Source organism: Actinosynnema sp. NPDC091369, from assembly GCF_044757065.1.
In the GTDB taxonomy this organism is placed as follows: domain Bacteria; phylum Actinomycetota; class Actinomycetes; order Mycobacteriales; family Pseudonocardiaceae; genus Actinosynnema.
On record NZ_JBIVUG010000012.1, the window covers coordinates 170,543 to 216,189 of the forward strand.

The window sequence follows — 45,647 nt, forward strand, 5'->3', positions numbered from 1 at the left end:
GAAGCCGCCCGCTACACCCGAACGACCACCCGGCCGTGGTTCCTCAGCGGCGTCGACAAGGCCACCGACGACCCGTACATCCTGGGCGCCTACGGCGAGCTGGTCGCCGACGCGCAGGCCGCGGGCCTCCTCGCCGACCACGCCTCGGACCGGCTGGACCAAGCCTCCCGCCGCGGCGCGGACCTGACCGGCGACGAGCGCGCCGAGACCGCCGCCGCCATCTCGTCGGCCAAGGTCGTCGCCACCAGGGTCGCCAACCAGACCACCAGCCGGGTGTTCGAGCTGTGCGGCGCGCGGGCCACCGCCGCCGGCTACGCGTTCGACCGGTTCTGGCGCAACGCCCGCACGCTCACCCTGCACGACCCCGTGTCGTACAAGGCGCGCGAGGTCGGCGCGTACTACCTGACCGGCGAGCACGCCCCGTTCACCGGGTACAGCTGATGGAGCCGCTGCTCGCGCGCAGCGTGCGCCTGGAAGACGACGGCGTGCACATCCTGGACCGGCGCGACTTCCCGTTCGAGAAGACGTGGGTGCGCTGCGGCACGGTCGCCGAGGTCGCCAAGGCCATCGAGGACATGGTCACGCAGTCCTCCGGCCCGTACTTCGCCGCGCTGTGGGGCATGGTGCTGGCCGCCCGCGAGGCCCGCGGACTGCCGCGCGACGAGGCCCGCGCCGCCCTCGACCGGGCCGGGCGGCTGCTCGTCGCGACCCGCCCGACCAACAACCACCTGCGCAAAGCCGTAGCCGCGGTGCTGGCCGGCGTCGACGCCTCGGACGACCTCGAAGCGGGCGCGCTCGCCGGCGCGCGGGCGGGGGACGAGCGCTACCGCGGTCGCAGCCGCAGCCTCGGCGCGCACACCGCCGAGCTGCTGCCGGACGAGGGCGCGGTGCTCACGCACTGCTGGGCCGACCTCTACCTGACCGAGACCGTCGCCGCTGCTCAAGCCATGGGCAAGCGTTTGCGGTTCGTGTGTACGGAGACCCGCCCGTACCTCCAGGGCGCCCGCCTGACCGCGGAGACGCTGGGGGAGATGGGCGTGGACACGACCCTGATCACCGACGGCATGGGCGCGGCCGTGATGTCGACCGGCGACGTGGACGTGCTGCTCACCGCCGCCGACCGCGTCACGATGGACGGGCACGTGGTCAACAAGGTCGGCACGCTCGGCCTCGCGGTCGCCGCGCACGCGTTCGACGTGCCGTTCCTGGCCATGGTGCAGGCGCCGGACCGCCTCGCCCCGACCGCCGCCGACGTGCCGATCGAGCACCGGCCCGGCGACGAGGTGCTGCACACGCTGGGCCGTCGCACGGCCACCGACCGGGCGCGGGGCCTGTACCCGGCGTTCGACGTGACCCCGCCGCGGTTCGTGACGTCGGTGGTGACCGACCGCGGTGCGTACGCTCCGGACGGGTTGGCCGATTACTACGTTGGGGACGTTCATGACTGAATGGGTCGTGCTGGACATCGAAGGCACGCTCAGCGCCACCGACCAGGTCCTGGTCACGCTGTACGACTACGCCCGGCCGCGGCTGGGGCCGTGGATCGACGAGCACGCCGACGACCCGGCCGTGGCCGAGGCCGTGGCGCAGATCCGCGAGCTGTCCGGTGTGGACGGTGGCACGGACGAGCTGGTGCGCGTGCTGCACGGGTGGATGGACGCCGACCGGAAGGTCACGCCGCTCAAGACGTTGCAGGGCTTGATCTGGCAGCGCGGCTACGCGCAGGGCGACCTGGTGGCCGAGTTCTTCCCGGACGTCGTGCCGGCGTTGCGCGAGTGGCACGCCGGGGGCACCAGGCTGGCCGTGTTCTCCTCCGGTTCGGTCGCCGGTCAGGTGGCGTTCTTCAAGCACACCACCGACGGCGACCTCACGTCGTTGTTCGAGCACCACTTCGACACCGTGAACGCGGGCCCGAAGCGCGAGGCCGCGTCCTACCTGAAGATCGCCTCCGTGCTGGGCTCCGACGACATCACGTTCTACTCCGACGTCCCCGCCGAGCTGCACGCCGCCGCCGAGGCCGGCTGGCAGACCGTCGGCGTGGCGCGTCCGGGCGAGCCGTACGGCGACGCGGACTTCAGCCCGCACAAGACGGTGCAGGCCCTGTGAGCAGCGGCACCGTGACACCGGGGGAGGCGCTGGCCGCCGAGTGCGCCCGGTACACCGCGATGGGCTGGATGCGCGGCACGTCCGGCAACCTGTCCGTGGTCGTGGACCGCGACCCGCTGCGGCTCGCGGTCACCGTCAGCGGCAAGGACAAGGGCGAGCTCACGCCCGACGACGTGGTGGTGGTCGACGCCGAGGGCCGCACGGACGACCCGGTGCGCGTGCCGTCGGCCGAAGCGGGCCTGCACGGGCGGATCGCGGCGGTGTCCGGCGCGGGCGCGGTGGTCCACGTGCACGCCCTCGCGCCCGTGGTCGCGGCCGAGCACTGGCCCGACGGCGTCGAGCTGAGCGACCTGGAGATGCTCAAGGGCTTCGGCCGGCAGGCGCACGAGACCGTCGTCATCCCGGTCGTGCCGAACAGCCAGGACATGCGGGTGCTCGGCGACGCGTTCGAGGCCGGCTTCCGCGAGGACGTGCCGGCCTTGATTGTCGCCCGGCACGGGGTGTACGTGTGGGGTGACGACCTCTACCAGGCGCGGCACCGGCTGGAGTGCTTGGAGTGGCTGTTGCGCTTCAAGACCGAGATCAGCCGGCACAGGGACGCGGCACGAACATGAGGGAGCAGGCGCGATGACGTTGCTGACCGTGTGGTCGGACACCGACCCGGAGAACGCCCTGGTGCGCACCGCCGACCCCGCCGAGATCGCGGTGGAGCTCAAGCAGCTCGGCGTCCGCTACGAGCAGTGGCCGGTCGTGCCGGGCGTGACCAGCGAGAACGCCTTGGAGGTCTACGCCGAGCAGGTCGCCCGCGTGACCGAGACCGAGGGCTACACCCTGGTCGACGCGATGGAGATGACGCCGTCGGACGACCCGGAGTGGCTGGCGTCTGCGGGGCAGGCGCGGCTGAAGTTCCTGGCCGAGCACACCCACGACGACGACGAGGACCGCTTCTTCGCCCGCGGTTCCGGCGTGTTCTACCTGCACGTGAACGAGCGCGTGTACGGGGTGCTGTGCGAAGCGGGCGACCTGCTGAGCGTGCCCGCGAACACCACGCACTGGTTCGACATGGGCACCCGGCCCGACTACGTGTCGATCCGGTTCTTCCACGACGACGACGGCTGGGTGGGCAACTTCACCGGCAGCGAGATCGCCAAGGCGTTCCCGACGTTCGACGCGATCACGGCGGGTCGCCGAGCGAGCTGAGCTCGGCGGCGAGGTTCGCCCGGGCGCGTTCCTCCCACCGCTCGCGCGCGTGCGGGGTGACGTAGAGCGGGTCCTTGCGGGCCAGCGAGCGCAGCACGCCGGCCCGCCCGACCCGCCACGCGTCGTCCGGCACGTGCGCGTACTCGGCGCGCACGGCCGCGCGGTAGCGCTCGTAGGCGGCCGGGTCGGAGCCGAGGACGGCCAGGTCGGCGTCCAGGAGCAGGCACGTGAGCGGGTCGTCCGAGGTGTGGTCGGCGGTGGCCAGCACGAGCCCGGCCACCGCGTCCGCCTCGGGCAGGCCGGCGAGCCGCGCCCGGGCCCACTCGGCGCTGCGGCGCTCGTCCTCACCGGGCTTGCCGTCGTAGATCACATCGTGCGTCAGGGCGGCGAGGGTCAGCACAGCGCGCTCGCGTGCCGTGCGACCGTCCGCCTCGGCGAGCACGTCGGCGTCACGGGCGACGGCGAGCACGTGGTCCGCGTTGTGGTAGCCGCGGTGCGGTTCGGCATACCGCTCCACGAGGTCACCGGGCTCGTTCGCGCCGCCCAGCACGCGGACCGCCTCGTGCCACCGGACCTCCAGCTCACGCATCGGGCAACCTCACCGTGAACGCCGCGCCGCCCTCCGGTGCGGGACCGGCTTCGATCGTGCCACCCAACCGGGTCACCAGGCCGTGCACCAGGGCGAGCCCGACGCCGGTTCCCACCGGTCGGGAGCGCTCGTACTTGGCGTGCAGCGCGCCCTTCCGGAACGCCACCCGGTAATCCTCCTCGGACAGGCCCGGACCGCCGTCACGCACCTGCACCACGTCGTGCAGCGCGAGCACCACCGGCCTGCCGGCGGGCGTCAGTCGCAGCGCGTTCTCCAGCAGCCCGTCCAACACCTGCCGCAGCCGCCGCGCGTCGGTGATCCGCACGACCGGCGCGGTCGGCGCCTCCAGCCGGAACTCCACGCCCTTGGCCGCGCACCGCGCCCGCCACACCTCGGCGGCGGCCGACACCACCTCCGCCAGGTCGACCGGGGCGAGGTCCACCCGGAAGTCGTCCGCGCCGAGCCGGGCCAGGTCCAGCAGGTCGGTCACCAGCCGGTCGAGCCGGTGCGCCTCCTCCGAGATCGTGCGCCCCACCGCGGGCACCTCGTCCCCGGACACCACCCCGTCGGCCAACGACTCGGCGAACCCGGTCACCGCGGTCAACGGCGTGCGCAGCTCGTGCGAGACCGACAGCAGGAACTCCCGCTGCCGGGCCTCGCTGCGCGCCAGCGCGTCGGCCAGCGCGTTCACCGCCCCGCCGACCTCGGCCACCTCCGCCGGCCCCCGCTCCGGGGCGCGCAGGTCGCGCCGACCGCCGCTCATGGTCCGCGCGACCGCCGCCGTCCGCCGCAACGGCCGCGCGACCAGCTTGCCGAGCAGCAACCCGGCCACCGCGGCCACCGCCAACCCGACCGCCAGCGCGAACGCGATGTTGCGCAGCAGCGCGCGCCCCGGCCCCTGCCCGATGCCGGTCTCCTGCACCAGCGCCACCCCGGGCCGCACCTCGACCAGCCGCGTCCCCGCGGTGCCCGACCTGACCCCCGCCTCGCGCACCGCCCGCACGGCCCGCGGCTCACCGGCCAACCCGCCGTCCGGCCCGATCAGCACCACGGCGATGCCCTGCCCGCGCAGCACCTCGACCACCCGCAGCCGCCCGGCCCGACCCACGTCGAGCTGCTCGGCCACCACGTCCGCCTGGTCGGCCAACGCCTCCCGGCTCACGTCCCGCGACGCGGTGAGCACCAGCCGCGCCGACACCAACCCGGCCACCACGACCGCCACCCCGGCCACCGCCAGGCACAGCGCCGTGATCCGGAACGCCAAGCTCGTCCGCCGCGTCACGACGCCTCGACCGAGTAGCCGACCCCGCGCACGGTCCTGATCGGACTGCGCTCACCGAGCTTCGCCCGCAACTGCGCCACGTGCACGTCCACCGTCCGCGTGCCCGCCGCCGCCGCGTAACCCCACACCGCGCTCAACAGCTGCTCCCGCGCGAACACCCGCCCGGGGTGTCGCATCAGGTGCGCCAGCAGGTCGAACTCGGTCGACGTCAACGCCACCTCGTCCGCTCCGGCCCACACCCGCCGCCGGTCGCCGTCCAGCTTCACGTCCCCGACCACGTGCACCGCGCTGACCTGCGGCGTCCCCCGGCGCAGCACCGTGCGCACCCGGGCCACCAGTTCCCGCGGGCTGAACGGCTTGGTCACGTAGTCGTCCGCGCCCAGCTCCAGCCCGAGCACCCGGTCCACCTCGTCGTCCCGCGCCGTCACGAACAGCACGGGCGTCCAGTCGCCCGCCGCCCGCAGCGCCCGGCACACCTCGACCCCGTCCATCCCGGGCAGGCCGACGTCCAGCAGCACGGCCACCGGCCGCAACCGCCGCACTGCGGCCAACGCCGCCCGCCCGTCCGCCTCCACGTGCACCCCGAACCCGTCCCGCCGCAGGTAGAGGCAGATCAGGTCGGCGATGGCCCGTTCGTCCTCCACGACCAGCACGAGTCCCGGCACGCCGCGCATCGTGGCACGCCCCCGGCCGCGATCAGGGGCAGGCCGTGTTCGGGTTCGGTAAACGTCCCCCCGCACAGGCCCCCGCCTCCCCGCCACGGGTGACTTCCGCCGATTCCGCACGACCTCGCATAACGCTTTGGTCTCGACCTGCATCATACGAACGGGTTAACGCGATAGAGCGACCACGGAGCAGCCCGTCCCGCCGAACGCCACATCGAGCCATGCGGAGACCCCCATGCGCACGACAAGCCGCACCCTGTTCGGAGCAGTGCCATTGCTGGCCGTGATCGCCGCCGGCGTCCTGACCACCGCCGCGTCCGCCCAGCCCGCCCAAGACCCGCCCCAGCCCGGCGACCCCCGCGCCACCGCCGTCAGCGGCAACCTCGACATCGGCCAACCCGGCGACGCCTGCGCCGAGGCGGGCCTGCCCGGCACCGAGGCCACCCTGGCGGACGGCTTCACCTCCGACGGCACCTATATCGACATCACCGCGCACCCGTCCGGCTCCTCGATCACCGGCGTCGTCGTCAAGGGCGGCAACTCCTACAACGTCTACCCGGCTCTCGGCGACCTGCCCTGGCTCGACCTGCACGCACCCCTGAACAACAGCGGCACCCCCGCCGCCATCAGCCACTGGTTCGTCTGCCTGACCCCCGTCACCACCACCACCACAACGTCCACCACCACCGACGCCACCACGACGACCACCACTGCCGACGCCACCACGACGACCACCACTGCCGCCACGACGACCACCACCACGCCGGACGTGACGACCACAACCACCGTCGTGCCCCCACCGCCGATCACCACCACAACGACCACGGCCCCCGCCCTGATCGTGGTCCAACCGACCACCACCACGACGAAACCCGCGGCCGTGGCGATCGTCCCCAGGGCGAAAGGCGACGACCTGGCGCACACGGGCTTCGACGGCTGGTGGCTGATCGTGGCCGGCCTGTCCCTGCTGGCCGCCGGCCTGGCGTTCCTCGCCTCCCCGAAGCTGCGCGGCCTCCTCCGCCGCTGATCGCCGGCCGGGGTTACCGATCGGCAACATCACCACCGCATAACGAATCGACGCCAACCCGCGTCATCCCAACGGGCTACCTCGATAGAGGGACGTCCGGTGTAGTTCGATCCCCCGGTCAGCCCTCGAACCCCGCGGAGCAGCACCATGCGCAACACCACCCGCCGCCTACTCGGAGCAGCCGCCCTGCTCGCCCTGAGCACCTCCGGCCTGCTGGGCGGCACCGCCTCGGCCTCGCCCGGCACGACCCCCGACGCGGGTGACGACCGCGCCACCGTGGCGGAGGGCAACATCGACATCGGCCAGCAGGGCAACGCCTGCGAGGTCGTCGGTCTGCCCGGCGAGGAGATGACCCTGCCGGCGAGCGCGTTCACCGTCAGCGGCGTCAACATCACCATCACCGCGAACCCGGAGGGCTACCTCCTCACCGGTGCCGTGGTGAAGGGCGGCAACGCCTACAACATCTACGACGCCGACAACTTCGAAGCCCTGCCCTGGACGAACCTGCACCCGCCGCTGAACAACAGCGGCAACCCGGCCGGCATCAGCCACTGGTTCGTCTGCGCCGAGAAGGACGCCTCGGTCACCACGACCCCGTCCACCCCGGCCTCCACCACCCCCTCCACCACGGTGACCACGACCGAGGCCACCACCCCGACGACGACGACCACCACCACGTCGGTCGCCGTCACCCCCACCAGCACCTCGGCCCCGGCCGCGGTGGTGGGTGCCGACGACAGTGATTTGGCCAACACCGGCTTCAGCGGTGGCTGGATGCTCCTCGTGGGCCTCGCCCTGGTCGCCGCCGGCGCCGCGTTCGTCGCCTCGCCCAAGCTGCGCACCCTCCTGCGTCGCTGACCCCGCGCGCCCGCTCCACCCCGTTCGACCCGCTCCACGCGATCTACCTCGAACAACGCCGACGCGACCTCGCCGGGCCGACCGCCCCGCGAGGTCGCGTCGGCCGTTCACGTCCTCATCACCGGCGATCACGCTCCTCGATCGCGGGGCACCGGGACCTGAACGACCGACTTCCCGGCGGCCGAGCCCACGACGCCGGAAGCGGCGTGATCCGGCACAGCCCAGCCGCACCTCCCGGAACAGCGCCGTCTACGATCCGATGAGCCGGCGGCGCCACCCACCGGCAATGCCAGAACCAGACAGTGCAGGAGGCACCGTGACGGCCGTAGCCCCGCAGCCGATCGCAACGCGGCCCTTCGGGACTCGCGAGGCGGTCAAGGGTTCGTTCCTGCTGCGGATGTTCCGCACCACGGACCACAAGCAGATCGGGATCATGTACCTGGTCACCTCGTTCGCCTTCTTCATGGTGGGCGGCGCGATGGCCATGTTGATGCGGACCGAGCTGGCCCGACCGGGTATGCAGTTCCTGTCGCAGGAGCAGTTCAACCAGCTGTTCACCATGCACGGCACGGTGATGCTGCTGCTCTACGCGACGCCCATCGTGTTCGGCTTCGCCAACTTCATCCTTCCGCTGCAGATCGGTTCGCCGGACGTGGCGTTCCCGCGGCTGAACGCCTTCTCGTACTGGCTGTACCTGTTCGGCGGCCTGATCGTGATGGCGGGCTTCCTCACCCCGGGCGGCGCGGCCGACTTCGGCTGGTTCGCCTACACCCCGCTGTCCAACGCCATCCACTCGCCCGGCGTCGGCGCCGACCTGTGGATCTCCGGCCTGGTCGTCGGTGGTCTCGGCACCATCCTCGGCGCGGTCAACATGATCACCACCGTGGTCTGCCTGCGGGCGCCCGGCATGACCATGTTCCGCATGCCGATCTTCACCTGGAACATCCTGGTGACCTCGGTGCTGGTGCTGCTGGCGTTCCCGATCCTGACCGCCGCGCTGCTGGGCCTGCTGGCCGACCGCCACCTGGGCGCGCACGTGTTCGACCCCGCCAACGGCGGCGTGATCCTGTGGCAGCACCTGTTCTGGTTCTTCGGTCACCCCGAGGTCTACATCGTCGCGCTGCCGTTCTTCGGCATCGTGTCGGAGATCTTCCCGGTGTTCAGCCGCAAGCCGATCTTCGGCTACAACGGCCTGGTCTACGCGACGCTGGGCATCGCGGCGCTGTCCGTGGCGGTGTGGGCGCACCACATGTACGCCACCGGCGCGGTGCTGCTGCCGTTCTTCGCGTTCATGACGTTCCTGATCGCCGTGCCGACCGGCATCAAGTTCTTCAACTGGATCGGCACGATGTGGAAGGGGCAGCTGACGTTCGAGACCCCGATGCTGTTCAGCATCGGCTTCATCGTCACGTTCCTCTTCGGCGGTCTGTCCGGCATCCTGCTGGCCGCGCCGGCGATCGACTTCCACGTGTCGGACACCTACTTCGTCGTCGCGCACTTCCACTACGTGCTGTACGGCACGATCGTGTTCGCCACCTTCGCGGGCATCTACTTCTGGTTCCCGAAGATCACCGGCCGGATGATGGACGAGCCGCTGGGCAAGCTCCACTTCTGGACCACGTTCCTCGGCTTCCACGCCACGTTCCTGGTGCAGCACTGGCTGGGCAACGAGGGCATGCCGCGCCGGTACGCGGACTACCTGCCCAGCGACGGCTTCACCACGCTGAACACGATCTCCACGATCGGCGCGTACATCCTGGGCGCGTCCACGCTGCCGTTCATCTGGAACGTGTTCAAGAGCTACCGCTACGGCGAGACCGTGAAGGTCGACGACCCGTGGGGCTTCGGCAACTCGCTGGAGTGGGCGACCTCCTGCCCGCCGCCGCGGCACAACTTCACCGAGCTGCCGCGCATCCGCTCGGTGCGCCCGGCGTTCGAGCTGCACTACCCGCACATGATCGAGCGGCTGCACAGCGAGGCGCACGTGACGTTCACCGGCAAGGCGATCGCGCACGAGGACGCCAAGCCGGCGCCGTCCGAGGTGGCCGCCGCGGCTGTGCAATCGGGCACAGCGTCGGAGGACACCGAGAGCGACCACAAGTAACGCTTGTAACCTGAGCGCAGGTTCAACGGCGAGCCCCGACGACCGTTCCCGGTCGTCGGGGCTCGCCGCTGTCTGGCATAGGAGCCATCAGTGACCAAGCCCAGCGCCACGCCCGTCCTGATCACCGTCACCGGCCCGGACAAGCCGGGGGTGTCCTCCGTCCTCTTCGCGGTCCTGACCAGGCACGGGGTGGAGATCCTCGACGTCGAGCAGGTCGTGATCCGCGGCCGGCTGGTGCTCGGCGTGCTCGTCTCCGCCGACCGCGACCCGGAGGGGTTGCAGGAGGCCGTCGAGCAGGCCATGGCGACGGTGTCGATGCACGTCGAGGTGGAGATCGGCGCGGACTCCAAGCGGACCGCGCGGCTGGAGTCCAGCCACGTGCTCATCCTGCTCGGCCGCCCGGTGACGGCCCGCTCGTTCACCGAGGTGGCGCGGCGGCTGGCGTCGCTGGGCGCGAACATCGACGCGATCCGCGGTGTCGCCGACTACCCCGTCACGGGCCTTGAGCTGCGGGTTTCCGTGGCGGCGGACACGCCGGAGAGCGACGCGCAGCTGCGGTCGGCGCTGGCCGAGGTGGCGGTGCGCGGCGGGCTCGACATCGCGGTGGAACGCGCGGGGCTGACCCGGCGGGCCAAGCGGCTGGTCGTGTTCGACGTCGACTCCACGCTCATCCAGGGCGAGGTGATCGAGATGCTGGCCGCCCACGTCGGGGTGGAGCCGCAGGTCAAGGAGATCACCGACGCGGCGATGCGCGGCGAGCTGGACTTCACCGAGTCGCTGCGGCGGCGGGTGGCGCTGCTGGAGGGCCTGGACGAGTCCGTGCTGGACGAGGTGGCCGGGTCGTTGGAGCTGACGCCGGGCGCGCGCACGACGGTGCGGACGCTCAAGCGGCTCGGGTTCCGCTGCGGCGTGGTCTCCGGCGGGTTCACCCGGGTCATCCAGCGGCTGGTGGACGAGCTGGGCCTGGACTTCTGCGCGGCCAACGAGCTGGAGATCGTGGACGGCAAGCTGACCGGCCGGGTCGTCGGCGAGGTGGTGGACCGGGCGGGCAAGGCGGTGGCACTGCGGCGGTTCGCGGACGAGCAGGGCATCACCCTCGCGCAGACGGTGGCCGTGGGTGACGGCGCGAACGACATCGACATGCTCGGCGCGGCCGGGCTGGGCATCGCGTTCAACGCCAAGCCCGCGTTGCGGGAGGTGGCGGACACGGCGCTGTCGCACCCGTTCCTGGACGCGGTGCTGTTCGTGCTCGGCGTGACGCGCGCGGAGGTGGAGGCCGCGGACGCGGCGGACGGTCTGGAGCTGCACCGGCTGTGAACCCGATCCTGCGGATGCTGGTGGACCGGCACTACGCGACCGACGAGGAGGACCCGGCGTCGGTGCGGGCGATGCCGGTGGTGCTGCGGATCGAGCGGTCCGCGCCGCCGTCGAGGACCGACGTGCTGGAGGCCGCCGCGGCGGCGGCCATCGCGGTGTGCCTGGACGACCGCGCGCTGCCGGGCGGCGAGTGGCACGACGAGCTGGTGGCGTGGGTGCGCGGGCGCATCCGGAAGGTGACGCGGCGGGCACGCGGCGCGCACTGGGAGGCCGTGCAGGCGTTGCCGGGCGTCACGATCACGGTCGGCAGCGCGTCGGCGCGGGCGTTCGTGCCGGGGCGCGTGGTGGACCTGCCCAAGGAGCTGAGCCGGTTGCAGATCTCGGGCAGCGAGCTGCCGCCCGACGAGCCCGGCCCGGTCCCTCCCGGCGCGCCGGAGCTGTGGCTGAACCCGCGGGTCGAGATGACCGCGGGCAAGGCCGCGGCCCAGGTGGGGCACGCGTCGATGCTGCTCGCGCCGCACCTGTCCGACGCCGAGCTGAAGGAGTGGGCGGCGCTGGACTACCGGTGCGCCGTGCGGACCCCGTCCCCGGCTGACTGGGACGCCCTGGTGGCCCGACCGGACGTGGTGCTGGTGCGGGACGCCGGGTACACCGAGGTCGCGCCCGGAACGGCCACGGTGGCCGTGAACCGACGTTTCGAATGACCGTTTTGCGGTAACCATCCCCGGCGTGGGCCTGTTGGACGTGCTCGACGCCAAGCTCGGAGACGGGCTGGAGAGTCTGCTGTGCGCGCACCACGCGAGACGGTTGCGCAAACTGGGTTGGGGTTCGGCGTTCGCCGGTGAGGACGGCTGGTGGACGCCGCGCCGGCCGGTGCGCGACGGCAACCGGGTCGAGGTGCTGGTGGACGGGCACGAGGTGCTGCCCGCCATCGCCGAGGCGATCTCGTCGGCGCGCAAGTCCGTGCACCTGGCGGGGTGGTGCGCCAGCCCGGACTTCCGGCTGACCCGCGAGCCGGGTTCACCGACGTTGCGGGAACTGCTGGCGTCGGCCGCGTCCAGGGTGCCGGTGCGGGTGCTGCTGTGGGCCGGGCCGCCGGTGCCGATGTTCGAGCCGACGCGCAAGCGGGTGCTGGCGAGCAAGCGCGAGTTCACCCGGGACAGCGCGGTGCGGTGCGAGATCGACGCGCGCGAGCGGACGATGCACTGCCACCACGAGAAGATCGTCGTGGTGGACGACGAGGTGGCGTTCGTGGGCGGCATGGACCTGACCGCCGTGGAGGGCGACCGCCACGACACCGCCGAGCACCCGCCGCGCGAGCCGCTGGGCTGGCACGACATCGGCACGCGGCTGCGCGGCCCGATCGTCGCCGACGTGGCCGAGCACTTCCGCAGCCGCTGGCAGGAGATCGCCGGCGAGGAGCTGCCGGAGGTGTCGACGCCCGCTCCCGCCGGTTCGTCCTCGGCGCAGCTCGTGCGGACGATCCCCGAGCGCACCTACGACTTCTGCCCGCGCGGCGAGTTCAGCCTGCTCGACTCCTACCTGCGCGCCCTGCGCTCGGCGCAGCGGCTGGTCTACGTCGAGAACCAGTTCCTGTGGTCGCCGGAAGTGACCGAGATCCTGCTCGACAAGCTCCGCGAGCCACCGCACCCGGACTTCCGGGTCGTGCTGGTCCTCCCGCGCAAGCCGAGCAACGGCGCGGACACCACCCGCGGCCAGCTGGGTCGGCTGCTGGACGCCGACGACGGCAACCACCGCCTGGTGGCGGCCACCCTGTCCTCGCACGACGGCGTGACGTCGTCGTCGGTCTACGTGCACGCCAAGCTGGCCGTCGTGGACGACCGGTGGCTGAGCATCGGCTCGGCCAACCTGAACGAGCACTCGCTGTTCAACGACACCGAGGTCAACGTCGTCACCGACGACCCGGACGTGGCCCGCGACACCCGCCTGCGCCTGTGGTCGGAACACCTGCAACGCCCGGTCTCCACCATCACCGGCCCCGCCCACGAGGTCGTGGACACCCTCTGGCGCCCCACCCTGACCTCCCCGGGCAAGCACCGCCTGACCGCACTCCCGGGCGTCTCCCGCCGCGCCGGCCGCCTCCAAGGCCCCCTGCGCGGCCTCCTCGTCGACGGCTGACCCGCGAGTCCTACGCTCAGCACGCGCGTGTCCTACCTCCACGTCGCGTGAGTCCTACGTTCAGAACGCGCGTGTCCTACGTCCAGAACACGAGAGTCCTACGTTCAGAACACGCGAATTCAACGCTCAGAACACGCGACCTGCGAAAACGCCGTCAGTTGTTGGCCGCGTCGAGCCGCTTGAGCGCCGCCCGCACGACCTCCGGGTCGTACGTCGTCCAGAACGGAGGCAGCGAGGCACGCAGGAACCCGCCGTAACGGGCCGTCGCCAAGCGCGGGTCGAGGATCGCCACCACGCCCTTGTCGTTCATCGAACGCAGCAGCCGCCCCGCGCCCTGGGCCAGCAGCAGAGCCGCGTGCGTCGCCGCCACGGTGAGGAACCCGTTGCCCCCGCGCGACTCCACGGCCTTCTGCCGCGCCGACGCCAGCGGGTCGTCCGGCCGCGGGAACGGGATGCGGTCCATCACCACCAACGACAGCGACGGCCCCGGCACGTCCACGCCCTGCCACAGCGACAAGGTGCCGAACAGGCACGTCTGAACGTCCTCGGCGAACCGCTTCACCAACTGCCCCGTGGCGTCGTCACCCTGGCACAGCACGGGGTAGTCCACCTTGCCCCGCAACGCCTCTGCCGCCGCCTTCGCCGCGCGCATCGACGAGAACAACCCCAGCGTGCGCCCACCCGCCGCGTTGACCAGACCCTCGATCTCGTCCACGTAGGACGGTGGCAGCCCGTCGCGCCCCGGCGGCGGCAGGTGCCGCGCCACGTACAGGATGCCGCTGCTGCCGTGCTCGAACGGCGACCCGACGTCCAGCCCGGTCCACCGCGGCCCGCTCACGTCCGACGGCGGCTCCTTGTCCGTCGCCGTCCCCTCGACCTTGCGCGCCCCGGACGCCGCCGGCAGCCCCCACTGCCGCGCCAACGTGTCGAACGTCCCGCCCAACGTCAACGTCGCCGACGTCAGGATCGTGGTCCGCTTCCCGAACAGCCGCTCCCGCAGCAGCCCACCGACACCCAGCGGCGCGACCCGCAACGACGCCGGCTTGTTCCGGTCCGCGAAGTCACCCGACACCCAGACCACGTCGTGGTCCTCGTCGAAAGCTCCCAAGATCCGCGCCGCGCAGTCGTGCACGTCGTCCAGCAGCGACAGCGCCAACTTCCGTGACGTCGCCCCGTCGACGTCCTCCTTGCGCTCCGGCCCCAACGACGTGATGCACGCGTGCGCCGCGTCCTTCGTCGCCCGCAGCGCACCCGCCAATGCCTGCGGCAGGCTGTCGAGCCGACCCGGCGGCAGCTCCTCCAGGATCATCGCCAGGCCGTCGCTCGCCTCGGCCATCCGGTCGGCCACGCCCTGGTCGATGAGCCGCCCGCAGCGCCGCGCGGCCGTGGCGACCAGCGATGCGCTCAGCTCCTCCGTCGCCACCGACGTGACGCGGTCGACCAGGTCGTGCGCCTCGTCGATCACGACGACGTCGTGGTCGGGCAGGACCTGGTAGCCCTCCAGCGCGTCCACGGCGAGCATCGCGTGGTTGGTGACCACGACGTCCGCCCGGCCCGCTTCGGCGCGCGCCTTCTCGGCGAAGCAGTCGACGCCGATCGGGCACTTGTTCACGCCCAGGCACTCGCGCGCGGTCACGGAGACCTGCCGCCACGCCTGGTCGGTGACGCCGGGGACGAGTTCGTCGCGGTCGCCGGTCTCGGTGTCGGACGACCACTCGTGCAGCCGCTTGACCTCGCGGCCCATCTTGGACACCGCGAACGGGTCGAACAGGCCCGCGTCCTCCGGCTCGTCCGGCGCGCCGGTGTGCAGGCGGTGCATGCACAGGTAGTTGCGCCGGCCCTTGAGGATGGCGAACCGCGGCTCGCGCCCCAGCTCCTTGCGCAACGCCTTGGCCAGGCGCGGCAGGTCGCGGTCGACGAGCTGGCGTTGCAGGGCGATCGTGGCGGTGGAGATGACGACCGTCGACTCCTCGGCGACGGCGTGCCGCAGCGACGGCACCAGGTAGGCCAGCGACTTGCCGGTGCCGGTGCCGGCCTGGACGGCCAGGTGCTCGCCGGTCCGGATCGCCCGTTCGACGGCCTCGGCCATGTCGAGCTGGCCCTGGCGTTCGGCTCCGCCCACCGCCTCCACGGCGACGGCGAGCAACGTCCTGGTGTCGGGGATCGCGGTGGTGGCGGGCACGGCGAAGACCGTACCCGCCCGGACCGTCACCCCGGGTCGGACACCCCAACGCTCCTGAGCGTTGAACTCGGGTGTTCCGAACGTAGGACTCTCGCGTCCCGAACGTAGGACTCGCGGGGTTACTTGCGGTTGAGCAGGGCCCAGGTGGCGGGCAGGAGGCCGGCGGCCAGGGCGATCTTCAGCGCGTCACCCAGCAGGAACGGGGTCACGCCGAGCTGCAACGCCTTGCCGAAGCCGACACCCGCCGCGGCCATCAGCCACGGCACGCCGCACGCGTAGATCGCCAGGTTGCCGACGACCATCGTGCCGGCGGTCCGCAACGGCGTCCGGTCGCCACCGCGGGCGGCCAGGTGCCCGACCAGCGCGCCGGCGAGCACGAAGCCGACCACGTAGCCGAGCGACGCGGGCGTGCCCGACGAACCGCCCTGGAACCACGGCACACCGGCCACGCCGGCGATCAGGTACAGCACCATCGACGCGCCGCCGCGCTGCCACCCGAGCGCCGCGCCCACCAGCAGGGCGGCGAACGTCTGGCCGGTGATCGGCACGGGGCTGCCCGGCACCGGCAACGCGACCTGGGCGGCCAGGCCGGTCAGCCCGGCGCCCGCGACGACCAGGGCGATGTCACGCGCGAGAGCGCCCGGGACCAGGTCGGCGAGCACCGCGCGACGGCCGGGAACGGCGAGGACGGACACTTGGGACCTCCCAGAGGATCGACTGCACGGGGAGGTTAACCGGCGATCACTGGTTCGGTCTTTGTCGAAGCTCTACAAAGTTGGCCATCTCACGCAGGACCGAGCCGGACGATCAGGGGCCGGGTCGGTCGGGAGGGTGGCTGGACCCGCGCGCCGTACGTGGCCCGTGAGCAGGGGCGGCGGCTGTTGTCGTCGCCGATCACCGCAGGCAGGCCGGCGGGATGACGGCCCGCGATCCGGCTGCCACACGTCCGGACCGCGGCCTAGTGGTCCAGCGCGACGTCGCCCCTGACCCGTTCGGTGTTCCGACGGGTCTTGGCCCATCCGTTGCGGCCGCGGGCCAGGCGGATCACGGCGCGCCACGACGTGATGTAGAACGTGTAGATGTAGATCGCATACACGAAGCCGTATGCGATCGCCCGGGGCGCGCCGATCGACGGTGCACACCGCATTTTGTACACCGGCCCCCACAGCACGAACGGCAGCAGGCCGAACATTCCGTATACAGCGAACAATATCCACGCGCCGTCGATGAACCACGTCCAGACCTCGCCCGGCGCGGTCACGGCGCGGTGTCCCAAGAGGAGCAGCGGGACGGGGTAGACGAGCGTGCCCAGCAACTGCATCCACGGCTGGGCCAGGTAGTACAGCATCTCCGCCGCGCCCAACGTGGAAAGGTGCGCCGACGCCCAGATCCGCCGCACGTACCGCAGGCACTGCATCGTCCCCTGCCCCCACCGGGTGCGCTGCGCCAGGAACCGCCGCAGGCTGTAGAGCCCCTCCTGCTCCACGTGCGTGTCCAAGCTGAACCCGGTCCGCCACCCCGCCGTCAGCAGGTGCACCCCGAGCTCGAAGTCCTCCAACAACGACCCCCGCCACGGCCGCCCGGCCGGCCCCGCGATCGAGTCCAGCGCCGACAACCGGGTGAACTGCCCGTTCCCGCCCAGGGAGATCGTCCCGGCCACACCGCGCGACAACTGGATCGCCGCGATCGCGGTCCGGAACTCCAGGTCCTGCATCCGCACCAGCAGGTGGCCCACGACCCCGCGCCACCGCGGCACGCCCCCCTGCCGCACGCCCGCGTTCACCATCCGCACGTCCACCTGCACCGCGCCGATCGCCGGGTCGCCGAACAGGTGCCGCGCCGCGCACACGTCCAGGCAGTTCCGCGCGGGCCGCCCGTCGGCGTCCACCACGACCACCACCGCCCGGTCGGCGTCCGCGTGCCGCCCCATCCACAGCTTCACCGTCCGGTACGCGTCGTTGAGCGCATCACCCTTCCCGGTCCGCGCGTGCGGCCGCCGCCGCTGCACCAAGTGGACGTTCCGATCGTCGCGGAACCCGCGCACCACCTCGGCCGTGCCGTCGTCGGAGTCGTCGTCGACCACCCACACGTGCGCGCCCGGGAACGCCTCCCGCAAGTACCGGACCGTCCCGCCGATGACGGCTTCCTCGTCCCGGCACGGGACCAGAAGGTGCCACTCGAAGTCGGTGGCCCGCCCGGCCGGCCGCGGCGCGTGCCGCAGGTAGGGCACGACGATCAGCAGCACGTAGGTCACGAACGCCACGCTCATCGTCAACGCCAGCGCCTGGGTGAACCCCAGCAGCACGTCGAAGTCCGATGACGCCTCCGCGGAGATGAGCACGTCGGTGCGCTTCACCGCCGCGTCGCCAACCACACGAACGCCACCAGCGCCGCCGCGCCGCCGAACACGCTCACCATCGAGCCGAGCAGCGTGTGACCCCAGTAGTAGCCGGTGTCCACGCCCAGCCACCGGACCAGACCGACCAGCGTCAGCACCCGCACCTGGTTGACCACGACCACCGCGCAGCCCGCCACCGCCAGCGCGACCAGCACCCGTCGGGTGATCCGGGGCCGCAACGCGATCATCACCGCGCCCACCGCGAGCAGCGGCACGACCAGGAACGCCGACGTGCACTCGGGCGTCATCCGCAGGCCGAGCGGGCTGTCGGAGCCGAGCCCGAAGTACACGGTCTGCCGGGCCGCGACGACCTCCACCCCGTCGGAGCTGAGCGCGTCGACCAGCACGCCGGACAGCAGGACCTCGCCCGTCCGGTAGGCGTGGTGCGCCACCACGAGGCCGACGGCCGCCGCCATCAGAGCGACGACGACCACCCGGTTGAGGCGTTCGGTGCGGAGCACGGCAAGCGCCACGAAGGAGTCCTTTCCATCGATCGGGGATCGCCCGAAAGGGCTGCTTGGTGGTCATCGGATCGGCGTAACGCGAACCGCACCCCCGGATCGAGTGACAACGTGAGGTGAATTCGGGGTGGATACCCACGTTCGGTGGCACCAGTTGGGCGATTCGAGTGGCCGCCGTCCCTCTTTACGGTCAGCAACCCTTAATACGACGGGAGGAACGCCGATAGGGGCAGTTGCTCGACAAACCGTTCCGAGAAAGGAGCTCCATGCGTGTCCGAATGACGCGTCGCGCCGCGGCCGCCGGACTGGCCGCCGTCGCCGCGCTGGTCGTGGGCGCCGCGCCCGCCTCGGCGGCGCCGGGGGACGCCTCGGCCCACGGCGCCCGGCTCGACCTGGCGCCACTGGGTCGGGACGCGGTCTCGGCGGGCCCCTTCGCCGCCGCCACCGCGAACGGCCCCACGACCGGCACGTTCGCGACCGTCGACCTGCCGACCGTGCTGCGCACCGGCGTGCTCAACGCCTCCGCCTCGCGCGACGAGAAGACCGGCGGCGTCGGCTCCTGGGCGAGCACCGCCGACGTCCGCCTCGACCTGCTCGCGGAGGTCACCGGCGGCCTGTCCGCCGAACTGGTCGAAGCCGAGTGCGCGGCCACCCAGAAGGGCGTGGTGGGCAAGGCGACGCTCGCCGGGCTCGACCTCGGCCGGCTCGGCGAGGTCGGCGCCGAACCCGCGCCCGACACCTCGATCGACGTCGACCTGCTCGGCGCGCACGTCGCCGAGGTCGTGCTCAACGAGCAGGTCCGCAACCCCGACGGCAGCCTCACCGTCAACGCCCTGCACGTCAGGCTGCTCGGCGGCCCGCTCGGCACGGGCGACCTGGTCGTCTCGTCCGCCACCTGCGGCCCGGCGGGCCTGCCCATCCCGATGGCGTCCGGTGCGGGCCTGTGGATCGGGCTCGGGCTGCTCGCCCTGTTCGGCGTGCCCGTCGGCGCTTCGGCGCTGCGCCGCCGGCACGACCTCGCGGCGGTCTGAGCCGTGTACAAGGTCCCCGGCAGCGGTGTCGCGGTCGGCACGGGAGTCGGCTCGTTGGCGGCCACCGGCGCAGGGGTCGCGTGGTGGGTGGTGGCCGGTGCGGTGCTCCTGGTGGCCGGCCTGCTGCTCACCCGCGCGTCCCGCAGGCGACGAGCGACAGCCGACGAGTAGCGCGCGTGCGCCCCGGCCGCGCGCCCACCCCCAGTCGCGCCGCCGGGGCGCCGCACCCCCACCCCCCTGATCCCACTCGAACCACAGCCAAGGGAGCGAAGGTGAAGGAAGTCGTGCTGCTCGCGGGCACCCGGCCCGAAGCGGTGAAGATCGCGCCGGTGGCGCTGGCGCTGGGCGACCACCCGGTGCTCCGGCCCGTGATCGTCCACAGCGGACAGCACAACGGCATGGTCGAGCAGGCGCTGCGCTCGTTCGGCCTGCACGTGGACGTCGAGCTTGACGTGCCGCGCGCCACCGGCGGCCAGGCCGAGCTGCTGGCCCGCCTGGTCGCCGAGTTCGACCGGCTGCTCGACCGGCGCGACCCGGCCGTCGTCCTGGTCCAGGGCGACACGACCACGGCGCTGGCGGGCGCGCTGGCCGCGTTCTGGCGCGGCATCCCGGTCGCCCACCTCGAAGCCGGCCTGCGTACCGGCGACCTCGCCGGGCCGTTCCCCGAAGAGGGGACCCGGCAGATGATCGCCCGGATCTCCACCCTGCACCTCGCGCCCACCGACGACGCGGCGGCGGCGCTGATCCGCGAGGGCATGGCCGACCGGCGGATCGTGGTCACCGGCAACACCGTGGTCGACGCCGTGCAGCGGGTCGCCGCCGCCGACCTGCCCGCTCGCGACCCCGAGCTGGCCCGGCTGGAACGCGTGCTCGACGCGGGCTCCGAACGCCTGGTCCTGGTGACGGTGCACCGGCGCGAGTCGTGGGGCGTGCCGCTGGCCCGCGTGCTGCACGCGGTGCGCGCGATCGCCGACCGGCACCCCGACGTGCGCGTGCTGCTGCCCGTGCACCCGAACCCGCGGGTGCACGCGGCGGCGCGGAACCTGCTCGGCGGGCACGAGCGGATCTCGGTAACCGAGCCGCTGGACTACTCGGACATGGTGCGCGCGCTGCGCAGGTCCGCGCTGGTGCTCACCGACTCCGGCGGCATCCAGGAGGAAGCGCCCACGTTCGGCGTGCCGGTGCTCGTGCTGCGCGACACGACCGAGCGGGTGTCCGCGGTGGACGCGGGCTGCGCGTGGCTGGTCGGCACCGACCCGATCCGGATCGTCGCCGAGGCGGGCTGGGTGCTCGGCGCGCGGCTGCGGCTGCCGCTGGGGCGCAACCCGTTCGGCGACGGCCGCGCGGCGTCCCGGGTGCGCGGCGCGCTGGAGCGGCTCGTCGGCCTGCCGAACGACTTCGCGACCGCGCCGTTGCCCGTGCGCATCCCCTGCTGACCGCGGTTCGTCACCCGTTCAGGTATCGGTTTTTCCCCTTGCGGGTGATGTGCGCGCGAGATCGTCGGCTGCGGTCCGCTCGGGCTCGATAGTCCTCACGACCGTGAATAGCGAAAGGGCGACACGATGATGCAGTTCGGAGTGCGCCGGGCCGGCGCAGTGACCGCGGCGCTGGTACTCGGCCTGGTCGCCGCGCCACCGGCGTGGGCGGCGAACCCGGCGGGGGTGGCGTCCGTCGGCTCCGCCGAGTTCACCAAGGGCGGCACGCGGGTCAGCGTCCCGCCGCTGGCGCCGTGCGCGGTGGACGGCACGACGTCGAACTCGTCCGAGGCGGTGAGCCGCACGGGCGTCCGGTTCGGCGCGGGCACGTCGTCGTGCACCACGGCGGTCGTGAACCCGGACAACGGCACGACCAAGTCGACGTCCGAGGCGGTCGGCACCGAGTTCGAGCTGTCCGCCCTCGTGTCGGCGGGCGGGCCCCGGCTGCGCGTGGCGCGGTGGAAGGTGACGTGCACGGGCACCGAGTCCGGCACGAGCGCGGGCTGGGCGGCGGACGGCCTGTACGGCTTCCCGGGCCTGCCCGAGCAGATCCCGACCAACTACGTGCACGAGGTGAAGGCGGGCGACGGCACGGTGCTGGCCACCGCGACGTTCGGCGAGACGGTGCTGCCCGACCCTAACGACGGCAGCATCGCGATGAACCTGCTCCACCTGCGCTTCACCGGGGCCTCCACCGTCACCGGCGACGTCGTCCTCGGCTCCACCGCCTGCTCCCCAACCCCCTGACCCCCGAGAGTCGAACGCTCAGCGCCCGAGAGTCGAACGCTCAGCGCCCGAGAGTCCTACGTTCAGGACCCCTGAATTCAACGCTCAGGACCGCCGCCGGGCGACGTGAACGGAGAACTCGGGGGTCCTGAGCGTTCGACTCTCGAGACCTGGGCGTTCGACTCGCGGAGGTCAGGAGACGTGAGGGGTACCGGTCAGCGTCACGCCGGCCTCGCCCAGCCGCGCGAGCGCGCCGTCCACCGTCGACCGCGCCACGCCCGCCGTCAGGTCCAGCAGCACGGTCGTCGCGAACCCGGCCTCCGCCGCGTCCAACGCCGTCGCGCGCACGCAGTGGTCCGTGGCGATCCCCACCACGTCCACCTGCTCCACGCCCCGCGCCCGCAGCCAGTCCACCAGCCGCTCACCCGCGCCGGACGTGCCCTCGAACCCCGAGTACGCCGCCGCGTGCGCCCCCTTCGAGAACACCGCCTCCACCGCCGTCACGTCCAGCTCCGGGTGGAACGACGCACCGGCCGTCCCCGCCACGCAGTGCACCGGCCACGAGTCCACGAAGTCCGGCGTCTCGCTGAAGTGCGACCCCGGGTCCACGTGGTAGTCGCGCGTCGCCACGACGTGGTCGTACGACGCCGACGCGACGTGCGCCGAGATCGCCGCCGCCACGGCCGCCCCGCCCGCCACCGCCAACGACCCGCCCTCGCAGAAGTCGTTCTGCACGTCCACCACGATCAGCGCTTTGCCCATCACAAGCCTCACAGGAACGTCGTCGGGATCGCGGGCTCGCCGCGGGAGAGTTTCAGACCCTCCCACGGCACCGTCACCAGGGCAGCGCGCAGCCGCTCCCGGCTCTCCACCAGGGTGTCCACGCCGTCCACCCGTTGTCCAGCGCGGACCATCGGCACGGCGAGCAGCCGGTCGTGCGGACCCGTGGCCGGCGGCGCGTCGTGCGGGAACACGACCTCCTCCAACGCCGTCCCCGTCTCCTTGTGCCGCCGCAGCGCGCTCTTGCGCCCACCGCGCGACTCCTTGTGCGAGCTGCGCTTGGCCACCGGCCGCCCGTCCACCTCGACGAGCTTGTAGACCATGCCCGCGGTCGGCGCGCCGGACCCCGTGACCAGCGACGTGCCCACGCCGTACGCGTCCACCGGCTCGGCCCGCAGCATCGCGATCGAGTACTCGTCCAGGTCGCCCGACACCACGATCCGGGTGTTCCGCGCCCCCAACGAGTCCAGCTGGTCCCGCGCCTGCCGGGCCAGCACGCCCAGGTCGCCGGAGTCGATCCGCACCGCGCCCAGCTCCGGCCCGGCGACCTCCACGGCGGTCTTGATGCCGTTCGTGATGTCGTAGGTGTCCACGAGGAGGGTCGTGTCCACGCCCAGCGCCTCGACCTGCGAGCGGAACGCCTCCTCCTCGGTGTCGTGCAGCAGGGTGAACGCGTGCGCGCACGTCCCGGCCGTCGGGATGCCGTGCCGCCGCGCCGCCTCCAGGTTCGACGTCGCGGTGAACCCGGCCAGGTACGCCGCCCGCGCCGCCGCGACCGCCGCTTCCTCGTGGGTGCGCCGCGACCCCATCTCGATCATCCGCCGCCCGTTGGCCGCGCCGACCATCCGCGCCGCGGCGGACGCGATGGCGCTGTCGTGGTTCAGGATCGACAGCGCCAGCGTCTCCAGCACCACGCCCACGCCGAACGGCGCCCGCACGGACAGGATCGGCGAGCCCGGGAAGTACAGCTCGCCCTCGGGGTAGCCGTCCACGTCCCCGGTGAACCGGTAGCCGGCCAGCCACTCCAGGGTCGCCCGGTCCACCACGTTCGTGCGTTCCAGCAGCTCCAGGTCACTCTCGGTGAACGTGAAGTCGGTGATCGCGTCGAGCAGCCTGCCCGTGCCCGCGACCACCCCGTACCGCCTGCCCTCCGGCAACCGCCGGGCGAAGACCTCGAAGACGCACGGCCGGTCGGCGGTGCCGTCGCGCAGCGCCGCGGCCAGCATCGTCAACTCGTAGTGGTCGGTGAACAGCGACGTCGACATGGGGCGAAGCCTAAGCGGTCGGAACCGGAGGCCCTGCGGGCTCCACCGCGCAGCGGAACATGACACCATTGGCGGTATGACCACGCCCGTCGAGCATGAGCGGACGCAGGTTGACCCGGCCGGCGAGGAGGTCCGCGCGGAGGACCGCCCGTGGCAGACCCTGGTCTGGAACGACCCGGTGAACCTGATGTCCTACGTGACGTACGTGTTCCAGAAGCTGTTCGGCTACAGCCGCGACCACGCGACCAAGCTGATGCTGGACGTGCACCACAAGGGCAGGGCGATCGTGTCGTCGGGGACCAAGGACAAGGTGGAGGCCGACGTGGCCAAGCTGCACGCGGCCGGGCTCTGGGCGACCATGCAGCGTTCGTCGTGAAGAAGTGGACACGCGCCGGCGACCAGGTGCTCGGCCGGTTCGACCGGCAGGAAGCCGCCGTGGTGCGCGGCCTGGTGAGCCAGATCCAGGACATGCTGCTGGCACGGGCCGAGGAGGCGCCGCAGGACGAGCTGGCGGAGCTGACCGGCATCCGCACCGGCCCGTCCACGCCGCCGGACGACCCGATCCTGGGTCGGCTGCTGCCCGACTTCCACCGGCTCGACCCCGACGCGCCCGACCCGGCGGAGGTCGACTCGGCGAACGCGCTGCGGTCGTTGCACGAGCCCGAGCTGCTGGACCTCAAGACCGGGGTGGCGGCCGTGGTGCTCCAGACGTGCCCGCCCGACGGCGGTGAGGTGCGGCTGGCGCTGGAGCAGGCCGAGGCGTGGCTGTCGGCGTTGAACGACGTGCGGCTGGCGCTGGGGACGGCGTTGGACGTGCAGGAGGACATGCCGGACGAGCTGCCGCCGGACGACCCGCGCTCGCCGCACCTGGGCGTGTACCACTGGTTGACCTGGGTGCAGGAGACGCTGGTCGAAGCGGTCATGAACTGATGCTGGTCGGGCGCGCGCCGGGGGCGGCGGTGCTGCTGACGCCCGCGGGCGCGGTGGCCGGGGTCGACGTCCGGGGCGCGCCGGTCGGCACGCGCGAGCTGGACCTGCTGGACCCGTCGACGCTGGTGCGGCGGGTGCACGCGGTGGTGCTGGGCGGGCCGCCGGTGGTGGACGGGGTCGTGCGGTGGCTGGCCGAGCGCGGTCACGGCTTCCCGGTCGGCACCCGGCCGTTCGAAGTGGTCCCGATCGTGCCCGCCGCCGAGCCCCTGGGCCTGCCCCCGGCCGACGGCTACGCGGTGTGCGGCTCCGCCGTGCCGCTCGACGTGCCCGCTCTGGCCCTCGTCGGATCGACGGCCGTGGGGCTGGTCGTGGTGGACGCCGACCTGGACCCGGCGGAATGCCGAAGGGTCGCGATGTCCGCCCACGACGCCTTCGCCCGCTCCGGCGTGACCGTGCCCGCCACCGTCTTCGCCGTGGCCACCGGCACCCCCACCGACACCCCGCTGTCCACCCTCTGCACCACCGCCACCAACGCCCTGCACCACGCGAGTCGAACGCTCAGCGCCCGAGTGTCGAACGCTCAGGTACCGCGAGTTCGACACTCAGGCTGAGCCGACCGCGGAACTCGCGGGTCCCGAACGTGGAACTCACGGGTCCCGAAGGTTCGACTCACGGGTCCTGAGTGTTCGACTCACGGGTCCTGGAGGTTCGACACGCGGGTCCTGAGTGTTCGACTCGCGCGTGAGTCCTGCGTTCGGAACGTCCGAGTTCAACGCTCGCGAAGCGGGTAACCCGGCGGTATGGGTGGTGTGCAGAAGGCGTTGAGGTGGGTTCGGACCAGCCCGGCGGTGGACAAGGCGGCCGGGGCGTTGGCGGAGGCGGTGCCCGCGGCGTTGCGGCGGCGGGAGGTGACCGACCTGCTCGGCACACGCGCGCTCGGGCGGCCGGTGCACCCGGCGGTCGTGGCGCTGCCGATCGGGCTGTACGCGGCGTCCGCGGCGCTGGACCTGATGCCGGGCAGCTCGAAGGCGGCACGGGCGATGATCGGGGCCGGGCTGGCCGTCGCACCCGCCGCGCTCGCCACCGAGCTCGCCGAGTACGGCACGCTGGACCAGGAGCAGCGGCGCACGGCGTTCGTGCAACTGGCGGCCAACGCGGCGGCGAACGTGTGCTACCTCACGTCCTTCCGCCTGCGCGGGCACGGCTTCGGCGTCGTGGCCAGGGCCGTCTCGGCCCTTGGACTCGCCGCCCTCGGCGCGGGTGGCCTGCTGGGCGTCCGTACGGCCGACACCAGGGCCCTCGGAGGCGTGCGCGAACCGGTGTAGTGCGAGTTCTCACACCCCGGGACACCTTCCCCCACCACGTAGGATGGAGGGGTGCTGGTGATTCGCCGTGACCTCGTCGACGCGATGGTGGCGCACGCCCGTCGCGACCACCCGGACGAGGCGTGCGGGATCATCGCGGGCCCGGAGGGCTCCGACCGCCCCGAGCGGTTCATCGAGATGGACAACGCCGAGCGCTCGCCGACGTTCTACCGCTTCGACTCGATGGAGCAGCTGCGCGTCCACCGCGAGATGAGCGCGAACGACGAGGAAACGATCGTCGTCTACCACTCGCACACGGCGACCGAGGCTTATCCGTCGCGCACGGACATCTCCTACGCGAGCGAACCGCAGGCGCACTACGTGCTCATCTCCACCCGGGACCCGGAGCAGCACGAGCTGCGCTCCTACCGGATCGTGGACGGCGTGGTGACCGAAGAGCCGGTCGAGGTCGTGGAGTCGTACATGTTCGCCCACACCGGCGCCGACGACACCCCCGACTGTCCCTGAGCCCTCCAGGTGCGCGCTCGCGCACCACTCGTGGCACCACTCTCACCAAACCCGGCTCCTCGGAGGTACCAGCATGGCCGTCACCGTCTCCATCCCCACGATCCTGCGCACCCACACCGGTGGGCAGAAGTCCGTCGAGGCCGCGGGCGCGACGCTCGCGGAGGTCATCGACGACCTGGAGACCAACCACGGTGGCCTGAAGCAGCGCCTGGTCAAGGAGGGCGCGCTCCACCGGTTCGTCAACGTCTACGTCAACGACGAGGACGTGCGGTTCGCGGGCGGCCTGGAGGCCGCGGTCAAGGACGGCGACACCGTGACGATCCTCCCGGCCGTCGCGGGCGGCTGACCCACCCCAAAAGGATCCACTTCGGAGGATCCACCTCGGAGGACGCATCGTGGCCCGGTACGAGTCACTGCTCGACGCGGTCGGCGGCACGCCCCTGGTGGGGCTGCCCCGGCTGTCGCCGTCGAAGGACGTGCGGTTGTGGGCGAAGCTGGAGGACCGCAACCCGACCGGTTCGATCAAGGACCGGCCGGTCCTGATGATGATCGAGGAGGCCGAGCGGACCGGGGTGCTCACGCCGGGCTGCACGATCCTCGAACCGACGTCGGGCAACACCGGCATCGCCCTGGCCATGGCCGCCAAGCTCAAGGGCTACGGCCTGGTGTGCGTGATGCCGGAGAACACCTCCGCCGAGCGCAAGCAGCTGCTGCAGGCTTACGGCGCGCGGATCGTGTTCTCGCCCGCGGCGGGCGGCTCGAACCAGGCCGTGGCGCTGGCCAAGGAGCTCTCCGCGCAGAACCCGGACTGGGTGATGCTCTACCAGTACGGCAACCCGGCGAACCCCGGTGCGCACTACCACGGCACCGGGCCGGAGATCCTCAAGGACCTGCCGACGATCACGCACTTCGTCGCGGGCCTGGGCACCACGGGCACGCTGGTCGGTGTCGGCCGCTACCTGCGCGAGCACAAGCCGGACGTGCAGGTCATCGCGGCCGAGCCGCGGTACGGCGAGCTGGTCTACGGGCTGCGCAACCTCGACGAGGGCTTCGTGCCCGAGCTGTACGACGCCGAGGTGCTGACCGGCCGCTACTCGGTCGGCTCCTACGACGCGCTGCGCCGGACCCGGCAGCTGCTGGAGGTGGAGGGCATCTTCGCGGGCATCTCCACCGGCGCGATCCTGCACGCGGCACTGGCCGCGGCGGAGAAGGCGGCGGCCCGCGGCGAGTCCGCGGACGTGGCGTTCGTGGTCGCGGACGCGGGGTGGAAGTACCTGTCGACCGGCGCGTACGCGGGCACGTTGGACGAGGCCGCGGCGCGGCTGGACGGTCACCTCTGGGCTTGAGGCCCGAGAAGGGAGAAGGGCCCCGCGGGCATGTGCGGGGCCCTTCTCGTTTCAGCCGATCGTGCACGCGACGCCGTTGAGCGTGAACGAGGTCGGCTTGTCGGTGTTGCCGCTGTGGGTGGCCTGGAACCCGATGCCGACGGACGCGCCCGCGGCGAGCGCGCCGTTGTAGGACGCGTTGCGGGCCGTGACGGCGCCGCTGGTGGGGGAGTAGGTGGCGTTCCACCCGCTGGTGATGGTCTGCCCGCCGGGCAGGGTGAACGCGAGCTGCCAGCCGTTGATCGCGCTGGTGGAGGTGTTGGCGATGGTGATGCTCGCGGTCAGGCCGGTGTTCCAGCTGTTGACGCCGTAGGTGACCTTGCAGCCGCCGGGCGGCGGCGTGGTCGTGGTCGTCGTCGTGGTGGTCGTGGTCGTCGAGGTGGTGGTAGTGGTGCTGGTGGTCGTGGTCGTCGTGGTCGTGGTGTCGCCGGGCTTGTCCAGGCCGAAGAACTGGATCGCGCGCAACGCCATGCCCGCGCCCATCAGGTTGTGGCCGGTGCCCTGCATGGAGATGGCCTCGACCTTGTCGCCGTAACGGGTGCGCGTCCAGCCGGACTGCGGGCTGTCGGTGGACGTCGGCGTGGTCGACAGGCCGTGGACGTTGGTCCACTGGTCGATCGTCTCGCCGAAGTTCGGGTACCGCAGCGTGTCGTCGGCGGTGCCGTGCCAGATCTGCACGCGCGGACGCGCGCCGCTGTAGCCGGGGTACATGCCGCGGGCGGTGTTGCCCCACTCCTGTGGCGTGCGCAGGACCTGGCCGTTGGCGCAGGCGCTGTTCCAGCCGGAGCCGTCGGTGGTGGCGAAGCACCCGGCGGGCACGCCCGCGAACGCCGCGCCGGCGGCGAACACGTCCGGGTAGTCGGCCAGCATGACGTTCGTGGTCATCGCGCCGGACGAGACGCCGGTGACGAACACCCGGCCGGTGTCGCCGTTGTAGCGCTGGAGCACGTACCGGACCATCGACATCAGGCCGACCGGGTCGCTGCCGCCGTCGCGCCGCAGCGCCTGCGGGCTCGACACGTCGAAGCACTGGCCGCTGCGGGTGGCCGACGGGTAGATCACGATGAACCCGTACTGGTCGGCCAACCGGGCGAAGTCCGTGCCCGAGTAGAACGCCGGTCCGGTGCCGGTGCAGTAGTGCACGGCCAGCAGCACGCCCGGCCGGGCCTGGACCCGGTCCGGCACGTACAGGTGCATGCGCAGGTTGCTGGGGTTCGTGCCGAAGCCGGTGACCTCGGTCAACGTGGCGGCCGACGCCGGCGGTGCGGCGACCAGCGCCAGCACGAAGGCCGCCGCGGCGGCCAGCGCGGTCACGATCGCGCCGAGGGCCTTCACGGCGCCACCGCCCGTCCGGTGTTGTCGATGCGGCCGGGGCACAGGCCCTTGGCCGCGAGGCCCTGCACGATCCGCGGCACGGCGTTGACCGTGTTCTGGTAGCTCGCGTGCATGAGCACGATGCCGCCGGCGCTCGCACCGGTCGCAGCCCGCACGATCGCGTCGGTGGACGCGCCGTTCCAGTCCTGCGAGTCGACCGACCAGATGACCTGGGTCAGGCCGAGCCGGCGCGCCTCGGTCTGCACGGTCGAGTTCGTCGCGCCGTAGGGCGGGCGGAACAGGGTCGGTGTCTGGCCGGTGGCGTTGCGGATCGCGTTCTGCGTGTCGCCGAGCTCCTTGGCCACCGCGGCGGCGCTGAGGTTCGTCAGGTACGGGTGCGACCACGAGTGGTTGCCGATCCACATGCCGGCCTGCGCGGCCTCGCGGGTCAGCTGCGGTTGCTGCTGCACGCGCGAGCCGAGGTCGAAGAACGTGGCCCGCGCGCCCGCCGAGCGCAGCGCGCTGATCAGGGGACGGGTGAACTGCGCGTTCGGGCCGTCGTCGTAGGTCAGCGCGACGTAGCCGTTGCACGCCAGCGCGACCGGCCCGGCTTTCGGGGCGGGCGCGGCGCCCGCGGCGTTCGAGGACATCAGCGGCGCGGCCACCAGCAGCACCACGGCCAGAAGGGTTCTCAAGACCATTCCCTCCTCCTTGAGGATCACGGCGTGAGTTGTCGTCACTATGTGTCGCGGAGCGGTCGCGGACAACGAGTTTCGTGAATGTTGCGAGTCTCAAATGGCGTGATGAGCTGCGGCAACGCGCAATGCACCCGTTTGGTCGCGTCCGTGGAGACCGGAAACTTTCGGGCAACCGCGCCACGACCGTGTCGAATACTGTCCGGCAGCCTTACAGCCTCATTCTCCGGACGGGACCGCCGGCCCGATTTCGGTACCGGTGGTAAATGCGGCGTTACCGTCTGCCCTTCGGAAAGCCGCAGGCTTCGACAGCTCGCTCACCTCGGTTGATGCATTCGAGTGAACCTGTGCGGCGGTCTATTGCAAACAGTGGAACGGGTGGTGTTCCCGCATTTTTCGGATCGGCCGGGCTGCTATCGTTTCGCCCATGCAATTGACGGTGCTCGGGTGTTCGGGCAGCGCGCCGGGGCCCGGTTTGCCGACCTCCGGGTACCTGGTGGAGGCGGGTGGCGCGCGGATCGTGCTGGAGCTGGGCAGCGGTGTGTTCGGCCCGCTCACGCGGCTGTGCGACCCGTTCGACCTCGACGCCGTGCTGCTGTCGCACCTGCACCTCGACCACTGCGCGGACTTCGGCTCGCTCGCCGTCTACCGGCGCGAGCACCCCGAGCCGCCCTACGACGTCACCGAACGCCGGTTGCCGGTGCTCGCCCCGGCGCACGCCCCGTCCCGGCTGGCCAACGCGCACGCCGCGAGCCGCGCCGAGCTGGCGACCACGGACCTGACCGAGACGTTCGACTTCGTGCCCCTCGCGCCCGGTCACTACGCGGTGGGCCCGGTGGACGTCGAGGTGGCCGCCATGCGGCACATCTGCGAGGCGTACGGGTTCCGCATCTCGCACGGGGGCGTGTCGCTGGTGTTCACCGGCGACACGGTGCCGTGCCCGGAGCTGGTGCGGCTGGCCGAGGGCGCGGACCTGCTGCTGGCCGACGCGGCGTGGCGCGCCCAGGCGGGCCGGGCCAACTACCTGCACATGAGCGGCCGGGAGGCGGGCGAGGTGGCCAGGTCGGCCGGCGTCGGCCGGCTCGTGCTGACCCACGTGCTGCCATGGTCGGACCGCGACGGCGTGCTGCGCGACGCGACCGAGGCGTTCCCCGGTCCGGTCACCCTGGCCACCCCCGGCGCGACGTACGCGATCTAGCCCGCGAACGCGGTGGAGGGCAGGCCCTCGCCGACACCCGGCAGCACCAGGACCGACCCCGCCAGCTCGCTCGACGCGCCCTCGCCCAACCCGACCCGCGCGGTCGTCACGTACAGGTCGGTGAAGTCCGCGCCACCGAAGCAGCACGCCGTCGGCTGGCCCACCGGCAGCTCGATCTCGCGGTCCAGCGCGCCGTCCGGCGTGTACCGGTGCACCGCCGCGCCGCCCCACAGCGCGACCCAGATCGCGCCGGACGCGTCCACGGTGAGGCCGTCGGGCAGCCCGCGCGGCACGTCGGCCAGCGGACGCCGGTTCGTCGCCTCGCCGGTCTCGCGGTCGTAGTCGAGCACGTCGATCCGCCGCTCCGCCGAGTCGACGTAGTACATGAGCGTGCTGTCCGGGCTCCAGCCGATGCCGTTGCTGACGCTCACCTTGTCCAGCACGACCTTGGCGTCACCGCCGGGCTCCACGCGGGCCAGCCAGCCGCCCGGGTCCTCGTCGTACCGCATCGTGCCCGCCCACAGCCGGCCCGCCGGGTCCACCGCGGCGTCGTTGCCCCGCACGCCGTCGCGGGCCCAGTAGACGAGCCACGTCTTGACCCCGTCCCGGTCGATCAACGCGACACCGTCGCGCAGGTTCAGCACCAGGCCGCCCCTGGACCGCGGCTTGGCCGCGCCCACGTGCTGCGGTACTTCGAGGACGGCGTCGTCGTCGCGTGACGGGTTGTACCGGTGCACCTCGCTGCCGAGGACGTCCACCCAGAGCAGCGTTCCGCTGGCGTGGTCCCACGTGGGGGCCTCACCCAGTTCCGCTTCGGCCCGCACCGCCACTTCGATCGACACCGGCACAGCCTACGGCGACGCCCCGCGGCCCACGGTGAAGACGCGGAAGTCCGCCGCTGAACACCTGTTCCCCGCGTAGCCTGGTGACGTGGACCCCACCGGCCCCTTCCCGTCGCCGACGCCCGACCCGGTGACCGCCGCGCCGAAACCGGCCAAGCCGTTGGCCAAGCGCGTCGTGCCGCCGCGGCCCGTGCTGTCGGCCGTGGTCGTGCTCGGCTTCGTCGGCTTGCTCTACGTGGTCGAGGCGATCGACACCGTGCTGGGCGGCCGGCTCGACGACGACGGCGTGATCCCGCGTGATTTCAGCGAGTGGGACAACATCCTGTGGTTCCCCCTGCTGCACGGCGACTGGACCCACCTGACCGGCAACGCCGTGCCGCTGCTCGTGCTGTCCTACCTGGCGACCTCCGGCGGGATCAAGCAGTTCCTCCAGGTCACCGCGGTCATCTGGTTGACCAGCGGCCTCGGCGTGTGGCTGTTCGGCTCCTACGGCAGCCACATCGGCGCGTCCGGCCTGGTGTTCGGCTTCCTGGTGTTCCTGCTGGTGCGCGGCGTCTTCGCGCGCAGCGTGCTCCAGATCGTGGTGGCCGTGGTGGTCTTCGCGCTCTACGGCGCGGCGCTGTGGGGCGTGCTGCCCGGTCAGCCTGGCATCTCCTGGGAGGGCCACCTGTTCGGTGCGCTCGGCGGCGTGCTCGCGGCCTGGGGCGTCGCCCGGGATGCCAGGAAGAGCGCCGCGACTACGCTGAACGCGTGACCGTCACCGCGGATTCGCCCATCGCGATCTTCGACTCCGGCGTCGGCGGGCTGACCGTCGCGCGGGCGATCATGGACCAGCTGCCGGCCGAGCGGATCCGCTACGTGGGCGACACGGTCAACTGCCCGTACGGCCCGCTGCCGATCGCGCAGGCGCGCAAGTTCGCGCTGGAGGTGATGGACCGGCAGGTCGCCGACGGCGCGAAGCTGCTCGTCATCGCGTGCAACACGGCGTCCGCGGCGTGCCTGCGGGACGCGCGCGAGCGCTACGACATCCCGGTGATCGAGGTCGTGCTGCCCGCCGTGCGCCGTGCGGTCGCCACCACCCGGACCGGCCGCGTCGGCGTCATCGGCACGGTGGGCACGGTTGCGTCCGGCGCGTACCAGGACGCGTTCGCCGCCGCACGGGACATCGAGGTCACCGCCGTCGCGTGCCCGAGGTTCGTGGACTTCGTGGAGCGCGGCACGACCTCCGGCCGCCAGGTCCTCGGCCTGGCCCAGGCGTACCTGGAGCCGTTGCAGCGGGCCGAGGTCGACACGCTGGTCCTCGGTTGCACGCACTACCCGCTGCTGACCGGCGTGCTCCAGATCGTCATGGGCGACGGCGTGACGCTGGTCTCCAGCGCGGAGGAGACCGTGAAGGACGTCGTGCGGGTGCTGACCGAGCACGACCTGTTCCGCGCCGGCGAGCCCGACCAGCGGTTCAGCTGCACGGGACCGGTGGAGCCGTTCACCCGGTTGGCGCACCGATTCCTGCCCGGGTTGGAAAGGGCGACCTTCCAAGCCCACGGCTGACCTGGCACGCTCCGTGGGTGCTGTTGACCATCCTCGGCTGCTCGGGCAGCCTGCCGGGACCGCACGGACCCGCATCCGGCTACCTCGTCGAGGCGGAGGGCTGCCGGCTCGCGATCGAACTGGGCAGCGGTGTGCTGGCGGAGCTGCAGGCGCGTCACGACGCGTTCTCGCTGGACGCCCTGCTGTTCTCCCACCTGCACCCGGACCACTGCGCCGACTTCACCACCCTGGCCGTCATCCGCCGCTACCACACCCACCCGCCGTACGACACCCGTGAACGCCGGCTGCCCGTGCACGGGCCCGCCGAGACCGCCGACCGGTTCGCCCGCGCGTACGCGGAGACCGCCGACGAACTGCTCACCACCGACCTGGGCGACGTGTTCGAGTTCCACACCCTGACCGGGGGCGCGGTGACGCGCATCGGGCCGTTCGAGATCACGGCGGTGCGGGTCGACCACCCGACCGAGGCGTACGGGTTCCGCATCGCGACCCGGACCGCGACGTTGGCCTACACCGGCGACACCGGGCCGTGCGCGGCGCTGCTCGACCTGGCGCGCGACGCGGACGTGCTGCTGTCCGAGGCGACGTGGACGCACGCCGAGGACCGGCCGCCCGGCACGCACCTGTCGGGCGTGCAGGCGGGGCGGGTGGCGGCGGAGGCGGGCGTCGGGCGGCTCCTGCTCACGCACATCGCGCCGTGGACCGACCGCGACGCCGTGCTGGCCGAGGCGCGGGGCGAGTTCGCCGGGCCGGTGGAGGTGGTCGCACAGGGCGACACCTACGCGGTTGACGGGTCGAAGGTCCGGGTAATCGGCGGCCATGGCAACTGATGTCGTCGAGCTGATCCTGGCCGACCACCGCAAGTTCGAGGAGCTGTTCCGCACGTTGCGCGACCGCGAGTCCGACCGCGCGATGGCGTTGAGCGAACTGGCGGCGCTGCTCGTCGCGCACGCCGAGGCCGAGGAGACCGAGGTGTACCCGGCGCTCAAGCGGTACAAGGAAGTCGACAACGACGAGGTCGACCACGGGGCGGAGGAGCACGCCGAGGGCCACCAGGCGCTGCTGGCGTTGATGGAGGTCGAGGACACGAGCTCCGAGGAGTGGGAGAGCAAGCTGGAGGAGCTGGTCCAGGCGCTCAACCACCACGTGGACGAGGAGGAGCGCACGATCCTCAACGACGCGCGGCAGGAGGTGTCCGACGAGCGGCGCGAGGAGCTGGGCCGGTTGTTCACCGAGATCCGGCAGAGCCGGCTGGACGACGACTGCGGCGACATCGGCTATGTGCGCAAGATCGCGGCAGCCACGGAGGACCGGATCGACTAACGTCGATGAGGTGTCGAACGTCGAGGTGCGCCGGGCCGGTCAGCACGATTTCGTGGCCACGAACGACCGGGGCGCCTCGGTGCGCGTCGGGCGCAAGGGGGCCGAGGGCGCGTTCACGCCCGTGGAGCTGCTGCTCGCGGCGGCGGCGGGCTGCGCGGCCGTGACGGCGGAGACGCTGATCACCCGCCGCGTGGACGGCGACCTGGTGGCCCGCGCGGACGACGTGCGCTCGGCGGACGGGCACTCGCTGACGAGCGTCCCGGTCGCCCTCGACTACGACGTCTCCCAGCTGGACGCCGCCCAGCGCGCCGCCCTCGAAGCCGCCGTCCTGCGCGCCATCGACCAGTTGTGCACCGTGACGCGGACGCTGAAGGCCGCGCCGCCGACCCCGCTGACGCTGCCGGGCTGACGGCTCAGAGGAAGTTGACGAAGTCGTAGACGGCGGACGAGCCGCTGTGGCCGATGCGGATCGTCTGGACGATCGCGGCGGCGCCGGCGGCGACGACGAGCACGGCGACGACCAGGGAGATGCGCCGCCACGTCTTCGGCACGGCCTCGTCCTCGACGGCGGCGGCGCGTTCCCGGTCGGCCAGCCGGCCCGCGACGAGCATCGCCACCACGACCACGCCGAAGCCCAGCGCGAACGGCAGCAGGTCGTTGCCCAGGGCCTTGTGCCGCTCGATCAGCGGGTTGCCCAGCGTCGACATCTTGGCGTAGAGCTGGTCACCCGCCCACTGCGCCAGCGGCACCGAGCCGACGCCCAGCAGCGTCACGCCCAGCAGCGGCCAGGCGTACCGCTGCCGCCACCGCGGCACCACCGCCATCGCCGCCGCGCCCGCCGCGGCCAACGGGAGCAGCACCACCACCGCGTGGACCAGCAGCGGGTGCGCGGGGAGACCGAAGATCGTCACCAGGTCGTTCGCGAGTGCCATGCCTCTCCCTACGCCGGTGGGTCGCTCCCGGGTTCAGCGACATAGGGTAGTGCCGTGCTGAGGACCGATGGCAGGAACGACGACGTGCTGCGCGACATCCGGATCACCCGCGGCTTCCAGCAGTGGCCCGCGGGGTCGGTGCTGATCGAGTTCGGCAACACGCGGGTGTTGTGCGCGGCCAGCGTGACCGAGGGCGTGCCGCGGTGGCGGTCCGGTTCGGGCCTCGGCTGGGTGACCGCCGAGTACGCGATGCTCCCCTCCGCCACCCACACCCGCAGCGACCGCGAGTCGGTGAAGGGCCGGATCGGGGGACGCACGCACGAGATCAGCCGCCTGATCGGGCGATCGCTGCGCGCGTGCATCGACTTGGCCGCGCTGGGCGAGAACACGATCGTGATCGACTGCGACGTGATCCAGGCCGACGGCGGCACCCGCACCGCCGCCATCACCGGCGCGTACGTCGCCCTGGCCGACGCCGTCACCTACCTGGGTGCCGCCGGCCGCCTGGCCGACCCGCAGCCGCTCTCGTGCGCCGTGTCGGCGGTGTCGGTCGGCGTCGTGGACGGCCGCGTGCGCCTGGACCTGCCGTACGAGGAGGACTCGCGCGCCGAGGTCGACATGAACGTCGTCGCCACGGACGCCGGCACGTTGATCGAGGTGCAGGGCACGGGCGAGGGCGCGACGTTCGCCCGGTCGACGTTGGACAAGATGCTCGACCTGGCCCTGGAGGGCTGCGCGCAGCTCAACCGCATCCAGGCGGAGGCGCTGGCCCTGCCGTACCCCGGTGTGCTGCCCGAGCCGAAGGTGAAGAAGAAGTGAAGCTGCTGCTCGCGTCGCGCAACAAGAAGAAGCTCGGCGAACTGCGCCGCATCCTGCTGGCCGAGGGGCTGGCGGGCATCGAGGTCGTCGGCCTGGACGACGTGCCGGAGTTCCCGGAAGCCCCGGAGACCGATCCCACGTTCGAGGGCAACGCCCTGGCCAAGGCCCGTGACGCGTTCAACGCCACCGGCCTGCCGTCGGTCGCGGACGACTCCGGCATCGCCATCGACGCCCTGAACGGGATGCCGGGCGTCCTGTCCGCCCGTTGGTCCGGCCGGCACGGCGACGACCAGGCGAACCTGGACCTGGTGCTGGGCCAACTGCGCGACGTCCCGGACGAGCGCCGCGGAGCCGCCTTCGTCTGCACGGCCGCCTTCGTGGCCGGCCCCGACCGCGACACCGTCGTGCGCGGCGAGTGGCGCGGCACGATCACCCGCGAACCGGCCGGCGAGAACGGCTTCGGCTACGACCCGATCTTCCGCCCCGAAGGCCACGACGTGACGTCCGCCGAACTGACCCCGGACCAGAAGGACGCCCTCTCCCACCGCGGTCGCGCCCTGCGCCTGCTCCTCCCGCACCTGCGCGAGCTGGCTCAGTCGTAGTACCCGACCTCCACCCGGGAACGAGCACGTCCGGACCGACGTGCTCGTCTTCCCACCGGAGCCGGAGATCGAGCTCCCTACCCCTCATGCCTTCGGGTCGCGGCCACCGTGGTCACGGGTGATCAGGCAGGCAGTTCCCGCAGCAGCTTGGCCACGTGGCCGGTGGCGCGGACGTTGTAGAGGGCCTTCTTGACGTTGCCCTCGGGGTCGACCAGGAACGTCGAGCGGATCACGCCCATGACGGTCCTGCCGTAGTTCTGCTTCTCCCCGAACGCGCCCCACTCGGCCAGCACCTTGCGGTCGACGTCGGACAGCAGCGGGAAGTTCAGGCCCTCCGCGGCGGCGAACTCGGCCAGCTTCTCCGGCTTGTCCGGCGAGATGCCGACGACGTCGTAGCCCGACGACGCCAGGTCGCCGATGCTGTCGCGGAAGTCGCACGCCTGCTTCGTGCAGCCCGGCGTGCCCGCGGCCGGGTAGAAGTAGACGACCACGGAACGGCCGAGGTAGTCGGAAAGCGAGACGGGCTTGCCCTCGCTGTCGGGCAGCGTGAACGCCGGGGCCTTGTCGCCCGGGGACAGGCGCTTCTGCTCGGTCATGGCCCCAGACGCTACAAGGTCAGGCCACGCCCTCGAACGTCGCGCTCGGCTCCTGGTTGGCCCCGTTCGGCTCGACCACCAACTTCAGCCGCACGGGCTCGTCGGGCACGGCGAACGCCACCGTGAGCACGGTCTCCGCGCCGGGCGCCACCTCGGTGACCCCCGCGCCGACGCCGTTGAGCCCCTGCACGGAGTCGCGCACCTCGGCCACCGGCGCGCCGTCGACGAACGCCCGCAGCGACAGCTGGCTGGTGCGGTAGGCGGTCTTGGTGCCGTTGACCACGGTCAGGGTGAACACCGCCGTGCGCGGTGACTGCGGGAACGACGTGTCGCTCGGCTTGAGGGACGTGGGCGGCTGCACGGTGACAGCCATGCCGTTGCTCCACACGCGCTGCGTGCCGAACGCGGTGAACTCGGCCGACGACGGCGCGTCACCGCGCTGCTCGGCCACCGCGGACGGCCCGGGGGGCGTGGAAATGTCGGAGGGGTCCGCACATCCCGCCATTGCCAGGCCGAGGCACACGCCGACGGCCAGTCTGGCGAACTTCACGAACCTCCCCTTCCCGCCCCGGCGGTGGGCTTGACTGCGACTGCCACCACCATGACGGTGTCGGGGGGTGCTCGGTGGCCGAACCAGGCCCTTGATTCGCACCTGGTGCCTGCCTGTGGCCAAGCCGTGATGACGCGCGGCTGCCCGCGTGGGCGGCACCACACCTGGCGGGCGCCCATGCGGGTCGGCGGCCGAGCACCGGGCGAGCGGATCGCCCGGAAGTTGGGGAGCGCGTCGGGGGGCGTGCGCGCTCCACTACGATCATCGCGGCCCGTGGGGGAACCGCTACACCTCTACTTCAGTCTTCACCCTTTCGGACGAACCCTGGACGGGCGAACGTCCCGCGAGATCGGCCAGCAGCTCGTAAGACCGGAGCCGGTCGGACTGCTCGGCCACCATGGTGGTGACCATCAACTCGTCGGCCTTCGTGTCCTCCAGCAGCCGCCCCAGCTCCGCCTCGACCGTCCGCGGCGAGCCGATGACCTGCGAGGCGAGCCGGTCCTCGAAGATCAGCCGCTCCACGTCGGTGTACGGGTAGTCAGCAGCCTCCTGGGAGGTGGCCAGCGGGCCGGGCCGCCCGCTGCGCAGCTTGACGAACGCCAGCGCGCCCGGACCGGCGATCCACCGGGCCTGCTCGTCGGTGTCGGCCACCACCACCGAGGCGCAGACCAGCGCGTACGGCTCCGCCAGCCGTTCGGAGGGCCGGAACCGCTCGCGGTACAGGGCCAGCGCGGGCAGCGTGTTCTCCGCGCTGAAGTGGTGGGCGAACGCGAACGGCAGCCCGAGCAGGCCCGCGACCTGCGCGCTGTACCCGCTCGACCCGAGCAGGAACACGTCGGGCTTGTTGCCCTCGGCGGGCATCGCGTTGAGCTCCTCGGTGCCGTCGAAGTAGCCGGTCAGCTCGCTGAGCTGCTGCGGGAAGTCGTCCACCGACAGCGGGCCGGTGGTCCGGCGCAACGCGCGGGCGGTGCGCTGGTCCGTGCCGGGCGCGCGGCCGATGCCGAGGTCGATGCGGCCGGGGTGCAGGGCGGACAGCGTGCCGAACTGCTCGGCCACGACCAGCGGCGGGTGGTTGGGCAGCATCACGCCGCCCGAGCCGACGCGCAGCGTGGTGGTGGCGTCGGCGACGTGGCCGATGAGGATCGCGGGGGAGGAGCTGGCGACGCCGGGCATGTTGTGGTGCTCGGCCAGCCAGAACCGGGTGAAGCCGAGCCGTTCGACGTGCTGGGCCAGCTCACGGGTGTGCCGGAGCGCCGTGCGCGCGTCCGTCGCCGTGGTGACCGTGGCGAGGTCGAGGGCGGACAGCGGCACGTCGCGAAGTCGGCTCATGCCTTCGACCAACGCCGAAGACCTCGAATGCCTTCCTGGTGTGACGGTCGCGACACCGGGAAGGCCCCGACCGTGCGCCGGCGTTGTCCACGACATGGACGTGGTGGTCGTCGGTGCAGGTCAGGCGGGGTTGTCCGCGGCCTACTTCCTCAAGCGCGCGAACCTCGACCACGTCGTGCTGGACGCCGACGAGGGACCCGGCGGCGCGTGGCGGCACCGCTGGCCGACGCTGCGGATGGCGACCGTGCACGGCATCCACGACCTGCCGGGCATGCCGTTCGCCGAGCCGGACCCGGCCGCGCCCGCCAACGAGGTGCTGCCCGCCTACTTCGCCGACTTCGAGCGCCGCAACGGCATCGAGGTGGAACGGCCGGTGCGCGTGCGCGCCGTCCGCGACCACGGCGGCCTGCTGCGGGTCGAGTCCGACCGCGGCTTCCGGGAGGCCCGTGCGCTGATCAACGCCACCGGCACCTGGACCCGCCCGTTCTGGCCCCGCTACGCCGGTCAGGAGCTGTTCCGGGGCCGTCAGCTGCACTCGTCGCAGTACCGGGGGCCCGAGGAGTTCGCCGGGCAGCACGTGGTGGTGGTCGGCGGCGGCACGTCCGCGGTGCAGCAGCTGCTGGAGATCGACCGGCACGCCGCGCGCACCACCTGGGCGACGCGCCGCGAGCCGGAGTTCTTCGACGAGCCGTTCACGCCGGAACTGGGCCGTGCCGTGGTCGCGAAGGTCGACGAACGCGTCCGGCGGGGCCTGCCGCCCCGCAGCGTGGTCAGCGTGACCGGGCTGAACCTCACCCCGGCCGTCCGCGACGGCCTCCGGTCCGGGGTGCTGGACCGCAGGCCGGTGTTCGAGCGGATCACCGAGGACGGCGTGGTCTGGCCCGACGGCACGCACGAGCACGTCGACGCCATCCTGTGGGCGACCGGGTTCCGCGCCGCCCTGGACCACCTCGCCCCGCTGCGCCTGCGCGGGCCCGGGGGCGGCATCCGGGTCGACGGCACGCGAGTCGTGGCGGACCCGCGCGTGCACCTCGTCGGCTACGGGCCGTCGGCCAGCACGGTCGGCGCCAGCCGGGCGGGCCGCGCGGCGGTGCGGGAGATCAAGGCGTCGCTGTCCCGCCGAGAGGCCGCCTGAACAGCCGCGACGCCTTCTGGCCGAGCAGGTTCGCGCCGACGCCCAGCTTGTAGCGCAGCAGGTCCAGCTTGCCCACGTTGCGCCGGGTCAGGAACTCGCGGGTGGCCGCCGCGTCGAAGAACCAGGGGAACAGCGACGACGGGTCGTTGAAGCCCTCCCACAGCTGCTCGCCGATGTCCTCGCGGCGTGACGCGGCCAGCATCACCGCCTTCTGCTCGTCGTTCAGCGGCGCGAGCAGGCCGTTGGAGAAGTCGCTGGTGTAGCAGCCGCGCTCCCACCACTCGTCGAACCGCTCGGTCAGCCACGCCGCCGTGAACGGCCCCTCGTGCGCGGCCAGCTCCTCGGCGAAGAACCGGGCCATCCGGGTGGCGTTGTTCGCGCCCTGGCCCGCCAGCGGGTCGTTGAGCACGACGGCGTCGCCCAGGCCCAGCACGTGCCGCCCGGACGGCAGCACGGCCACCGGCTTGCGCACCACCGGCACGATCTGGCCCTTGATCCAGGTGACCGGGCTGGTCGCGCGCGCGGGCCGCAGGAACTCCGACTCGTGCGGGAACAGGTCGTCCACCACGGACTTGAGCACGTCCACGCCCTCGTCGGCCGAGGTCACGTCGCCGAACCGGTCGGCACGGCCACCCGGCGTCGCCTCCACCACGACGCTGCGCGACTCGCCCACGTCCTTGTCGAAGAACGGGATCCAGAACACCTCCAGCGTGCCCGGCAGGAACGAGAACACGCCCTCCCGGTGCTCCGGCCGCGCGGCCATGTCGTAGCCGTGGATGTTCACCATGAACAGGCTGCGCTGCGGCTCCGAGTGCACCGACCTGGCCGGGTCGCGCTCGAACAGGCCGGTCAGCGACTTGTGCCCGGCCGTGACCACGACCAGGTCGTGCGTGGCTGCCAACCGGTCCAGGTCGTCCACGCCGACCGTGCCGATCACCACCGACGCGCCCCGCCGCTCCACCTCCCGCAGCCCGGCGGAGAACTTCAACCGCTGGTCGACGGCCAGCGCGGGCTTGCGCAGCGGCGCGTCGACCGAGAACGCCAGCGAGCGGTCGTCCGTGAACAGGTCGAGGTGGATGCGCCGCATCCGGGACGCCTCCGGCCAGAGGGGAAGGCCCAGGTCGGCCTCGTACTCGACCTGGTCGCCGAACAGGCAGGCGGTCGGCCGGCCGCGGTCGCCGAGGTGGTCGTCCGCCGTCCGGTCGGAGTAGAGGGTGACCCGCCATCCGGCGCGCAACAGCGCCGCCGACAACACGAGACCCGCCTGACCTGCGCCGATGACCGCAATTGTGCCCACACCACAGATCCTCGGCAGCCGTTGTGCGAAGGCCAATAGCTCAATCGGGTCTACTAGCCTCGACGACGTGCACAGGGGGTTGCGCGTCGTTGCCGGGTTGTTGCTCGGCTTCGCAACAGCGCTGGTCGACCTGGTCGTCGTGGTGTTCACCCGGAAGGCGGCGGTCGCCGTCGCCGGGCTGGAACGGCGGCGGCTGCGGGCGTTCCTCGACATCGACAGCGCCGAGCCGACCCGGGAGCAGGCCGTGCGCTACCTGGCCGTGCGGTCCGCGGTCGGCCTGTTCGGCGGGTTCGTGCTCGCCTGGCTGTTCTACGGGCTGGTGATGGCCGCGATCGTGGCGTACCGGCTGGTCATGGGCGGGCCGACCAGCGGCCTGGACCCGTCGGACAACTGGACCGACTTCCTGTGGACCGGGGTGATCGGCCTGGTGCTGCTCTACATCGAGGTGCAGGGCATCATCGGCGTGGTCGCGCTGGAGGGGAAGGTCGCCCGGCGCTGGCTCGGCCCGAGCGAGGCCGAGCTGCTGCGCCTGCGCATCGACGAGCTGGCCGCGAGCCGGGCGGGCATCGTCGCGGCGGTGGACGCCGAACGGCGCCGCATCGAGCGCGACCTGCACGACGGCGTGCAGCAGCGGCTGGTCGCGCTGGGCATGCTGCTCGGCCGGGCACGCCGCAACCCCGACCACGCCGACACCCTGCTGGCCCAGGCGCACGAGGAGTCCCGGCACGTGCTGGAGGACCTGCGCGAGGTGGCCTGGCGGGTCTACCCGGCGGCGCTGGACTCGTTGGGGCTGGTCGAGGCGCTGGAGGCGGTGGCGGACCGGTCCGCGATCCCGGTGCGCATCCGGTGCGCGCCCCTGACCGCCGCGCCGCAGGTGGAGACGGCCGTGTACTTCGTGGTCTGCGAGGCGGTGACCAACGCGGCCAAGCACTCGGGTGCGACCATGATCGGCGTGGACGTCACCGAGGAGGAGGGCGCGGTGCGGGTGCGGATCGCGGACGACGGCGTCGGGGGAGCCGACTCGGCGGGCGGCGGGCTGGCCGGGCTGTCCCGGCGGGTGCTCGCGCTGGACGGCGCGTTCGACGTGACCAGCCCGGCCGGCGGTCCGACGGTGATCACCGCGGAGGTGCCGTGCGGGTGATCCTGGCCGAGGACTCGACGTTGCTGCGCGAAGGGCTCGTGCGGCTGCTGGTCGAGGAGGGCCACGACGTGCCGGCCGCCGTCGGCGACGCGGAAGCGCTGGTCAGCGCCGTGGCGGCGCACGTGCCGGACGTCGTGGTGACCGACGTGCGGATGCCGCCGACGAACACCGACGAGGGCCTGAAGGCCGCGTTGGAGATCCGCCGGCGGTTCCCGGGCGTCGGCGTGCTGGTGCTGTCGCAGTACGTCGAGCAGCGCTACGCCGTCGACCTGCTCACCGAGCACGCCGACGGCGTGGGCTACCTGCTCAAGGACCGGGTCGTGCAGGTGGAGGAGTTCCTCGACGCGTTGCGCCGGGTCGGCGCGGGCGACGTGGCGTTCGACCCGGAGGTGGTGCGGCGGCTGCTGTCCCGCACGAGCCACCCGCTGGACGTGCTGACCGAGCGGGAGCGCCAGGTGCTGGAGCTCATGGCGGAGGGGCACACGAACAACGCGATCGCGTCCCGCCTGCACGTGTCGCGCAGCGCGGTGGAGAAGCACATCAACTCGATCTTCGACAAGCTCGGCCTGTCCGGTGTGGACGGCTACAGCCGGCGGGTGCTGGCCATCCTGCGCTACTTGCGGGCTTGAGCCTTCTTCTTCTGCTGGGACAGCCGTGACACGACGAACCACACCACGGCCACGACGACCAGGCCGAGGACGATCTTCGACACCAGGCCCATGTACTGGTCGACCAGGTGGTAGTTCTCGCCCAGCAGGTAGCCGGCGAGGATGAGCGCGGTGTTCCAGATGAGGCTGCCGGACGCGGTCAGCAGGATGAAGCCGGGCAGCGGCATGCGCTCGACGCCCGCCGGGATGGAGATCAGGCTGCGGAAGATCGGCACCATGCGGCCGAAGAAGACGGTCGCCTTGCCGTGCCGGGCGAACCACTCCTCGGTGCGATCCACATCGGACACGTTGACCAGCGGCAGGCGTTGCGCGATGGCCCTGATCCGGTCACGACCGAGCAGCGCGCCGAGGTAGTACAGCGCGAGCGCGCCGGCGACCGACCCGGTGGTGGTCCACAGGATCGCGGCGAACAGGTTCATCTTGCCCTGGCTCGCGGTGAAGCCCGCCAGCGGCAGGAACAGCTCGCTGGGCAGGGGAGGGAACAGGTTCTCCAGCGCGATCGCGATCCCGGCGCCGGGCGCGCCGAGCGTTTCCATCAGGTCGGTGACCCACGAGACGACGTCCATGATGCCAAGTTACGAACGCGCCGATGCCGTCGCCATGAAGCCTGCCCCACACCGGGGTGTGGAAAACCTCAGTTCCCCACCGCGGCGTGCGCGGCCAAGCCCTTGGCGTACCGCGAGATCACGGCCTGGAGCACCAGGCGGTAGAGCCACCCCGTTCCCCGCGCCTTCGGTTCGAACGACGAGTGCCAGCGGATCGCGGTCCCGTCGCCGTCCGGCGTGAGGTCGATGAACGCCCGGTAGTCCCTGATGGCGAGACCCGAGAGGAGGGTGTAGCCCACCCGCCGGTTCGGCGTCAGTTCGACGACCTCCTCCCTCGTCAGCGCCTTGCGGCCTTTGTTGTGGAATACCCGCACTTCGCCGACGCCATACGCGTCACCGGCCCGTTCCCGCTCGTACCGCACGACCGGGGACCACTCCGGCCACGTGGAGCTGTCCGCGAGCAGGCGGTAAACCCGTTCCGGTGGTGCTTCGCTGCGCACCCGCACGTCCACTCGTTGTACCATGCGGTACATGTACCATCTGGTACATGACGGAACAAGGGGCGGCGCGTCACCGCCTGCTCGCCGCCGTGGTCGAGCACCTGGCCGCGCACGGCTTGGCGGACGTGAGCCTGCGGGGGCTCGCCGAGGCGGTGGGCACGAGCCACCGGATGCTGATCTACCACTTCGGCTCGATGGAGGGCCTGCTGGTGGCGGTCGTGCGGGAGGTCGAGGCGAAGCAGCGGGCCGTGCTGGCGTCCCTGCCGACCGACGACCCGGCCGAGGCCGCCCGCGCGTTCTGGCGCACGCTCACCGACCCCGCCCTGCGCGCCCACGAACGCCTGTTCTTCGAGCTCTACGCCCAAGCCGCCCAGGGCCGCCCCGGCGTGACACCGCTGCTGGACGGCATCGTCACCGACTGGCTGGAACCGGTGGCCGCCGTCCACCGCGCCCTCGGCCACCCGCCCGCCGTCGCCGCCGCCCGCGCCCGCCTGGGCCTGGCCGTCGCCCGCGGCCTCCTGCTGGACCTGATCGCCACCGACGACCTGGCCGCCGTCAACGCCGCCATGGACGAGTACATCGCCCTGACCACCTCGTGAGTCGTACGTTCAGGTCCCGAGAGTCGAACCTCCAGGTCCCGTGAGTCCTACGTTCAGAACGCGAGAGTCCTACGTTCAGGACCCCTGAATTCAACGCTCAGAACGTCGCGGGGCCGTCCTGAGCGTTGAATTCGGGGGTCGCGAACGTAGGACTCACGGGACCTGAACTTGAGTTTTAACCGGGTTGTTTGGTTCTGACTCGTTTTGGTGTGTCTGGTTTGGGGTGCTTCCTGCCGACGGGGTGGCGTGGGGCGGGTCCGGA

Annotated in this window: 53 protein-coding genes (1 of these 53 cut by a window edge); 34 read left to right on the forward strand and 19 right to left on the reverse strand. The window is 72.2% G+C overall.

What is annotated here, in order from left to right:
• The 5 genes in view from ACIQMJ_RS33355 to ACIQMJ_RS33375 are tightly spaced (at most 13 nt apart) and all read left to right on the forward strand, a layout consistent with a single transcriptional unit that may run on beyond the window.
• Positions 1-441, forward strand: the end of a protein-coding gene (locus tag ACIQMJ_RS33355) for an acyl-CoA dehydrogenase family protein (RefSeq protein ID WP_499764968.1). It extends 684 nt beyond the left edge of the window; 441 of the gene's 1,125 nt are visible here — the last part of the coding sequence; the start codon falls outside the window, past its left edge; it ends in the stop codon at positions 439-441.
• Positions 441-1,448, forward strand: a complete 1,008-nt coding sequence (locus ACIQMJ_RS33360) for a s-methyl-5-thioribose-1-phosphate isomerase (protein WP_499764969.1) — start codon at positions 441-443, stop codon at positions 1,446-1,448. Before ACIQMJ_RS33355 ends, ACIQMJ_RS33360 begins: the two co-directional genes overlap by 1 nt.
• A complete protein-coding gene (gene mtnC, locus ACIQMJ_RS33365) occupies positions 1,441-2,106 on the forward strand; it encodes an acireductone synthase (protein WP_499764970.1) in 666 nt (221 codons plus the stop codon). Before ACIQMJ_RS33360 ends, mtnC begins: the two co-directional genes overlap by 8 nt.
• The gene (gene mtnB / locus ACIQMJ_RS33370; protein ID WP_499764971.1) at positions 2,103-2,720 is read left to right on the forward strand and encodes a methylthioribulose 1-phosphate dehydratase; all 618 of its coding nucleotides are present in this window, start codon (positions 2,103-2,105) and stop codon (positions 2,718-2,720) included. Before mtnC ends, mtnB begins: the two co-directional genes overlap by 4 nt.
• 13 nt (positions 2,721-2,733) lie before the next feature.
• On the forward strand, positions 2,734-3,306 hold the full coding sequence (locus ACIQMJ_RS33375) for a 1,2-dihydroxy-3-keto-5-methylthiopentene dioxygenase (RefSeq protein WP_499764972.1): 573 nt from the start codon (positions 2,734-2,736) through the stop codon (positions 3,304-3,306).
• Here ACIQMJ_RS33375 and ACIQMJ_RS33380 read toward each other — a convergent pair.
• From ACIQMJ_RS33380 to ACIQMJ_RS33390, 3 genes are read right to left on the reverse strand one after another with little or no spacing between them, the layout of a single operon-like run.
• Complete coding sequence (locus tag ACIQMJ_RS33380; RefSeq protein WP_499764973.1) at positions 3,281-3,895, reverse strand: HD domain-containing protein; 615 nt, start codon at positions 3,893-3,895, stop codon at positions 3,281-3,283. The two genes, ACIQMJ_RS33375 and ACIQMJ_RS33380, sit on opposite strands and share 26 nt — an antisense overlap.
• The gene (locus ACIQMJ_RS33385; protein WP_499764974.1) at positions 3,888-5,177 is read right to left on the reverse strand and encodes a HAMP domain-containing sensor histidine kinase; all 1,290 of its coding nucleotides are present in this window, start codon (positions 5,175-5,177) and stop codon (positions 3,888-3,890) included. Before ACIQMJ_RS33385 ends, ACIQMJ_RS33380 begins: the two co-directional genes overlap by 8 nt.
• Positions 5,174-5,851: a response regulator gene (locus ACIQMJ_RS33390; RefSeq protein ID WP_499764975.1), complete on the reverse strand. Its 678-nt coding sequence runs from the start codon at positions 5,849-5,851 to the stop codon at positions 5,174-5,176. Before ACIQMJ_RS33390 ends, ACIQMJ_RS33385 begins: the two co-directional genes overlap by 4 nt.
• A 226-nt stretch (positions 5,852-6,077) precedes the next feature.
• Between ACIQMJ_RS33390 and ACIQMJ_RS33395 the strand changes: the two genes are divergently transcribed.
• The 6 genes from ACIQMJ_RS33395 (at position 6,078) to ACIQMJ_RS33420 (ending at position 13,287) form a co-directional block, all read left to right on the forward strand.
• Positions 6,078-6,869, forward strand: a complete 792-nt coding sequence (locus ACIQMJ_RS33395; protein ID WP_499764976.1) for a hypothetical protein — start codon at positions 6,078-6,080, stop codon at positions 6,867-6,869.
• Positions 6,870-7,016: 147 nt separating this feature from the next.
• Positions 7,017-7,727, forward strand: coding sequence for a hypothetical protein (locus ACIQMJ_RS33400; protein WP_499764977.1), 711 nt, complete (start codon positions 7,017-7,019; stop codon positions 7,725-7,727).
• A gap of 316 nt (positions 7,728-8,043) precedes the next feature.
• A complete protein-coding gene (gene ctaD / locus ACIQMJ_RS33405) occupies positions 8,044-9,831 on the forward strand; it encodes an aa3-type cytochrome oxidase subunit I (RefSeq protein ID WP_141978843.1) in 1,788 nt (595 codons plus the stop codon).
• A gap of 90 nt (positions 9,832-9,921) precedes the next feature.
• Positions 9,922-11,148: a phosphoserine phosphatase SerB gene (gene serB / locus ACIQMJ_RS33410; RefSeq protein ID WP_499764978.1), complete on the forward strand. Its 1,227-nt coding sequence runs from the start codon at positions 9,922-9,924 to the stop codon at positions 11,146-11,148.
• 14 nt (positions 11,149-11,162) lie between these two features.
• The gene (locus tag ACIQMJ_RS33415) at positions 11,163-11,852 is read left to right on the forward strand and encodes a peptidyl-tRNA hydrolase (RefSeq protein WP_499765018.1); all 690 of its coding nucleotides are present in this window, start codon (positions 11,163-11,165) and stop codon (positions 11,850-11,852) included.
• 25 nt (positions 11,853-11,877) lie between these two features.
• Complete coding sequence (locus tag ACIQMJ_RS33420; protein ID WP_499764979.1) at positions 11,878-13,287, forward strand: phospholipase D-like domain-containing protein; 1,410 nt, start codon at positions 11,878-11,880, stop codon at positions 13,285-13,287.
• Between the two features lie 154 nt (positions 13,288-13,441).
• On the opposite strand, the gene ACIQMJ_RS33425 is transcribed toward ACIQMJ_RS33420, so the two are convergent.
• The 4 genes from ACIQMJ_RS33425 to xrtP form a co-directional block, all read right to left on the reverse strand.
• Positions 13,442-15,469 (reverse strand): ATP-dependent DNA helicase, encoded by a 2,028-nt coding sequence (locus tag ACIQMJ_RS33425; protein WP_499764980.1) that lies wholly within the window; start codon positions 15,467-15,469, stop codon positions 13,442-13,444.
• Between the two features lie 119 nt (positions 15,470-15,588).
• A complete protein-coding gene (locus ACIQMJ_RS33430) occupies positions 15,589-16,164 on the reverse strand; it encodes a biotin transporter BioY (RefSeq protein WP_499764981.1) in 576 nt (191 codons plus the stop codon).
• Positions 16,165-16,427: 263 nt separating this feature from the next.
• Entirely contained in the window at positions 16,428-17,825 is a 1,398-nt protein-coding gene (locus ACIQMJ_RS33435) for an XrtP-associated glycosyltransferase (protein ID WP_499764982.1), read from the reverse strand.
• Entirely contained in the window at positions 17,822-18,340 is a 519-nt protein-coding gene (xrtP, locus tag ACIQMJ_RS33440; protein WP_499764983.1) for an exosortase P, read from the reverse strand. The genes ACIQMJ_RS33435 and xrtP overlap by 4 nt, the downstream gene beginning before the upstream one ends.
• A gap of 254 nt (positions 18,341-18,594) precedes the next feature.
• On the opposite strand from xrtP, the gene ACIQMJ_RS33445 reads away from it, so the two are divergent.
• The 4 genes from ACIQMJ_RS33445 (at position 18,595) to ACIQMJ_RS33460 (ending at position 21,581) form a co-directional block, all read left to right on the forward strand.
• On the forward strand, positions 18,595-19,359 hold the full coding sequence (locus tag ACIQMJ_RS33445; protein ID WP_499764984.1) for a choice-of-anchor protein CoaP: 765 nt from the start codon (positions 18,595-18,597) through the stop codon (positions 19,357-19,359).
• 3 nt (positions 19,360-19,362) lie between these two features.
• Positions 19,363-19,530 carry an LAXTG motif-containing small protein gene (locus tag ACIQMJ_RS33450; protein WP_499764985.1) on the forward strand — a complete coding sequence of 56 codons (168 nt, stop codon included), beginning with the start codon at positions 19,363-19,365 and terminating at the stop codon, positions 19,528-19,530.
• A gap of 101 nt (positions 19,531-19,631) precedes the next feature.
• Positions 19,632-20,795 carry a non-hydrolyzing UDP-N-acetylglucosamine 2-epimerase gene (gene wecB / locus ACIQMJ_RS33455; RefSeq protein WP_499764986.1) on the forward strand — a complete coding sequence of 388 codons (1,164 nt, stop codon included), beginning with the start codon at positions 19,632-19,634 and terminating at the stop codon, positions 20,793-20,795.
• Positions 20,796-20,921: 126 nt separating this feature from the next.
• The gene (locus tag ACIQMJ_RS33460) at positions 20,922-21,581 is read left to right on the forward strand and encodes a hypothetical protein (RefSeq protein ID WP_499764987.1); all 660 of its coding nucleotides are present in this window, start codon (positions 20,922-20,924) and stop codon (positions 21,579-21,581) included.
• 171 nt (positions 21,582-21,752) lie between these two features.
• Here the strand turns inward: ACIQMJ_RS33460 and ACIQMJ_RS33465 are convergent, their stop codons facing one another.
• Together ACIQMJ_RS33465 and ACIQMJ_RS33470 are read right to left on the reverse strand one after the other, a co-directional pair.
• The gene (locus ACIQMJ_RS33465; RefSeq protein ID WP_499764988.1) at positions 21,753-22,322 is read right to left on the reverse strand and encodes an isochorismatase family protein; all 570 of its coding nucleotides are present in this window, start codon (positions 22,320-22,322) and stop codon (positions 21,753-21,755) included.
• An 8-nt stretch (positions 22,323-22,330) separates the two neighbouring features.
• Positions 22,331-23,605: a nicotinate phosphoribosyltransferase gene (locus tag ACIQMJ_RS33470; RefSeq protein ID WP_499764989.1), complete on the reverse strand. Its 1,275-nt coding sequence runs from the start codon at positions 23,603-23,605 to the stop codon at positions 22,331-22,333.
• A gap of 76 nt (positions 23,606-23,681) precedes the next feature.
• Here ACIQMJ_RS33470 and clpS point away from each other — a divergent pair, with 76 nt between their 5' ends.
• The 7 genes from clpS (at position 23,682) to ACIQMJ_RS33505 (ending at position 27,713) form a co-directional block, all read left to right on the forward strand.
• Positions 23,682-23,981 carry an ATP-dependent Clp protease adapter ClpS gene (gene clpS / locus ACIQMJ_RS33475; protein WP_141978832.1) on the forward strand — a complete coding sequence of 100 codons (300 nt, stop codon included), beginning with the start codon at positions 23,682-23,684 and terminating at the stop codon, positions 23,979-23,981.
• A complete protein-coding gene (locus tag ACIQMJ_RS33480) occupies positions 23,978-24,535 on the forward strand; it encodes a DUF2017 domain-containing protein (RefSeq protein WP_499764990.1) in 558 nt (185 codons plus the stop codon). The genes clpS and ACIQMJ_RS33480 overlap by 4 nt, the downstream gene beginning before the upstream one ends.
• Entirely contained in the window at positions 24,535-25,146 is a 612-nt protein-coding gene (locus ACIQMJ_RS33485) for a peptidase S58, DmpA (RefSeq protein ID WP_499764991.1), read from the forward strand. The genes ACIQMJ_RS33480 and ACIQMJ_RS33485 overlap by 1 nt, the downstream gene beginning before the upstream one ends.
• A gap of 189 nt (positions 25,147-25,335) precedes the next feature.
• The gene (locus ACIQMJ_RS33490; RefSeq protein ID WP_499764992.1) at positions 25,336-25,860 is read left to right on the forward strand and encodes a DUF2231 domain-containing protein; all 525 of its coding nucleotides are present in this window, start codon (positions 25,336-25,338) and stop codon (positions 25,858-25,860) included.
• Positions 25,861-25,911: 51 nt separating this feature from the next.
• On the forward strand, positions 25,912-26,367 hold the full coding sequence (locus ACIQMJ_RS33495) for a M67 family metallopeptidase (RefSeq protein ID WP_387489313.1): 456 nt from the start codon (positions 25,912-25,914) through the stop codon (positions 26,365-26,367).
• A gap of 73 nt (positions 26,368-26,440) precedes the next feature.
• Positions 26,441-26,713, forward strand: coding sequence for a MoaD/ThiS family protein (locus ACIQMJ_RS33500; RefSeq protein WP_106615251.1), 273 nt, complete (start codon positions 26,441-26,443; stop codon positions 26,711-26,713).
• Between the two features lie 49 nt (positions 26,714-26,762).
• The gene (locus tag ACIQMJ_RS33505; RefSeq protein ID WP_499764993.1) at positions 26,763-27,713 is read left to right on the forward strand and encodes a PLP-dependent cysteine synthase family protein; all 951 of its coding nucleotides are present in this window, start codon (positions 26,763-26,765) and stop codon (positions 27,711-27,713) included.
• 51 nt (positions 27,714-27,764) lie between these two features.
• Here the strand turns inward: ACIQMJ_RS33505 and ACIQMJ_RS33510 are convergent, their stop codons facing one another.
• Both ACIQMJ_RS33510 and ACIQMJ_RS33515 read right to left on the reverse strand, forming a co-directional pair.
• A complete protein-coding gene (locus ACIQMJ_RS33510) occupies positions 27,765-29,087 on the reverse strand; it encodes an extracellular catalytic domain type 1 short-chain-length polyhydroxyalkanoate depolymerase (protein ID WP_499764994.1) in 1,323 nt (440 codons plus the stop codon).
• The gene (locus tag ACIQMJ_RS33515; RefSeq protein WP_499764995.1) at positions 29,084-29,767 is read right to left on the reverse strand and encodes a polysaccharide deacetylase family protein; all 684 of its coding nucleotides are present in this window, start codon (positions 29,765-29,767) and stop codon (positions 29,084-29,086) included. The genes ACIQMJ_RS33510 and ACIQMJ_RS33515 overlap by 4 nt, the downstream gene beginning before the upstream one ends.
• 421 nt (positions 29,768-30,188) lie before the next feature.
• On the opposite strand from ACIQMJ_RS33515, the gene ACIQMJ_RS33520 reads away from it, so the two are divergent.
• Positions 30,189-30,959 carry an MBL fold metallo-hydrolase gene (locus ACIQMJ_RS33520; protein ID WP_499764996.1) on the forward strand — a complete coding sequence of 257 codons (771 nt, stop codon included), beginning with the start codon at positions 30,189-30,191 and terminating at the stop codon, positions 30,957-30,959.
• On the opposite strand, the gene ACIQMJ_RS33525 is transcribed toward ACIQMJ_RS33520, so the two are convergent.
• Entirely contained in the window at positions 30,956-31,801 is an 846-nt protein-coding gene (locus tag ACIQMJ_RS33525; protein ID WP_499764997.1) for an SMP-30/gluconolactonase/LRE family protein, read from the reverse strand. The genes ACIQMJ_RS33520 and ACIQMJ_RS33525 overlap by 4 nt on opposite strands.
• Before the next feature lie 130 nt (positions 31,802-31,931).
• Here ACIQMJ_RS33525 and ACIQMJ_RS33530 point away from each other — a divergent pair, with 130 nt between their 5' ends.
• From ACIQMJ_RS33530 to ACIQMJ_RS33550, 5 genes are read left to right on the forward strand one after another with little or no spacing between them, the layout of a single operon-like run.
• Positions 31,932-32,555 (forward strand): rhomboid family intramembrane serine protease, encoded by a 624-nt coding sequence (locus ACIQMJ_RS33530; protein ID WP_499765019.1) that lies wholly within the window; start codon positions 31,932-31,934, stop codon positions 32,553-32,555.
• A complete protein-coding gene (gene murI / locus ACIQMJ_RS33535) occupies positions 32,552-33,349 on the forward strand; it encodes a glutamate racemase (protein WP_499764998.1) in 798 nt (265 codons plus the stop codon). The genes ACIQMJ_RS33530 and murI overlap by 4 nt, the downstream gene beginning before the upstream one ends.
• Positions 33,350-33,366: 17 nt before the next feature.
• Entirely contained in the window at positions 33,367-34,179 is an 813-nt protein-coding gene (locus ACIQMJ_RS33540; protein WP_499764999.1) for an MBL fold metallo-hydrolase, read from the forward strand.
• Positions 34,169-34,672, forward strand: coding sequence for a hemerythrin domain-containing protein (locus tag ACIQMJ_RS33545; protein WP_499765000.1), 504 nt, complete (start codon positions 34,169-34,171; stop codon positions 34,670-34,672). Before ACIQMJ_RS33540 ends, ACIQMJ_RS33545 begins: the two co-directional genes overlap by 11 nt.
• A gap of 10 nt (positions 34,673-34,682) precedes the next feature.
• Complete coding sequence (locus ACIQMJ_RS33550) at positions 34,683-35,081, forward strand: OsmC family protein (RefSeq protein ID WP_499765001.1); 399 nt, start codon at positions 34,683-34,685, stop codon at positions 35,079-35,081.
• A gap of 4 nt (positions 35,082-35,085) precedes the next feature.
• Here the strand turns inward: ACIQMJ_RS33550 and ACIQMJ_RS33555 are convergent, their stop codons facing one another.
• On the reverse strand, positions 35,086-35,604 hold the full coding sequence (locus tag ACIQMJ_RS33555; RefSeq protein WP_499765002.1) for a DUF2231 domain-containing protein: 519 nt from the start codon (positions 35,602-35,604) through the stop codon (positions 35,086-35,088).
• Positions 35,605-35,658: 54 nt separating this feature from the next.
• Between ACIQMJ_RS33555 and rph the strand changes: the two genes are divergently transcribed.
• Positions 35,659-36,423, forward strand: a complete 765-nt coding sequence (gene rph, locus ACIQMJ_RS33560) for a ribonuclease PH (RefSeq protein WP_141978819.1) — start codon at positions 35,659-35,661, stop codon at positions 36,421-36,423.
• Positions 36,420-37,025, forward strand: a complete 606-nt coding sequence (gene rdgB, locus ACIQMJ_RS33565; RefSeq protein WP_499765003.1) for an RdgB/HAM1 family non-canonical purine NTP pyrophosphatase — start codon at positions 36,420-36,422, stop codon at positions 37,023-37,025. Before rph ends, rdgB begins: the two co-directional genes overlap by 4 nt.
• A gap of 122 nt (positions 37,026-37,147) precedes the next feature.
• Here the strand turns inward: rdgB and bcp are convergent, their stop codons facing one another.
• From bcp to ACIQMJ_RS33580, 3 genes are all read right to left on the reverse strand, one after another.
• Positions 37,148-37,621, reverse strand: coding sequence for a thioredoxin-dependent thiol peroxidase (gene bcp, locus ACIQMJ_RS33570; protein ID WP_499765004.1), 474 nt, complete (start codon positions 37,619-37,621; stop codon positions 37,148-37,150).
• Between the two features lie 19 nt (positions 37,622-37,640).
• Positions 37,641-38,171: a hypothetical protein gene (locus ACIQMJ_RS33575; RefSeq protein ID WP_499765005.1), complete on the reverse strand. Its 531-nt coding sequence runs from the start codon at positions 38,169-38,171 to the stop codon at positions 37,641-37,643.
• 285 nt (positions 38,172-38,456) lie between these two features.
• The gene (locus ACIQMJ_RS33580; protein ID WP_499765006.1) at positions 38,457-39,500 is read right to left on the reverse strand and encodes an LLM class flavin-dependent oxidoreductase; all 1,044 of its coding nucleotides are present in this window, start codon (positions 39,498-39,500) and stop codon (positions 38,457-38,459) included.
• 94 nt (positions 39,501-39,594) lie between these two features.
• On the opposite strand from ACIQMJ_RS33580, the gene ACIQMJ_RS33585 reads away from it, so the two are divergent.
• Entirely contained in the window at positions 39,595-40,635 is a 1,041-nt protein-coding gene (locus ACIQMJ_RS33585) for an FAD-dependent oxidoreductase (RefSeq protein ID WP_499765007.1), read from the forward strand.
• On the opposite strand, the gene ACIQMJ_RS33590 is transcribed toward ACIQMJ_RS33585, so the two are convergent.
• On the reverse strand, positions 40,601-41,932 hold the full coding sequence (locus ACIQMJ_RS33590; RefSeq protein WP_499765008.1) for a styrene monooxygenase/indole monooxygenase family protein: 1,332 nt from the start codon (positions 41,930-41,932) through the stop codon (positions 40,601-40,603). The genes ACIQMJ_RS33585 and ACIQMJ_RS33590 overlap by 35 nt on opposite strands.
• Before the next feature lie 67 nt (positions 41,933-41,999).
• On the opposite strand from ACIQMJ_RS33590, the gene ACIQMJ_RS33595 reads away from it, so the two are divergent.
• Both ACIQMJ_RS33595 and ACIQMJ_RS33600 read left to right on the forward strand, forming a co-directional pair.
• Positions 42,000-43,073 carry a sensor histidine kinase gene (locus tag ACIQMJ_RS33595; protein WP_499765009.1) on the forward strand — a complete coding sequence of 358 codons (1,074 nt, stop codon included), beginning with the start codon at positions 42,000-42,002 and terminating at the stop codon, positions 43,071-43,073.
• Positions 43,064-43,702, forward strand: a complete 639-nt coding sequence (locus ACIQMJ_RS33600) for a LuxR C-terminal-related transcriptional regulator (RefSeq protein WP_499765010.1) — start codon at positions 43,064-43,066, stop codon at positions 43,700-43,702. Before ACIQMJ_RS33595 ends, ACIQMJ_RS33600 begins: the two co-directional genes overlap by 10 nt.
• Here ACIQMJ_RS33600 and ACIQMJ_RS33605 read toward each other — a convergent pair.
• Positions 43,687-44,307: a DedA family protein gene (locus ACIQMJ_RS33605; RefSeq protein ID WP_499765011.1), complete on the reverse strand. Its 621-nt coding sequence runs from the start codon at positions 44,305-44,307 to the stop codon at positions 43,687-43,689. The genes ACIQMJ_RS33600 and ACIQMJ_RS33605 overlap by 16 nt on opposite strands.
• 68 nt (positions 44,308-44,375) lie before the next feature.
• Positions 44,376-44,810 (reverse strand): SRPBCC family protein, encoded by a 435-nt coding sequence (locus ACIQMJ_RS33610; protein WP_499765012.1) that lies wholly within the window; start codon positions 44,808-44,810, stop codon positions 44,376-44,378.
• 23 nt (positions 44,811-44,833) lie between these two features.
• On the opposite strand from ACIQMJ_RS33610, the gene ACIQMJ_RS33615 reads away from it, so the two are divergent.
• Positions 44,834-45,385 (forward strand): TetR/AcrR family transcriptional regulator, encoded by a 552-nt coding sequence (locus tag ACIQMJ_RS33615; protein ID WP_499765013.1) that lies wholly within the window; start codon positions 44,834-44,836, stop codon positions 45,383-45,385.
• Positions 45,386-45,647: the final 262 nt, after the last annotated feature.

What these genes read in the sequence shown, in the direction of transcription:
- ACIQMJ_RS33490 (WP_499764992.1), top strand. Translation starts at nt 25,336, where the DNA reads ATGGGTGGTGTGCAGAAGGCGTTGAGGTGGGTTCGGACCAGCCCGGCG.
- ACIQMJ_RS33610 (WP_499765012.1), bottom strand. Translation starts at nt 44,810, where the DNA reads ATGGTACAACGAGTGGACGTGCGGGTGCGCAGCGAAGCACCACCGGAA.
- ACIQMJ_RS33465 (WP_499764988.1), bottom strand. Translation starts at nt 22,322, where the DNA reads ATGGGCAAAGCGCTGATCGTGGTGGACGTGCAGAACGACTTCTGCGAG.
- ACIQMJ_RS33445 (WP_499764984.1), top strand. Translation starts at nt 18,595, where the DNA reads ATGCGTGTCCGAATGACGCGTCGCGCCGCGGCCGCCGGACTGGCCGCC.
- mtnC (WP_499764970.1), top strand. Translation starts at nt 1,441, where the DNA reads ATGACTGAATGGGTCGTGCTGGACATCGAAGGCACGCTCAGCGCCACC.
- ACIQMJ_RS33605 (WP_499765011.1), bottom strand. Translation starts at nt 44,307, where the DNA reads ATGGACGTCGTCTCGTGGGTCACCGACCTGATGGAAACGCTCGGCGCG.
- ACIQMJ_RS33500 (WP_106615251.1), top strand. Translation starts at nt 26,441, where the DNA reads ATGGCCGTCACCGTCTCCATCCCCACGATCCTGCGCACCCACACCGGT.
- clpS (WP_141978832.1), top strand. Translation starts at nt 23,682, where the DNA reads ATGACCACGCCCGTCGAGCATGAGCGGACGCAGGTTGACCCGGCCGGC.
- ACIQMJ_RS33580 (WP_499765006.1), bottom strand. Translation starts at nt 39,500, where the DNA reads ATGAGCCGACTTCGCGACGTGCCGCTGTCCGCCCTCGACCTCGCCACG.
- ACIQMJ_RS33360 (WP_499764969.1), top strand. Translation starts at nt 441, where the DNA reads ATGGAGCCGCTGCTCGCGCGCAGCGTGCGCCTGGAAGACGACGGCGTG.
- ACIQMJ_RS33555 (WP_499765002.1), bottom strand. Translation starts at nt 35,604, where the DNA reads ATGGCACTCGCGAACGACCTGGTGACGATCTTCGGTCTCCCCGCGCAC.
- ACIQMJ_RS33515 (WP_499764995.1), bottom strand. Translation starts at nt 29,767, where the DNA reads ATGGTCTTGAGAACCCTTCTGGCCGTGGTGCTGCTGGTGGCCGCGCCG.
- ACIQMJ_RS33380 (WP_499764973.1), bottom strand. Translation starts at nt 3,895, where the DNA reads ATGCGTGAGCTGGAGGTCCGGTGGCACGAGGCGGTCCGCGTGCTGGGC.
- ACIQMJ_RS33585 (WP_499765007.1), top strand. Translation starts at nt 39,595, where the DNA reads ATGGACGTGGTGGTCGTCGGTGCAGGTCAGGCGGGGTTGTCCGCGGCC.
- ACIQMJ_RS33395 (WP_499764976.1), top strand. Translation starts at nt 6,078, where the DNA reads ATGCGCACGACAAGCCGCACCCTGTTCGGAGCAGTGCCATTGCTGGCC.
- ACIQMJ_RS33415 (WP_499765018.1), top strand. Translation starts at nt 11,163, where the DNA reads ATGCTGGTGGACCGGCACTACGCGACCGACGAGGAGGACCCGGCGTCG.
- ACIQMJ_RS33460 (WP_499764987.1), top strand. Translation starts at nt 20,922, where the DNA reads ATGATGCAGTTCGGAGTGCGCCGGGCCGGCGCAGTGACCGCGGCGCTG.
- ACIQMJ_RS33615 (WP_499765013.1), top strand. Translation starts at nt 44,834, where the DNA reads ATGACGGAACAAGGGGCGGCGCGTCACCGCCTGCTCGCCGCCGTGGTC.
- bcp (WP_499765004.1), bottom strand. Translation starts at nt 37,621, where the DNA reads ATGACCGAGCAGAAGCGCCTGTCCCCGGGCGACAAGGCCCCGGCGTTC.
- ACIQMJ_RS33520 (WP_499764996.1), top strand. Translation starts at nt 30,189, where the DNA reads ATGCAATTGACGGTGCTCGGGTGTTCGGGCAGCGCGCCGGGGCCCGGT.
- ACIQMJ_RS33390 (WP_499764975.1), bottom strand. Translation starts at nt 5,851, where the DNA reads ATGCGCGGCGTGCCGGGACTCGTGCTGGTCGTGGAGGACGAACGGGCC.
- ACIQMJ_RS33375 (WP_499764972.1), top strand. Translation starts at nt 2,734, where the DNA reads ATGACGTTGCTGACCGTGTGGTCGGACACCGACCCGGAGAACGCCCTG.
- ACIQMJ_RS33485 (WP_499764991.1), top strand. Translation starts at nt 24,535, where the DNA reads ATGCTGGTCGGGCGCGCGCCGGGGGCGGCGGTGCTGCTGACGCCCGCG.
- ACIQMJ_RS33545 (WP_499765000.1), top strand. Translation starts at nt 34,169, where the DNA reads ATGGCAACTGATGTCGTCGAGCTGATCCTGGCCGACCACCGCAAGTTC.
- ACIQMJ_RS33400 (WP_499764977.1), top strand. Translation starts at nt 7,017, where the DNA reads ATGCGCAACACCACCCGCCGCCTACTCGGAGCAGCCGCCCTGCTCGCC.
- ACIQMJ_RS33470 (WP_499764989.1), bottom strand. Translation starts at nt 23,605, where the DNA reads ATGTCGACGTCGCTGTTCACCGACCACTACGAGTTGACGATGCTGGCC.